Raw genomic sequence first — 46,287 nt, forward strand, 5'->3', positions numbered from 1 at the left:
AAATCCCGCCCTGCCCCGGCCTGCTCCAGCGTAGTCTGGGTGAAGTCATGGAATTTCACTTTGACGAATGGTTTGCCCGGTCGATAGCTGCTGTCGATTCGCGCCATGCGGCCGGCCAGTGTTTCCAGCAACTCAGGTAATTTATCGAGGCAGCTCACCAGGTCCGGCAGATCCACGTCGTAGGTGTTTTCGACACTGATCGACTGCCGACGACTGTCGTTGTGCACTAATCGATCGTCAATCCCACGGGCCAGGCTCCAGAGTCGCTCGCCGAAGCTGCCGAATTCGCGCACAAGCGCCAACTTGTCCCATTCACGCAGATGCGAACAATCGACGATGCCGAGCCTGCCTAATTTGTCTGCGGTCACCTTGCCAACGCCATGCAGCTTGCTCACCGGCAAACCACTGACAAAATCCTCGACCTGATCCGGCGTAATGACGAACAAGCCGTTGGGCTTCTTCCAGTCGCTGGCGATCTTGGCCAGAAACTTGTTCGGCGCAACGCCCGCCGAAACAGTGATGTGCAACTGATTAGAAACGCGACGGCGAATGTCTTGGGCAATCCGCGTGGCGCTGCCACCGAAATGCGCGCTGTCGGACACGTCGAGGTAGGCCTCATCCAACGAAAGCGGCTCGATCAAGTCGGTGTAATCGCGAAAGATCGTGTGAATTTCCTTGGAGGCCTCTCTATAGGCCTCCATGCGTGGCTTGACGATGGTCAGGTCCGGGCACAGCTTCAAGGCATGCCCGGAAGACATGGCCGAGCGCACCCCATAAGCCCGCGCCTCATAATTGCAGGTGGCGATCACGCCACGTCGATCCGCCGATCCGCCCACTGCCAGGGGCTTACCGGCCAGGCGCGGGTCGTCACGCATCTCGATGGCGGCGTAGAAGCAGTCACAATCGACGTGGATGATTTTTCGCTGCGTCATATAAATGCAGTGTTCATGGTGAAGAAATGGCGTATTGGCGGGTCAGATCGGCAGTATCTCACTGACACCTGTATATAGCACCAGTACTCAGAATGTTCTTTTCCACCCGTAGGAAAAGTGCCAGATGAATTTATTTTTTCAATCGAAAAGCTTCACCCGATAGAGCTGAAAGCCTTGCCATACCGGCCTTACAGCCAATCACCCAGCCCTATTTTCAAGCTAAGCGATTGAACAGGAAGAGGTTTTCTCTGGATTGAAGGTTGACAGCCCGCCGATCCTCTGTAGAATGCCGACACACAGACGCGGGATGGAGCAGTCTGGTAGCTCGTCGGGCTCATAACCCGAAGGTCGTCGGTTCAAATCCGGCTCCCGCAACCAAACATCAAAAAAGGCTACTCGAAAGAGTGGCCTTTTTTGTGCGCGCCGCTTTTGTAAAAATGAGCATGGAAACGACGTGGAACGTCTGACGGCGCAGAAATGAGAAATCGTTCCGATTCCGAAACTTAAGTCTCCCTCACGACCGTCCGCCACTCATTTACGCTTATTTGACCCTATTCAGGATTAACGGTTGACACCCCGGCGTATCTCTATAGAATGCCGCCACACAGACGCGGGATGGAGCAGTCTGGTAGCTCGTCGGGCTCATAACCCGAAGGTCGTCGGTTCAAATCCGGCTCCCGCAACCAAACATCAAAAAAGGCTACTCGAAAGAGTGGCCTTTTTTGTATCTGTTGAAAAAGTCCTTTCGCAACAATGATCTGCCACTGTGTAGCGAGCCGTTCAGGTTCACCCATGCTCTGAGCCCAGACTATGCTGAGCCACAGACAGAACCCTCTACGACTGATGACGTACCATCGCCGATACCCGGTGAGAGGCGTTAATATTTGTGATTATTTTTTTCTACAGGGATTGGTAACTTGGCTGGATACCCCCATCCTGTCGCGCACAATCCAAGAGGTGATTGATGCGCGCCAACTCGTCTGATCCACAAGACCCCGTCACAGCGACACAACCGATCAAGGCCGAGCGTCTGCGCTTGCTTGATCGAATCAGCAAATACCGCCAGCCCATCGGTCTGGCAGTCACTTTGCTGTTGTTCGCTATCGCGCTGATTGCCTGTCGCCACCTGCTGAGCGAACTCGATCTGTACGCTCTGCACGACTCGATTCTCGACGTTCCGAAACCGGCATTGCTCGGTGCGCTGGGCGCGACCGTGGTCGGTTTCATTATTCTGCTGGGCTACGAATGGTCGGCCAGCCGCTACGCGGGCGTGACACTCGCTCCGCGAATCCTGGCCTTGGGCGGGTTCACCGCATTCGCCATCGGCAATGCCATCGGCCTTTCGATGCTCTCGGGGGGCTCGGTTCGTTACCGTTTATATGCACGTCATGGCCTGGGCGCCTCTGAAGTCGCCCACATGACGCTGTTCGCCAGCCTCTCGCTAGGCTGCGCCCTGCCCCCACTGGCCGCCCTCGCGACCCTCAGCAACCTGCCTGGCGCCTCTGCCGCCCTGGGTTTGTCCGAAACGTTGCTGGGTGCAATCGCCGCGGCCGTTTTGCTGCTCTTCAGCGTACTGGCCATTGGCATTTACCGCCGCCGTCTGCCAGAACAGCCTTATCCTGACAACCTGCTGGTCAAGGTCGGACGCCGCACCTTGCGCCTGCCGGGTCGTCGCCTGACGTTTCTGCAACTGATCATTACTGCCCTGGACGTCGCCGCCGCGGCAACCGTGCTTTATCTGCTGCTGCCGGAAGCACCGCCTTTCGGCGCGTTCCTGCTGGTGTACCTGTTGGCCCTGGCTGCAGGTGTGCTCAGCCATGTTCCCGGCGGGGTCGGGGTGTTCGAAGCGATTCTGCTGGCCGCCTTCTCCGACACACTCGGCGCTGCACCACTCGCTGCCGCGCTGCTGCTCTATCGCCTGATCTACGTGGTGCTGCCGTTGCTGGTAGCCTGCGTATTCCTGCTGATCAACGAAGGTCAGCGCCTGTTTCAATCGCGTCAGTCCTTAAGAGTGGCGTCCGGCCTGGCCGCGCCGATCCTGGCGGTGCTGGTATTTCTGTCCGGCGTGGTGTTGCTGTTCTCCGGCGCCACCCCGGAAATCGACACACGCCTGGAACACATCGGTTTTCTGATCCCGCATCGACTGGTCGATGCCTCGCACTTCGGTGCCAGCCTGATCGGTGTGCTTTGCTTGCTGCTGGCCCAGGGGCTGCGCCGCCGACTGTCGGCCGCCTGGATGCTGACCACCATCTTGTTGCTGGTCGCCGCCCTGCTCTCTCTGCTCAAGGGCTTCGACTGGGAAGAAGCCTGCTTGCTGACGCTGACCGCGAGCCTGCTGGGAGTTTTTCGCAGCTCGTTCTATCGCCCCAGCCGCCTGACCGAGGTGCCGTTCTCGCCGCTGTATCTGGTGGCGAGCCTGTGCGTACTCGGTGCGTCGATCTGGCTGTTGCTGTTCGCCTATCAGGACGTCCCATACAGCCATCAGCTCTGGTGGCAGTTCACCCTCGACGCCGATGCCCCGCGTGGCTTGCGCTCGCTGCTCGGCGCTGCGGTGTTGCTGGTAGTGGTGTCCCTGACCTGGCTGCTGCGCACCGCACGCCCGGTGATCCATCTGCCAACGCCCGATGAGCTGGACCGCGCGGTAAAGATCTTGATGGCCTCCGCGCAACCGGATGGCGGCCTTGCCCTGACCGGAGACAAGGCGCTGCTGTTTCACCCCAATGACGAGGCGTTCCTGATGTACGCACGTCGTGGTCGCAGTCTGGTGGCCTTGTATGACCCGATCGGCCCGACCCAGCAACGGGCGGAAATGATCTGGCAGTTCCGCGACCTCTGCGACATCCACCACGCCCGTCCTGTGTTCTATCAAGTGCGCGCCGAGAACCTGCCGTACTACATGGACATCGGCCTGACCGCGATCAAACTCGGCGAAGAAGCCCGGGTCGATCTGCTTCGCTTTGATCTCGAGGCCAAAGGCAAAGAGATGAAAGACCTGCGCTACACCTGGAACCGTGGCACTCGCGATGGCCTGTCGCTGGAGATCTTTGATCCCGGACAAGCGCCGATGGATGAACTCAAGGTGATTTCCGATGCCTGGCTGACCGGCAAGAACGTGCGCGAGAAAGGTTTCTCCCTCGGCCGCTTCAGCGATGACTACCTCAAGCACTTCCGCATTGCGGTGATCCGATTTGAAGGTCACCCGGTAGCGTTCGCCAACCTGCTCGAAACTTATGGCCACGATCTGGCCAGTCTCGACCTGATGCGCGCGCACCCAGACGCCCCCAAGCTGACCATGGAGTTCATGATGGTCGGCCTGATTCAACATTATAAAAATCATGGATACGCGCGTTTCAGCCTGGGCATGGTGCCGTTGTCGGGGTTGCAGCCCCGTCGTGGCGCACCACTGACCCAGCGTCTGGGCTCGATGGTTTTCCGCCGTGGTGAGCAGCTCTACAACTTTCAAGGCTTGCGCCGCTTCAAAGACAAATTCCAGCCTGACTGGGAACCCCGTTATATGGCCGTGCCCGCCGGACTCGATCCGCTGGTTGCCCTGGCCGACACTGCCGCCCTGATTGCAGGCGGCTTGACCGGATTGGTGAAACGCTGATGATTCAACGCTCCTTGCGGTACGTACTGGCCACACTGGTAGTGCTGGCCCTGATTCTCGGTGGCGGTTACTGGTACCTGAAACGCCCGGCGCCCGAACCGACCCTCGAACAGCTGACGCCGGCCGATGGCGCCGCGATGACCCGTGTCATCCCCGGCAACACGCCACGCGCCCAGGTGCTGGTGGCGGTCAATGAAGACCAGAAGCTCAGCAACAAACAGTTGATGACCCTGAGCCGCAGCGGCTCGGCGCAGATTGTTCAGGTGATCCTGCCCAAAGACTGCCTGCTGCAAAGTCGCGCCCTGCAATCGGCCCTGAGAGAACTCAAAGGCCCGGCGACCCTGGTCAGCGGCATCGGCCCTGGCGCCGTGCTGGCGTGGCGCTGGTTGTCCGAGCAGAAGGACGACAAGGCTCAAGCCATCTCGGTGGACCTGGCCCTGGAAAAACCAGGCTGCACGCACCTGCTACCGAAAAGCGCCGCTCACGGCCACTGGCTGGTGGCCTGGAACGATAACCCGGACGACACCAGCGCCGGTTTCGTACGCGACCAACCCAATGCCGAAACCAGCATCAGCGACTACGACATCAACCTGCCGCAAGTGCTGAACAACGAACTGCGCAAGATTCTCGTTGGCGGCGATAAAGCCGCTGGCGGCTTGCAGATCCCGGTGGTCGAAGTGCCCGCCGGCCAAGCCAAGGACACCGTGACCCTGTTCCTCTCCGGTGACGGCGGCTGGCGCGACCTGGACCGCGACGTCGCGGGCGAGATGGCAAAGATCGGCTACCCGGTGGTCGGCATCGACACCCTGCGCTACTACTGGCAGCACAAGAGCCCGGAGCAAAGCGCCTTGGACCTCGCCGAGCTGATGCAGCACTACCGGCAGAAATGGGGCACCAAGCGCTTCATCCTGACCGGTTACTCGTTCGGCGCCGACGTCCTGCCGGCGATCTACAACCGCCTGGAGCCATCGGAACAGCAACGGGTCGACGCGATCATCCTGCTGGCCTTCGCCCGCACCGGCAGCTTCGAAATCGAAGTCGAAGGCTGGCTCGGCAACGCCGGCAAAGAAGCCGCCACCGGCCCGGAAATGGCCAAGCTGCCGCCGGAGAAAGTGGTGTGCATCTACGGTGAAGAAGAAGTCGACGAGAGCGGGTGTACTGACAAGACTGCGGTGGGCGAAGCGATGAAACTGCCTGGCGGCCATCACTTCGACGAGAACTATCCGGCGCTGGCCCAGCGGTTGGTGGATATCATCGAAAAGCGACAAGCCAAGGGTGAGACGGCTCAGGAGTGATCTGAGCGTCGCCCAACAAAAAGCCCTCGCAGCCTTAAGGTTGCGGGGCTTTTTGGTTAGAGGCGACGCTCTGCCGCGCCGTAGACCTCTTCGTCGCGTCGAGCACCGACGGCAACGATCAATACCTGAATCGCCTTGCCATCGACTCGATAAACAATCCGCGTGTCGCCTGTCCGGATCCGTCTACAGCCTGCAAGGCTGGCTCTTAGGGGCTTGCCGCTCTTGTCCGGCTCACCATTGATAATCCGCTCTTCGATGACATCAAGAATGCGGTTCGCCGCCACAGCTCCCAGCAGATCCAGATCCCTCTGGACCTCCGGATGATAGATAACGCCCCAAACCATCCACAGCTCCTTTAGTCTTTCCTGGCGTACCGCGTCCGCATATCGTCGTGGCTGACTGCCTTGGCCTGATCAAAACCGATCAGTCGCTCTCGAGCCGCTGCTTCAACCCGAAGGTCCTCAAGCTCGTCGAGCATTTCCTGATACGCATCGACATTGATAATGACCGCTGCTGGCTGATTGTCCTTGAAAATGACCAGCCGCTCGGTGGCTCGGCTAGAAATCTCTTTGAGCCTTGCGCTGAACCCCCTGACCATTGCAGTCACCGATATGGCTTGGTCAGCACGCTCCAGTAATGCCGTCATACCCACCTCTCTACACAATCATGCAAATTTGAACACATAGTTCTACGCAGAGTATTGCGTCGAATTCGACATACAGCAAGCGGCAAAAAACGCGAACTGATCAACCTGCGTGTTTCACACATCTTCGCCGTGTTTAGTTTCGTTTACTTAAGGTGTCGAAATATCGGATGACGCCCGCAGACCTTGTAGGCAAACTCCGAATCGTTCTTTTTGGGCACTTTGATGCCTTGTTGCGCTTTTCTTCGACGGGATACTCTCCGGACGTCGCTGACTATTCAGCGATCGGGTGTGGTAACCCGGCGAAACCAGCGCAACAGCGCCTTCATCCCGAACACGGGCATTTTTTATGTCTGCGATCTCGAGTTATGGCGGCTGTGCGTGGGACGCCCTCGGGCGTGCCGGTTTCCTTGGTTCCCGGTTTACCACCCTGCGTACAGCTGCCTCCCTTTCGCGTGGTAACGAAAATGGCAGCTCCTCGAACCCAGGAGTAAAACCATGACCAAAACAAATCCGTCAGAACCTGACGAACTGAAAACCATCGGCCTCACCCCCTTCATCTACTGCTCAAACAAGGCACTGTTCCGTGTCAGTCGAGACGTCCCCCTCGGTGATGCGCTAGCCATGGCCTCTGATTTTCTGTTCCTTGCCAAGGAGCTGACTAAAGATGCTGCCTACGCCCGCGACACCGACCGACACGCTTGGGCCGCGCATTACCTGACGGCAATGAGTAAGGCCGTGATTGATGATGCGGTGAAGGTACTGACGCCGCCACCTGCTCGGACAAAAGCCGAATCTAAAAAATAGCTGCCTGAGCGCAACTAATGGCGCCGAGACCCCAAACACAAAAAAGCCCCCGCTACCGCAATGGCAACGGGGGCTTTTTGTTGTGGCTTACATCTCCACCTGAGTCCCCAGCTCAATCACCCGGTTCAGCGGTAGATTGAAGAACCGCAGATTGCCGTTGGCGTTCTGCAACATGAAGGCGAACAGCGCCTCACGCCAGCGCGCCATGCCTTCGAGCTTGGAGGCAATGACTGTCTCGCGGCTAAGGAAGTAGGTGGTGCGCATCGGGCTGAAGTCCAGGTCATCGAGATGACACAGCTTCAGCGCTTGCGGCACGTCCGGCTCGTCGACGAAGCCGAAGTGCAGGATCACCCGGAAGAAGCCTTCGCCGTAGGAATCGACCTCGAAACGCCGCGATGCGGGCACCCGCGGGATGTCTTCGTACACCACCGTGAGCAACACCACTTGCTCGTGCAGTACCTGGTTATGCAGCAGGTTGTGCAACAGCGCATGAGGCACGGCATCTGGCCGCGCGGTCAGAAACACGGCGGTGCCCTGAACGCGATGCGGCGGTTGCACGGCGATGCTGCTGATGAAGATCGGCAGCGGCAAGCCACCCTCGTCGAGACGATCGACCAGCAATTGCTTGCCGCGTTTCCAGGTGGTCATCAGCACAAACAGCACGATACCGGCGATCACCGGGAACGCCCCGCCCTGAATGATTTTCGGCACGTTGGCGGCGAAGTACAGACCGTCTACCAAGAGGAAACCGAGCAACAGCGGTATTGCGAGGACCGGAGGCCATTTCCACAGCAGCAATATCACCGCCGACACCAGGATAGTGGTCATCAGCATGGTACCAGTCACCGCCACGCCATAGGCGGAGGCCAGCGCGCCGGAGGATTCGAAACCCAACACCAGCAGAATCACGCCGACCATCAGCGCCCAGTTCACCGCGCCAATGTAGATCTGGCCTTGTTCGGCGCTGGAGGTGTGCCGAATGTGCATGCGCGGAATGTAACCGAGCTGGATCGCTTGACGGGTCAGGGAGAACGCACCGGAAATCACCGCCTGAGAAGCAATGACCGTGGCCAGGGTCGACAACCCCACCAACGGAATCAGCGCCCAGCTCGGTGCCAGCAGGTAGAACGGGTTGCGAGCGGCTTCCGGATCACCCAGCAGCAAGGCGCCTTGACCGAAGTAGTTCAGCACCAGCGCCGGCAGCACCAGAATGAACCACGCACGGGCAATCGGCTTGCGACCGAAGTGGCCCATGTCGGCGTACAGCGCTTCGGCACCGGTCAATGCCAGCACTACCGCGCCGAGAATCGCCACGCCCATGCCCGGGTGCACAACGAAGAAGCGCACGCCCCACACCGGGTTCATCGCTTTCAACACTTCCGGATGCTGCATGATGCCGTAGACACCCAGCGCGCCCAGCACCACAAACCAGGTCACCATGATTGGCCCGAACAGGATGCCGATCCGCGCGGTACCGTGACTTTGAATCAGGAACAGCGCCACCAGCACGATCAGCGACAGCGGCACCACCCAATGGTCGATGCCCTCGAAAGCCAGTCCCAGGCCTTCAATCGCCGAGAGCACCGAGATCGCCGGCGTGATCATGCTGTCGCCATAGAACAGCGCCGCGCCGATCAGCCCGCAGACCACCAGTAAAGTGCGCAACTTCGGATGCCCGGCCGCAGCCCGCCGAGCGAGGGCGGTCAAGGCCATGATCCCGCCTTCGCCCTGGTTGTCGGCGCGCAGTACGAACATCATGTACTTGATCGACACGACCCAGATCAGCGACCAGAAGATCAGCGCCAGAATCCCCAGCACCCCGTCGTGATTGACGGGCACGCCATAGCCACCGGAAAACACTTCTTTGAGGGTGTACAGCGGGCTCGTGCCGATATCGCCATAAACTACCCCGACCGCCGCGACCAGCATACCGATCGGCTTCGCCGCCGAATGCTCGGCACCCGCCGCCTGACTACTTGCCTGACCCATCCACCACTCCTACTACCCAGACCGGACTTCTTTGGAAGAAGCACTATGCTTTGCCGTGCAGCATGCGCTGTTTTACTTACTGTTACAGACGTTTTGTTGACTGTAAAAAATCGGTAAAGCGTAACGGCGCGAAGCATAGCGCAGCACTCGTCGTATTTCCCTGCATAAAGCTGGTCAAGTGCGCCTCTCATCGCTAGAATTGCGCACTTTTTGACCAGAGGCGCAACATAGCGCCCGTCTGTCGCCTTGCCGTCTTCGGCTGGAGGCGTCCCAAATACCGAGGTTAGACATGTCCACCACTCCTGCGCCGGCCAATCCAAAGGTTGGTTTCGTATCCCTGGGTTGCCCCAAAGCACTGGTCGACTCCGAGCGCATCCTTACCCAGCTTCGTATGGAAGGCTATGACGTTGTGTCCACTTACGAGGACGCCGACGTCGTGGTGGTCAACACCTGCGGCTTCATCGACTCGGCCAAGGCTGAGTCTCTGGAAGTGATCGGCGAAGCCATCAAGGAAAACGGCAAGGTCATCGTGACCGGCTGCATGGGCGTCGAAGAAGGCAACATTCGTAAAGTGCACCCAAGCGTGCTGGCCGTGACCGGTCCGCAGCAATACGAACAAGTGGTCAACGCCGTGCACGACGCCGTGCCGCCGCGTCAGGATCACAACCCGCTGATCGACCTGGTGCCGCCACAAGGCATCAAGCTGACCCCGCGCCACTACGCCTACCTGAAGATTTCCGAAGGCTGCAACCACAGCTGCAGCTTCTGCATCATCCCGTCGATGCGCGGCAAACTGGTCAGCCGCCCGGTCGGTGATGTATTGGACGAGGCTCAGCGCCTGGTCAAGGCCGGCGTCAAAGAGCTGTTGGTGATCTCGCAAGACACCAGCGCTTACGGCGTCGACGTGAAATACCGCACCGGTTTCTGGAACGGCGCACCGGTGAAAACCCGCATGACCGAACTCTGCGAAGCCCTGAGCACCCTCGGCGTCTGGGTTCGTCTGCACTATGTTTACCCGTACCCCCACGTCGACGAGCTGATTCCGCTGATGGCCGCCGGGAAAATCCTGCCGTACCTGGACATCCCGTTCCAGCACGCCAGCCCGAAAGTCCTGAAAGCCATGAAACGCCCGGCCTTCGAAGACAAGACCCTGGCCCGCATCAAGAACTGGCGCGAAATCTGCCCGGACCTGATCATCCGTTCGACCTTCATCGTCGGCTTCCCCGGCGAAACCGAAGAAGACTTCCAGTACCTGCTGAACTGGCTGACCGAAGCCCAACTGGACCGCGTCGGCTGCTTCCAGTACTCGCCAGTCGAAGGCGCACCGGCCAACCTGCTGGACGCGGCCATCGTGCCGGACGACGTCAAGCAAGACCGCTGGGACCGTTTCATGGCGCACCAGCAAGCCATCAGCTCGGCACGCCTGCAACTGCGCGTCGGTCGTGAAATCGAAGTACTGGTCGATGAAGTCGACGAGCAAGGCGCGGTCGGCCGCTGCTTCTTCGATGCCCCGGAAATCGACGGCAATGTGTTCATCGACAATGGAAGCAACCTGAAACCAGGCGATAAAGTCTGGTGCAAAGTGACCGACGCCGACGAATACGACCTGTGGGCTGAACAGATCTAAACGCAAAAAATACCAAAAGCCCTGCTCTCTTGACGAGATGCGGGGCTTTTTTACGTCTATCGTTTTGTGGGAGAAAGGATTCGCATCATCAACTGCAAAAGGGGCAGCCGGCCATGCGCCAACATTCGGTCATCCACACGCCGAAACAGAGCGACTACGAAGAACTCACTCAGGTCTGGGAAGCCTCGGTGCGCGCCACCCATGACTTTCTGCCGGACAGCTACATCGAACTGCTGAAGAACCTGGTGCTGACGCGCTACCTCGATGCAGTGATGCTGATCTGCACCAAAGACCCGCGCCAGCGCATCACCGGGTTCGCCGGGGTCGCGGCGGGCAAGATCGAAATGCTCTTCATCGACCCGGCTCACCGCGGCCAGGGCCTGGGCAAGCAGTTGCTGCGCTATGCGATGGAACACCTGAATGCCGATGAACTGGACGTCAACGAGCAGAACCCGCAAGCCTTGGGTTTCTACTTCAAACAGGGCTTCGAAGTGATCGGTCGTTCGGAAGTCGATGGCATGGGCCAGCCTTATCCGCTGCTGCACATGCGCATGAAACAGACAAATCAGCGCGCTCAACGCGGCTAAAAGCTTTACGGCGCAAATGGAGCCGGGATTAACCGGCGCCAGGCAGGTACAATGCCCACCCCTTTTTTGTTACGGCCCTGTCATGACTGACCCGATTCGTCTCTCCAAACGCCTCATCGAACTCGTCGGCTGTTCCCGTCGGGAGGCTGAGCTGTTCATCGAGGGCGGCTGGGTCACCGTGGACGGTGAAGTCATCGACGAGCCGCAGTTCAAGGTCGAGAACCAGAAAGTCGAGCTTGATCCAGAAGCCAAGGCCACTGCACCGGAACCGGTGACCATCCTGCTGAACGTGCCCGTGGGCATGAATGCGGAAACGGCCATGGCAACGATCAGCGCCGAGACCTTGAGCGAAGAACACCGCTTCAGCAAACGTCCGCTCAAGGGCCACTTCCTGCGCCTGACCGCCAGCACCGACCTGCAAGCCAACGCCAGCGGTCTTTTGGTGTTCACCCAGGACTGGAAGATCCTGCGCAAACTCACTGCCGACTCCGCCAAGATCGAGCAAGAGTATGTGGTCGAAGTTGAAGGCGACATGGTGGCTCACGGCCTCAACCGCCTGAACCACGGCCTGACCTACAAGGGCAAGGAACTGCCGCCGGTCAAAGCCAGCTGGCAGAACGAAAACCGCCTGCGTTTTGCGATGAAGAACCCACAACCGGGCGTCATCGCCCTGTTCTGCCAGGCCGTAGGCCTGAAGGTTGTCGCCATCCGCCGCATCCGCATTGGCGGCGTGTCCATCGGCAAAGTGCCGTTGGGCCAATGGCGTTACCTGTCCGGCAAAGAGAAGTTCTAAGACTTCTCACGCCGCCACACATTTTGGCGCCGCTGTTTATGCGGCGCCCACTGCTGAATATCAGGACTGCACACCATGATTCATAACGACGTACTGCGCAGCGTGCGCTACATGCTCGACATCAGCGACAAGAAAGTCATCGAGATCATCAAGCTCGGCGGCATGGACGTGACCCTGGAAGACCTGGTGACGTACCTCGACAAGAAAGAGGAAGACGAGGAAGGCTTCGTACGCTGCCCGGATGAAGTCATTGCGCATTTCCTCGATGGCCTGGTGATCTTCAAGCGCGGCAAGGACGAAAGCCGTCCGCCGCAGCCGATCGAAGTGCCGGTGACCAACAACATCATCCTGAAAAAACTGCGCGTGGCCTTCGAACTGAAAGAAGACGACATGCACGCCATCCTCAAGGCCTCCGAGTTCCCGGTGTCCAAGCCTGAGCTGAGCGCGCTGTTCCGCAAGTTCGGCCACACCAACTACCGTCCGTGCGGCGATCAGTTGCTGCGCAACTTCCTCAAGGGCCTGACCCTGCGCGTGCGTCCGCAGTAAGTGCCCGCTGGCCTTGAGCTGCAAACCCGCGGCTCAAAGCCAGGCTGTATAGACCCTCATTCCTCGCAAAAATAGTGGCTCCGCTTCCGGCGGCTGACGACTAGGGTGTATTGACCCTCAGCTCTCAGGATTCGCCATGCACCCGTATTTTTCCCTGCAAGGCCGCACCGCTCTGGTGACCGGCGGCACCCGTGGTATTGGCAAAATGATCGCCAAGGCTTATGTCGAGGCTGGCGCAACCGTGTACGTCTGCGCCCGGGATGCCGAAGCCTGTCAGCAAACGGCTGATGAATTGAGCGCATTCGGTCGTTGCCACGGAGTGGGAGCCAACCTGGCCACCGAAGAAGGCGTACTTCAACTGGCTACGCAACTGGGTGAGCAGATCACTCATCTGGATATTCTGGTGAACAACGCCGGCACCACGTGGGGCGCGCCGCTGGAGAGCTACCCGGTCAAGGGCTGGGAAAAGGTCATGCAACTGAACGTGACCTCGGTGTTCAACTGCATTCAGCAGTTTTTGCCGTTGCTGCGTAAGGCCGGTTCGGCAGCGAATCCGGCGCGGATCATCAACATCGGCTCAGTGGCGGGAATTTCGTCCTTCGGCGAGCAGGCGTATGCCTACGGGCCGAGTAAGGCTGCCCTGCATCAACTGTCGCGAATTCTGGCTCGGGAACTGGTGAGTCAGCACATCAACGTCAACGTCATCGCGCCGGGGCGTTTTCCGAGCAAGATGACTCAGCATATTGGGAATGATGAGCAGGCGTTGGCCGACGATACGGCGTTGATTCCAATGAAACGCTGGGGCCGGGAGGAAGAAATGGCGGCGCTGGCGATCAGTCTGGCGAGTACGGCCGGCGCTTATATGACCGGGAATATCATTCCGCTGGATGGCGGGTTTAGCCTCTGACTCGCCACAGAGCCGGGTGGGTTATCATGCTCGCCCTTATCCCGCCTCGACCGCAGACCATGACCTACAGCGTTTCCCCCATCGGCTTCGTGCGCTCCTGCTTCAAGGAGAAGTTCGCCATCCCGCGCCAGCCACAACTGGCCCCGGCCGCTCGCGGTGTACTGGAACTGGTGGCGCCGTTCGATCAGGGCGATGCGGTGCAGGGTCTGGAACAGGTCAGCCACGTGTGGCTGCTGTTCCTGTTTCATCAGACACTGGAAGAAAAGCCACGGCTGAAAGTCCGCCCTCCTCGTCTCGGCGGTAACAAATCCATGGGCGTGTTCGCCACCCGCGCGACGCATCGGCCCAACGGCATCGGCCAATCCGTGGTGAAGCTGGACAAGGTTGAAGCCAATCGCCTGTGGATATCCGGCATCGACCTGCTGGACGGCACGCCGATTCTCGACATCAAACCCTACGTGCCTTACGCCGACATCATTGATACAGCCTCCAACAGCATCGCCAGCGCCGCACCGCTGCTGATTCCCGTGCAGTGGACGGACTCAGCACTGCAACAGGCTCACGGCCATGCTCAGCGCCTTGAAGAACCGCTGGTGGAGTTGATCGAGCAATGCCTGGCACAAGACCCACGTCCGGCGTATCAGATTCCCACACCCGAACGGGAATACGGCGCACAGTTCTGGGACCTTGACGTGCGCTGGCATTATCCAGAGGCGGGTGTGATCCGCGTCCTTGAAGTCATTCCCGCCCCCAACCTGCATCGGGCATAAAAAAGCCCCCATTGCCTGCACAGGCAATGGGGGCTTTTCAGTGATGCGATGTTCTTACTTCTCGACGAACGCTCGCTCGATCAGGTAATCACCCGGCTCGCGCATCCGCGGCGACACTTTCAGGCCGAAGCTGTTCAGCACTTCGCTGGTCTCGTCGAGCATGCTCGGGCTGCCGCACAGCATGGCGCGGTCGTCCTGCGGGTTGATCGGTGGCAGACCGATGTCGCTGAACAGCTTGCCGCTGCGCATCAGGTCGGTCAGGCGACCTTCGTTCTCGAACGGCTCGCGGGTCACGGTCGGGTAGTAGATCAACTTGTCACTGAGGGCCTCGCCGAAGAACTCGTTCTGCGGCAAGTGCTCGGTGATGAACTCGCGGTAAGCGACTTCGTTGACGTAACGTACGCCGTGGCACAGGATCACTTTTTCGAAACGCTCGTAGGTTTCCGGGTCCTGGATGACGCTCATGAACGGCGCCAGACCGGTACCGGTGCTGAGCAGGTACAAATGTTTGCCAGGCTTCAAGTCATCCAGCACCAGCGTGCCGGTAGGCTTTTTGCTGATGATGATCTCGTCGCCTTCCTTCAGATGCTGCAGCTGGGAAGTCAGCGGGCCATCAGGCACCTTGATGCTGAAGAACTCGAGATGCTCTTCCCAGTTCGGGCTGGCAATCGAGTAAGCGCGCATGAGCGGCCGGCCGTTGGGCTGTTGCAGGCCGATCATCACGAACTGACCGTTCTCGAAGCGCAGGCCCGGATCGCGGGTGCACTTGAAGCTGAACAGAGTGTCGTTCCAGTGATGAACACTGAGGACACGCTCGTGGTTCATGTTGCTCATGTACGTGGGACTCCTGGAGATTTGGTCTGCGCATGCTCTGCGCCCGCGCTGCGAAAAATGAGCTGCTGTGCGCAATTGCATCGCATTCTAATGGCAGCCACAATATCTGTTAACTGGATTATTAAGATAAGGGTTATCGGTTATATCGATATGCGATTTACTCTCCGTCAACTTCAAGTATTCGTCGCCGTCGCCCAGCAGGAAAGCGTATCCCGTGCTGCGGGCCTGCTCAACCTCTCGCAATCGGCGGCAAGCACCTCGATCACCGAGCTAGAGCGTCAGTCCAGCTGTCAGCTGTTCGACCGCGCCGGCAAACGGCTGAGCCTCAATGCCCTCGGCAAACAGCTGCTGCCGCAAGCGGTGGCGCTGCTCGACCAGTCCAAGGAAATCGAAGACTTGCTCAATGGCAAGTCGGGATTCGGCTCTCTGGCGGTCGGCGCGACCCTGACCATCGGCAATTACCTGGCCACCTTGCTGATCGGCAGCTTCATGCAGCGCCATCCGGAAAGCCAGGTGAAGCTGCACGTGCAGAACACTGCCAACATTGTGCAGCAAGTCGCCCACTATGAAATTGATCTGGGTCTAATCGAAGGTGACTGCAGCCATCCGGACATCGAAGTGCAGAGCTGGGTGGAGGATGAACTGGTGGTGTTCTGCGCGCCCCAGCATCCACTGGCCAAGCGCGGCACGGCGACCATGGAAGAGCTGACCCATGAGGCCTGGATTCTGCGGGAACAGGGCTCCGGCACGCGACTGACCTTTGACCAGGCCATGCGTCACCATCGCAGCTCACTGAATATCCGACTGGAACTGGAACACACCGAAGCGATCAAGCGTGCCGTGGAGTCCGGGTTGGGGATTGGCTGTATTTCGCGTCTGGCGCTACGCGACGCGTTCCGCCGTGGCAGCCTGGTGCCGGTGGAAACGCCAGATCTGGACCTGGCGCGGCAGTTCTATTTCATCTGGCACAAACAGAAATATCAAACGTCGGCGATGCGTGAATTCCTCGACCTGTGCCGCGCCTTCACCGCCGGGGTTCAGCGCAGCGATGAGATCGTTCTGCCCACCATCGCTTAAAGCAGGATGACTGCCCAGACCAGCGCGATCATGCTCAAGGCTACGAACTGAGCGGCGCTGCCCATGTCCTTGGCGTTCTTGGACAGCGGGTGCAACTCAAGGGAAATGCGGTCGATGGCCGCTTCCACGGCCGAATTGAGCAATTCGACAATCAACGCCAACAGGCACACTGCAATCAGCAACGCCTGCTCGACGCGACTGACGTTCAGGAAGAACGACAGCGGGATCAATATGACGTTGAGCAACACCAGTTGCCGAAAGGCCGCTTCGCCGGTGAAAGCTGCGCGCAGACCGTCCAGCGAATAACCGGAGGCGTTGAGGATGCGTTTTAGGCCGGTTTGGCCTTTGAAAGGTGACATAAAGTAGGCAACTGACCAAAAAATGAAGTGGGAAGGCTAGATTAAGCACAGTCAAAAAAGCGTGAACGCGCCGCGTCTGATCAGTTCGAAATTGACTCAAGTTGTTGCAGAAGCAAGGCTGCCTGGGTCCGGGTCCGCACATTCAGCTTGCGAAAAATCGCCGTCACGTGGGCCTTGATCGTCGCTTCGGAAACGCTCAGCTCGTAGGCAATCTGCTTGTTCAACAAGCCTTCACAGACCATGGTCAGCACACGAAACTGCTGCGGCGTCAGGCTCGCAAGGCCTTCGCTGGCGGCCTTGGCTTCGGCGGAAACGCTGACCGCCTCGAACGCCTGGGGCGGCCAGAACACATCACCATCGAGCACCGCGCGTACGGCTTTCTGGATGACGCTCAGATCACTGGACTTGGGGATGAAGCCGCTGGCGCCGAATTCACGAGACTTGACCATGATCGAGGCTTCTTCCTGGGCCGACACCATGACCACCGGAATCTGCGGATACTGACCGCGCAACAGCACCAGCCCTGAAAAACCGTAGGCCCCCGGCATGTTCAGGTCCAGCAGCACCAGATCCCAGTCGGACTTCTCGTCCAGACGGGTTTCCAGCTCGGCAATGCTTGCCACTTCCACCAGGCGGACTTCCGGGCCCAGGCCCAGGGTCAACGCTTGATGCAGGGCGCTACGAAAAAGAGGGTGGTCATCGGCAATCAGGATTTCGTATGTGGCCATTTTTCAAATGATCCTGTTTTTTATGGGACGCCCGATGCATTCAGGCCTCACCAAAACAACTCGAGGTACAGCCACGGAGCTGTACCAACAGGGCACGTTCAACGCCAATCACGTGGCTATCCACGTAAAGAATACGGCGTATCAAACTTTGGCCGCGCCCTAATCGGCGCCAAGCATGCCCAGCGAAGCCGGGGTGGTCAAGGTGCATGGCCAGTACAGTTCTTTGCAGTATGGGCGACAATCAGCGGCTAACAGGGACGCCGATTTACACAAAAGGCATCAGCTCGGCGTGTGCTGGTGTTGAAACATTCATTTCAAGCTGATGTTTGGCATCAAGGTAATGTTGGCTGAATACGTCGAAATAAGCGTCCAGCGCCGACGCAGCCTCGGTATCGCCCGCCAGATCGAGACACAACGCCGCCACTTCGGCTGTGCATAGATGCTCGCTGCGGGTCGATCGGCGCAACCGGTACCGCGACAGCTTCTCGGGTAACAGGCTCAGGATTGGCAGCCGATCGAAGTAGGGGCTTTTGCGGAAAATCTTTCGGGCTTCTGTCCAGGTGGCATCCAGCAGAATGAACAGCGGACGCTTCGAACGATCGGCATCGACGCTGTTTGTGACACGCTCGGGTTCGACGTACTCACCCGGAAACACCAGATAGGGCTGCCATTGCGGGTCGGCCAGCAGCGCCAGCAGTTGCTCATCAACTTCCGTACGCGACCAGATGAACGCATGGTTGTCGCGCACCACATCGGCGATCAGCCAACCGGTGTTGCTCGGTTTGAACACTTCCTTGTTGGTCATGATCAGGCACACGCCAGAACGGGCCTCGACTTGCGGACGCCAGGCGCACAGGCAGTGGCTCTCGATCACGCGGCAGGCTCGGCAACGCGGTGCCCTCCAGCCTCGGGCCTGAATCGGCTTGATGCCCTCTTCCTCTCGCTCATCGCGCAAGCGGGCTACTGCGTTTGCAGCAAAGCGTGGGGTTGCAGGGTTCATCGCAGGCAACGCCGGCAGGGGAAGAAAATCGACACGAAAAACACTCGGCAGGGCAGAAAGTGGCGGCAGTTTATCAGAGCAGCCGGCGCAAGCCTGTACCGTCCAGGCCTCGTCCCCTATAATTCGCCGCCACTGAACGCACAGTCATGTGACGGGTCGAACCACCAGTCACTGAACCAGGAGAGTTTCATGCTGCGCCTTATCGTTCCCACCGCTGCCATTTTGCTGGCGTCGTCCTTCAGCGCTCAGGCTGCGTCCTTGAGTGAGCAGAATCTCAACAGAGAGCTGCGAAACGTCGCCACACAAAGCAGTGTTGGTACTCCACGGGCGATCAACGAAGACATTCTTGATCAGGGCTACACCGTCGAAGGCAACACGCTGATCAACCATCTAAGCGTACAAAGCAGCCACGCCAACAAGATGCGTGCCGACCCGAAAGCCGTGTATTTCCAGCTTGGCGCCTCTGTATGCAACAACCCATCGTTCCGCAAACTGATGGCCAAGGGCGCGGTCATGCGTTACGACTTCACTGAGGTGAAGACCAACCGCGCAGTCGGCTCCGCCAGCTATCAGGAATCGGATTGCCCGAAAGCGGCTCCGACCAAGAAGAAGTAATCATTGGGGATTGGCGCGCCGCTGTTCATCCTCGGCGCGCAGTTCTGCCAACAACGCCTGCAAATAACGTGAACGTCGGTCGGCCCCCTCCAGACGCCGGCAGCACTCTTCTTCGAGACTCAAATGATTGGTCTCGGCTGATGACTTCAGCAATCGATACAGTTGCGTATCGATCTCCAGAATGACTCTGGCCATCACTTCCCGCCTCCCTGCACCTCGCCCTTGCTTGAGCGATAAAATCCTTGAACCGCTTGTAACGTGCGTCCTGCCTTTGACGCAAAGTTGTCGTGTCGTGCCTGTAATTTAGTAAATCAGACTGTCGGACACTCGCCTTGCGTTCAGACGAGCGGTGAAAGCACCTTGCAAATCGCCAATAAGCGGTTGCCAGGAAAGACTTTGCGGCGCAATGATCAAGTCAGCGAAAAACGCTGCGAGGGTCTAGATTCATAGTGTTCACGTTTACTTTTCAGGGCAGGAAAGGGGCTGCCCATTGCCCGTCTTGTTGTGCGAATGTTTCCTTCATCCAAGGGAAAAACAGAGCCTGTATGGAAGGAGAAGTTGATGCCTTACCAACCGAATGACCTCCTGAGCCGTCATTTTGAAGAAAGCGGCCACGACCTCATCAGCAAGGTCGAAGAGCAACTCAACCTTGTTTCACCCAACAGCCCGAACATCCCGATCTACCGCGACATGATCCTGACCGTGCTGCGCATGGCCCAGGAAGATCACAACCGCTGGAATGCCAAGATCACCCTGCAAGCCCTGCGTGAACTGGAACATGCCTTCCGTGTTCTGGAGCAGTTCAGGGGGCGCCGCAAAGTCACCGTTTTTGGCTCGGCCCGAACACCGATAGAACATCCGCTGTACGGTCTGGCCCGGGAACTTGGCGCCGCGCTGGCGCGGTCAGACCTGATGGTCATTACCGGTGCCGGTGGTGGCATCATGGCGGCGGCCCACGAAGGTGCTGGCCTGGCACACAGCCTGGGATTCAATATCACCCTGCCCTTCGAGCAGCATGCCAATCCCACCGTGAATGGCACTACCAACCTGCTGCCTTTCCACTTCTTCTTTACCCGCAAGCTGTTCTTCGTCAAGGAAGCCGATGCGCTGGTCCTGTGCCCTGGCGGTTTCGGTACCCTGGATGAAGCGCTGGAAGTGCTGACACTGATCCAGACGGGCAAAAGCCCGCTGGTGCCCGTGATATTGCTGGACGCTCCCGGCGGCAATTTCTGGCAAGGCGCGTTGGACTTCATTCACCATCAACTGGAGGAAAATCGCTACATCCTGCCGACCGATATGAAACTCGTCAGTCTGGTCTACAGCGCGGAAGAGGCTGTGGAGCAGATCAACCAGTTCTACAGCAACTTCCACTCCAGCCGCTGGCTCAAGCATCAATTCGTGATCCGCATGAATCACAAGCTCAGCGACCAGGCGCTCGAACACATGCAAGAGGCATTTGCCGACCTGTGCCTGAGCGATCACTTCCATCAACACGCCTACAGCGGAGAGGAACACGACGAACCGCAGTTCAGCCACCTGGCGCGACTCGCTTTCACCTTCAACGCCCGTGATCATGGACGTCTGCGGGAACTGGTGGACTACATCAACCTGCCGGAAAACTGGGCGCAATCCCAACCCCAGGCGCAACAGCGCTCGCGGGAACCGTCCAAGGTTACGTAAGCAAAAAAAACGGCCCGCTATCAAAATAGCGAGCCGTTTCAGTCAATCGTCCATCCCTCGGCCACTGAACAAGCGGCTGATCATTTCCATGGAATATCCCCGATAACTCAGGAACCTGCCCTGTTTGGCACGTTCCCGGGCGTCTATCGGTAAATGCCCGGAAAACTTTCGCCGCCAGGTGTCTTCCAGTTGTTCCTGCCAGTTGATACCGCTCTCGCGTAAAGCGAGTTCGATGTCGGTACGTTGCAGGCCGCGCTGGCTCAACTCTTCGCGAATACGCAAAGGGCCATAACCGGAACGGGAACGGTAGGAAACAAAGCTTTCAAGGTAGCGGGATTCGGACAGCAGGCCTTCTTCCGTCAAACGGTCGAGAGCCGAGTCGATCATTTCAGGGAGGGCGCCGCGTTGACGCAGTTTACGCGTCAACTCGACTCGACCGTGCTCGCGTCGCGCGAGCAGGTCCATTGCGGTTCGCCGCACCGCGACGAGTGTATCGAGTACGGCGGTCATCGGATCAATCAGATATCAGCGTCAGCCAGGTCATCAGCAGTCTCTTTGACTGGCGATGCTTTGACGTCCGGCGCTGGAGTCAGCAACTTGTCGCGCAGTTGCTTCTCGAGCTTGGCGGCGATTTCCGGATTGTCTGCCAGGAACTTGGCCGAGTTAGCCTTGCCCTGACCGATCTTGGTGCCTTCATAGGCATACCAGGCGCCGGACTTCTCAACGAAACCGTGCAGCACGCCCAGGTCGATCATCTCACCATTGAGGTAGATGCCCTTGCCGTAAAGAATCTGGAACTCGGCCTGACGGAACGGCGAAGCTACCTTGTTCTTCACAACCTTGACGCGAGTTTCGCTACCGACAACCTCGTCACCTTCTTTCACCGCGCCAGTACGGCGGATGTCCAGACGAACCGAAGCGTAGAACTTCAGCGCGTTACCACCGGTGGTGGTTTCCGGGCTGCCGAACATCACACCGATTTTCATACGGATCTGGTTGATGAAGATAACCAGGCAGTTGGCGTTCTTGATGTTACCGGTGATTTTACGCAGCGCCTGGGACATCAGACGGGCTTGCAGGCCCACGTGCATGTCACCCATTTCGCCTTCGATTTCAGCCTTTGGAACCAGAGCTGCCACGGAGTCGACGATGATCACGTCAACGGCGTTGGAACGCACCAGCATGTCGGTGATTTCCAGGGCTTGCTCGCCGGTGTCCGGCTGCGAAACCAGCAGGTCGTCGACGTTGACGCCCAGTTTGCCGGCGTATTCAGGGTCGAGGGCGTGCTCGGCATCGACGAATGCGCAGGTCGCGCCGGCTTTTTGAGCCTGGGCGATCACCGACAGTGTCAGCGTGGTTTTACCGGAGGATTCAGGACCGTAGATCTCAACGATACGACCTTTTGGCAGACCGCCAATGCCGAGCGCGATGTCCAGACCCAGAGAGCCAGTGGAGATAGCCGGGATCGCCTGACGGTCCTGATCGCCCATACGCATTACGGCACCCTTGCCGAATTGACGTTCGATCTGACCCAGGGCCGCAGCCAAGGCTTTCTTCTTGTTGTCGTCCATTAAAGTCCTCACGTAATCAATAAGGCCTGACGGCCAACACCTGTATAAGTAGCCAGTATTATTCCACAGCGTTTCAGGATCGCCTACCCCTGATTTGAGATTTCTCCAGCAGCATGGCGCAGCAGCCCCTCTAGCGCGGCCTTCACCGTTTGTCGGCGGACCTCGTCACGGTTGCCGGGAAAGTACTGCACCTCGCTGAACACCTGTTCACCAACGCCCCAAGCCAGCCACACGGTGCCCACCGGCTTGCTCGGCGAACCGCCATCCGGCCCCGCCACACCGCTGACCGCCACGGCAAAACGCGCCCGGCTTTTCTCCTGCGCGCCTCGGGCCATGGCCTCGACCACCTCGCGACTGACCGCTCCCACTGTCGAAAACAACTCGACCGGAACATTCAATTGCTCGGTTTTCTGGCGATTGGAATAGGTGACATAACCAGCCTCGAACCATGCCGAACTCCCCGGAATCCGGGTGATCGCCTCGCTGATCCCGCCACCGGTGCAGGATTCTGCGGCGGTGACGTGAGCATTGAGAACCTGCAAGCGCCTGCCAAGTTCAGCGGCCAGTTGGGTGATTTCTTTCACGGTCATCTCCTGAGCAAGCGGAATGAGAACTACCGTACACGAGCGTAACGCGCTTGCAAGGCGCAGGATCGATCAAAATGTTAGCGAGCGAGGGCTCTGATATAAGCCTGCCAACACAGCCAGAAACACAACAACGCCAATGACGCAGTAAGATATCGGCATCAAACCGAAGGCTGGCATAACACCGCCCTCGCCCGCGCCCAGAGTTGCAAGCGATCCTGTAAACCGTTCAGGCCGCCGTTGATGCGGCGAGTGATGCTGTTGAACTGGTCGCGGTCGGCCAGCTCGTTGAAGCCATTTTGCTCCCAGAACCACGCGGCTGATTCGGCGGCCCATTGGGGTTGTTCCAGCAGTTCCGGCAAAAACAGTAAACGATCATCACCGAAGAGTCCGAGACTGCACTGACGGTAATTGTCGCGGCCCGTGATCTGAATCAGGCCTCGGCCACGGTACTTTTGACCGTCGCCGTCAGGCTCTGGCGTATTGCCAAGGCGGACAGCCAGTGCGCCAGTGTCGTACTTGCTCAAGTATTGAGCGCTGCCCAACTCACGCACGTACTGCAACTGCCCTGATTCGTGACCGACTTGCGCGAGGAAGGCGGCGATACGTTTGGGGATGTTGATGTTGCGGTGAGACATGGCTGTGTTCAGGACGGAAATGAAAACGCCCGCTTGGGAGCGAGCGCGGGGCATAACGATCTGTAATTGTTGCTGCGTAACTGTCATATAGCCCCCAGGCCCTGACGAGTGTCTGGTTCGTGTCAAAGATATCCAGCCAGCCAAAGTGGCGCACTGGGTCGATGCTCGCTGAAAGGAAAGAACGACCCTTGCGGCCAATCCCGAAGTGCACGGCGATAGGCCTGCAATTCGGCGTATTGATCGGTGGTCAATGTTGTACCGCCGCCGCCCTCCAGTTCGTCCCTGTCGCGGGCGACCATACTGTCCGTGGCCGATAACTGGCTATCACTAGTTCACGCTCCACCCCGCCTGTACCTGACCGGAAAAATTCCGGGCTTTCAGGCGGCAGCCCTGTTTGGTACCGGTGCTCCCGACCAGGATGAGCATCGCCCCGTCGCCGCCCACACGGGTGGCCACGAGCGAAGAAAAAGACGTCGGAGTCCCCATGATCGGGGTTTCATCGACAAACTTGACGTCCACCAAACCGGCGCTGGGGACACTATTGGGATAGTCCACGGTATATCCTTCCGTTGGTATTTTGCAGGCAGCCGTGTGCTGGTAACACACGACTGCACTTCCAGTTATCAATAAGCTCCAGGGTTTATACGGTTACGCCACTGACAGGTGAAGCCGGCCAGTCAATGATCATCGGGAAGTCCGGTTGCTGTTCAATGTCCATCAACTTGAGCGTATAGCGTTTCCACTCTTGCAGAGTGGCCAGTTGAACACTGGTGGCCTCACCTAGTTCATAAGCGTATTGCAGCGGCGCGACGCGAATAACAATCTGAAACAGACGACTGTCTCGCTGGGCGTTGGCTTGAGCGGTTTTGCCTGTTAGTTCGGCAGCCAAGTCCAGCACCCAGTCATCATTCAGCCAAACATAATATTCGCCGGGACGAGGCTTGAAGGTCAGATAGTCAGGCAACGGGCCCAACGCGAACCAGATTTCAACGCCACCTGTGTCTTTGCGATACGCCTCGCGGTTGCGCAAATCGATCAGTTGCGAAGCGGCACCGTTACGCCAGACCCAGACATAGCCCGTTTCGGCGGCCGGCAATGCTTCCGGCAACTCTATCGCATTGCCTGGCAGGACAACGCCCATACCGGGGATCACCGGCAACTCCACCGGACCGAACAATTCCTGCGTTGTTTCAGAAAAATAGTAATAAACCATAAACACCTCTATTGAAAAATCTTGAGCATCCATTAAAAACGCAGACCAGCGTTAATTTCAGATGAGTTTTATTCTGCCTGGGTAGGCAACATTTCGTGGACGCGTTTCTATACCTCCTGTAACTTCGGCAACTCCTGTAACTCCTGTAACTTCGGTAACTTCGGTAACTTCGGTAACTTCGGTAAAACCAAGACTGCTCGGACCTTGATTGAATAGAGCATCGGGAGCGACTGACCCTGCACCTGAGGGAACACCCAACATGTCGCTTTTTAGTTCATGTCTGTGTGACTTCAATATATCAACTTGCCAACTACCAGCCATTCGACCTGGGTCAACACTGCGACCTTCGTCAACAACCCTCGGGGTACCGGCTTGCAGCGTTTCGAGGTCGATGCCAGCAGCCACGCGACCGGCAAGACTTGGGCAGTGATCACGCAGTTGGCTAATTAGGGGGGGATCTTCATGGTGTTTTCACCGGGCAATAAAAAACCCGCTTGTTGGCGGGTTTAGAGAAAGGTACTGGCCTTGGAAAACCCGCGTCCTTGCGGGCCGGATGCCGGTCGGCACCGCTGCTCGCCATTCCATTGGGCTTTGTGTTCAGTGATCCTGGCGAGGATCTCGCGGCGGCACTTCGCAAACGCCAATCCGCTTGGCCGCCCAGCGTTCATAAAGGCCAATGGCAACGTCCGCCCCGGCCATCGCCGTCAGGCAACCGAACGCGCAAGCCGTCCAGATCGACACGCCGGCGGCATACAGCAGCATGATGGCCGAGACCCCGCAGACCATGCAGGCCCCGGATCGCAAGGCCAGGCGCCGCAGCAATGACCAGCCGCGGGCGCCCTCCTTGTCAGCGCGCCACATTTCGCCGGACACCCCACCCACCAGGGCGAGAACGATGACCAGCCAGATCGGCATGTCCAGCAACGCTTGTTGCTCGTTTGTCATGTCACGCCTCCTGGGGGGTGAATGGCCTAAATCGGAAAAGTCCTGCGCAATAAAACAAGACGCCCTGCCACCTGGCAGGGAGTCCTTGGCTCTACCCTTAAAACTCCCAACCGATATGACCGTAAGTTGGATACGGTGCAGTACCGTTATGCTCGGGACTTGTGGTGTTCGGGTAGTAGATTTTTCGAGCGCGAATGGTCGGCGTATAGCCGAAACGCGCCCAGACAGGCACATCCTGGACGATCGCCAGGCTGCCATTGGGTTGAAGGCGCAAAGAAGCCCCCGGACGGCCACCGGTTCCCGAATTCCAAAGCGGAACGTCATTCGCTGCATAAACAACGAAGTTGCCGTCTGCCTGGAACACCGCCTTCACCGCGCCTTTGTTCTGCGTATAACTGGCCCAGCGAACACTCCAGTTCGGGCCGTAGTTCACAACGTTGCCGTCGCCCTGGAAGATGATGGCGCCGTCACCGGCAAAGTAAGGCTGCCCTCTGACCAACTCGGAGGGGCCCGGAAAAATGACCGCGGCGCTTCCCGTCACGACAGGTATTGACGGAGTAGCATTCCAGAGCGTCTGCGAGTCGATGATCACAATGTTGCCGTCGTCCTGCACTTGAAGATAAGTGCGATTCGCGGCTGCCTCGACACTGTCCACTGCCGTGGTATTGACCGTCGTCCAGCAACGGTTACGGGTGTGGTCTACAAGAACCCCGCTGTAATACACGTAGAAACAGTTAGGCACCGCTGCTACAGGATTGAGAGTGTTCGTGTAAGCGTTCCCGTCAGCCACCCAGGCAAGTGCGCCATTATCGTAGAGCGCCAGGTTCATGTCCGGTTGCAGCAGCAGTTTGAACCGCTTGCTCGGCGACTCAAGATACTGACCCGGGCTCATCGAGTTGCGCGGTGGCAACACCGGGCTGCCATTGTTTGTGAACTGAATACGGGGTGGTCCTAGTGGTCCTGCCATTTTTATCACCTATTGAGTCGAATGGTTTGGTGCGCAGGATTGCGCTTTCATGTCGCTCAATGGCGATCGCTCAAGGCTCGCGGCCTTCACATGATTCAATGTTCCGCATCGGGAGCATTTGATCTGGAGCTCGGTGTACTCACCCACTCGGGCGAGAAGTCTTTTGCACTGCCCACATCTGCAATCTTTCAACATCGAGATGCCTCCTGGCTTCTGCCGAATCCTTTCTGTAGTTGAGGTTGATAAACCTCGGACGAGGCAGGCATTCCAAAAAGCCCGGCGCTTGCCGGGCTTTTCAGTAATGCGGTCCTTCGCGTTGACCTTTCGGCGCTACTGGCGCGGTACGGATCGATTCATATTGTTTTTCCGACCGCGGTCCCTGCCCGCCGGATAACTGCTTGTGGTGCTTTACGCTGCACACCCGGGTCAGTTGCCAACCCTCTGAACCGTTGAGGCCGGTTCATCGCTGCCTTTGTGGTGGAACTAAAGAGCTTCGTTTCGAGCTGCTTTTGAGCTGCTTGAGACAAAGAATATGCATGGATGCATATACAGTCAATGCATAAACGCATTTATTTATGCGCCATAAATGCATTGACGCATGAAAACCCCGCAGGCAAAGGCGCTGACGGCTTTTCGACAGGCGAAAAAAAACCCGCTCAGTGGCGGGTTTTATCTGACAGCGGTAAGGTTAACGGGCGTACATGCCCCACCAGAAGACGTGACCGAGGATGACGATCTGCTCCTCCTGGATTTCCTGGAAGGTGTAGTCCTCGTCCGGATGCTCATCGCGATTGAAGCTGCGCAGGCGAATCCCGGTAGGCAGGCGATAAAGCTGTTTCACCCGCAGCTGGCCGTTGTGGTTGATGGCATAAAGGTCGCCATCCACGATATCGCCGATCCCGCACTTGCCGGCATTAACGCCTACGGTGGCGCCGTCGCGCAGTACCGGCAACATACTGTTGCCGCGCACCGTCACGCATTTTGCCTGGTCGAACTGAACGCCATTGTGGCGCAGGCTCCGCTTGCCGAAGCGCAGGCTAGAGCGCTCGCTCTCTTCGATGACGAACCTTCCTGATCCTGCAGCCAATTCAACCTCGCGAAGAAAGGGGACCGATACCTCGTCATCATCGACGGGCGTATCGTCGTCCCACAGACTTATGTCCCTGAGTTCCGAATGCAATTGATCGCGCCCGGTGCTGGCTGCCGGCGCGACATCCGCACGGCCCCGCAACTGGTCGGTGCTGACGGCGAAGTACTCGGCGATCTTCGAGATGTGTTTATCCGAGGGATCGACGATCTTCCCGCTGAGGATCCGCGAGAGAGTGGATTGAGGCACGCCGGTGCGACGGTGAAGCTCCGTGGGGGAGATCCCGTGCTGATCGAGCAGCGCTCTTAAGACGGTAGAAACATTGCGTTTTTGCATAAAGCGCATAGTGCTTGTTCTTTTCGCGGAAGACAAATGCCAAATTGCATAAATTGCGCATATGCCGTGCATAGACAGAAGAAATGTATCGCAGGGCTTTCATGCCTGCGTCGGGTGGACCGCCCATGTTAACCTTGCGCCCATCGCGGAAAAGCCGGGCCGATGCCCCTCCTTTGCCCTACACCTTTCAACGAATTTGCCTGATTATCCGATGAATAAAGCGCTCTCTGATCTGTCCTCCCACACGCCAATGATGCAGCAGTACTGGCGCCTGAAAAACCAGCACCCTGACCAGCTGATGTTCTACCGCATGGGCGACTTCTACGAGATCTTCTACGAAGACGCGAAGAAGGCCGCCAAATTGCTGGACATCACCCTGACCGCCCGTGGGCAGTCGGCGGGTCAGGCGATTCCGATGTGTGGGATTCCTTACCATGCCGCGGAAGGTTACCTGGCGAAACTGGTCAAGCTCGGCGAGTCGGTGGTGATCTGTGAGCAGGTCGGCGACCCGGCGACCAGCAAAGGGCCGGTGGATCGTCAGGTGGTGCGGATCATCACACCGGGTACGGTCAGTGACGAAGCGCTGCTGGATGAGCGTCGGGATAACCTGATCGCGGCGGTGCTGGGTGACGAGCGACTGTTCGGTCTGGCGGTGCTGGACATCACCAGCGGCAACTTCACCGTGCTGGAGATCAAGGGCTGGGAAAACCTGCTGGCGGAACTGGAGCGGGTCAATCCGGTAGAACTGATGATCCCGGATGACTGGCCGAAGGATCTGCCGGCGGAGAAACGTCGTGGGGTTCGTCGCCGTGCGCCGTGGGATTTCGAGCGTGATTCGGCACTGAAAAGTCTCTGCCAACAATTCTCGACCCAAGACCTGAAAGGCTTCGGTTGCGAGAACCTGACCCTGGCCATCGGCGCCGCGGGTTGCCTGCTCAGCTACGCCAAGGAAACCCAGCGCACCGCCCTGCCTCACTTGCGCAGCCTGCGTCATGAACGCCTGGACGACACCGTGGTGCTGGACGGCGCGAGCCGTCGTAACCTGGAACTGGACACCAACCTGGCTGGCGGTCGCGACAACACGTTGCAATCGGTGGTCGATCGCTGCCAGACCGCCATGGGCAGCCGTCTGCTGACCCGCTGGCTGAACCGTCCGCTGCGGGACCTGACCGTATTGCTGGCGCGCCAGACCTCGATCACCTGCCTGCTCGACGCCTACCGTTTCGAAAAGCTGCAACCGCAGCTCAAGGAAATCGGCGACATCGAGCGAATCCTGGCGCGGATCGGCCTGCGCAATGCCCGCCCTCGTGACCTGGCTCGCCTGCGCGATGCGCTCGGTGCCTTGCCCGAGTTACAAGTGGCAATGACTGAGCTGGAAGCTCCGCACATCATTCAACTGGCGAAGACCACCAGCACCTACCCGGAACTGGCGGCACTGCTGGAAAAAGCCATTATCGACAACCCGCCCGCCGTCATCCGTGACGGTGGTGTGTTGAAAACCGGTTACGACGCCGAGTTGGACGATTTGCAATCGCTCAGCGAAAACGCTGGCCAGTTCCTGATCGACCTCGAAGCCCGCGAGAAGGCCCGTACCGGTCTGTCGCACCTGAAAGTCGGTTACAACCGCATTCATGGCTACTTCATCGAGTTGCCAAGCAAGCAGGCTGAGTCGGCGCCGGCAGACTATATCCGCCGCCAGACGTTGAAAGGTGCCGAGCGCTTCATTACGCCGGAACTGAAGGCGTTCGAAGACAAGGCGCTGTCAGCGAAGAGCCGCGCCCTGGCACGCGAGAAGATGCTCTACGAAGCACTGCTCGAAGATTTGATCGCCCAGTTACCACCGTTGCAGGACACCGCCGCGGCACTGGCCGAGCTGGACGTGCTGAGCAACCTTGCCGAACGTGCACTGAACCTCGATCTGAACTGCCCGCGCTTCGTCAGTGAGCCATGCATGCGCATCAGCCAGGGTCGTCACCCGGTGGTCGAGCAAGTGCTGACCACGCCGTTCGTGGCCAACGACCTGAGCCTCGACGACAACACCCGCATGCTGGTGATCACCGGTCCGAACATGGGTGGTAAATCCACCTACATGCGCCAGACCGCTCTGATCGTGCTGCTGGCACACATCGGCAGTTTCGTGCCGGCAGCCAGTTGCGAGTTGTCTCTGGTGGACCGGATCTTTACCCGGATCGGTTCCAGCGATGACCTGGCCGGCGGGCGTTCGACCTTCATGGTCGAAATGAGCGAGACCGCGAACATCCTGCACAACGCCACCGAGCGCAGCCTGGTGCTGATGGACGAAGTCGGTCGCGGCACCAGCACCTTTGACGGTCTGTCCCTGGCGTGGGCTGCGGCCGAACGCCTGGCGCATCTGCGGGCTTATACGCTGTTCGCCACCCACTACTTCGAGCTGACGGTACTACCGGAGGCGCAACCGCTGGTGGCCAACGTTCACCTTAATGCCACCGAGCACAACGAACGCATCGTATTCCTGCACCACGTGCTGCCAGGGCCTGCCAGCCAGAGCTACGGCCTTGCGGTTGCGCAGTTGGCCGGTGTGCCGAGCGAAGTGATCGTGCGCGCTCGCGAACACCTGGGTCGGCTGGAAGCGACCGCCCTGCCTCATGAAGTTCCCAAGACTGCCAAGGGCAAACCGGCCGCGCCGCAGCAGAGCGACATGTTCGCCAGCCTGCCGCATCCGGTGCTGGATGATCTGGCCAAACTTGATCTGGACGACATGACACCGCGTCGGGCGCTCGAAATGCTCTATACACTAAAGACACGGATCTAACGCACTTGCCTGCAAGCTGTTAGAATCTCGCGCGGTTTGGGATGCTGCTGGCTTATAGCCTGACCAGCAGACTATCGCTCCCAAACCTGGCGACCCCAACGTGAAGGGGCTCCGCTGCCGCCGCCTGAGGAGAAAATTAGAAATGACCTTCGTCGTCACCGACAACTGCATCAAGTGCAAGTACACCGACTGCGTAGAAGTCTGTCCGGTGGACTGCTTTTACGAAGGCCCGAACTTCCTGGTGATTCACCCGGATGAGTGCATCGACTGCGCACTGTGCGAACCAGAATGCCCTGCCGTGGCCATCTTCTCCGAAGATGAAGTCCCGGAAGACATGCAGGAGTTTATTCAGCTGAACGTTGAGCTGGCGGAAATCTGGCCCAACATCACCGAGAAGAAAGAATCGTTGCCCGATGCCGAAGAGTGGGATGGTGTCAAAGGCAAGATCAAAGACCTCGAACGCTGATTACCCCCGCGTTCTCGAAAAGGCCCCTTGTGGGCCTTTTTGCTTTTCTGCAGGCAAAAAAAAGGGGCGGTTTGACCCGCCCACATTTTTTCCCTATTCCCTGTGTTCCTTTTCATCGTCCTGATGAATCGCTTCCTGCGATGTCCTTTCCCCTCATCCTTGAAGGGCGTGTCTGTCCGTCGACACAGTTCAGATACTAGAGAATTCCCTACCAAGAGCAATCACCCCCGCTAGCTGAAACTGCCTGTCACAAGCTATTAATATTAATAAATAATCATATAAATCAATTAGTTAATCATATCTCACGTAGGAATATATACAGCTGCTACCCATGGAATTAGCGAACACTTACGAAAGAGTAAGCAAACACTTACAGCGAGAGGCTACAAACCAGAGATGATGACGGAGGGAACCCCCAACCTGTCTCTGAGGTAATAAAAAACCCCGAACCAGTCGGGGCTTCTTAATGCCAGCCAGCAAAGTACTTATTGAAACAGCGACTCGCTCGACAGGCCATTCTTCTCGAGAATCTCCCGAAGACGCTTCAGGCCTTCAACCTGAATCTGTCTGACCCGCTCCCGGGTCAGGCCAATTTCCAGGCCTACATCTTCAAGCGTGCTGCTCTCGTGACCGCGCAGGCCGAAGCGGCGTATCACCACTTCACGTTGCTTGTCGGTCAGCTCCGAGAGCCATTGATCGATGCTCTGGGACAGGTCGTCATCCTGCAACAGTTCACATGGATCGGTTGGACGGTCATCGGTAAGGGTGTCCAGCAGGGTTTTATCCGAATCCGGACCCAGCGAGACGTCGACCGAAGAAACCCGCTCGTTCAGGCCGAGCATGCGCTTGACCTCTCCCACTGGTTTTTCCAGCAGGTTGGCAATTTCTTCGGGCGAGGGTTCGTGATCGAGTTTTTGCGTCAGCTCCCGTGCAGCCCGCAGGTACACGTTGAGCTCTTTGACCACATGGATCGGCAACCGGATGGTCCGGGTCTGATTCATGATCGCGCGTTCAATGGTCTGACGAATCCACCAGGTCGCGTAGGTCGAAAAGCGGAAGCCGCGTTCGGGGTCGAACTTCTCTACCGCCCGGATAAGCCCGAGGTTGCCCTCTTCGATCAGGTCCAGCAGCGACAGGCCACGATTGACGTAACGCCGGGCGATTTTCACCACCAGCCGCAGGTTACTTTCAATCATGCGTTTGCGCCCAGCCGGATCTCCACTTTGCGACAAGCGCGCAAAATGAACTTCTTCTTCGGGGGACAGCAGAGGGGAAAAGCCAATCTCATTGAGGTACAGCTGCGTGGCATCGAGCGCACGCGTGTAGTCAATGTACTTGTGTTGCTTTAACGAAGCGGAGTGTTTGGATTTGGCACGAACGGAAGGTGGAGCAGCCCCTTCATCATTCGACATCGAATCCGTCCCGATGCCGGTCTCCATCAGGAGAACCTCATCGTCGATGTCAAACTCCGGCACTTCTTTACTGAGAGCCATTGTTATAGTCCTTTGGTGAGTTCGACCTCAGGCTCAAGCGGCGCCTTTATCCTTGGCAACGCTGGAGCCTGTTCCCTCTACGCGACGGAACAGGCTGGAAGCGATCAACGACGTGGCAGGAATTGCAGCGGATCTACAGGTTTACCTTGTCGGCGAATCTCAAAATGCAGCTTCACCCGGTCTGTACCCGTTGACCCCATTTCGGCAATTGTCTGTCCGACCTTGACCTGCTGCCCCTCCCGAACCAACAGCCTGCGGTTATGTCCGTAGGCACTGACGTAGGTATCGCTGTGTTTGATGATGACTAATTCGCCGTAGCCCCTTAAGCCACTCCCGGCGTATACCACCGTCCCATCAGACGCAGCTAAAACAGGCTGTCCCAAATCCCCGGCGATATCAATTCCTTTATTCAAACTGCCGTTTGAAGAGAATTTTCCAATGAGAATGCCATTAGATGGCCACCCCCAGCCGGTCGGGGCCGGACCGGCAGGAGGCATCGGAGCAGGGGTCGGCTTGCTGGCGACGGACGGTGCAACCACTGCTGTGCTGGTGGTTGCGCCATTCGCCTGGCGCCGGATAACCGTGGTTTTCAGCGACGAAGAAGGTGTTGAATCAATGGCGCTGGCCACCGGTGTCGGCGTTGAACCGGTGCGACCGTCAAAGCGAATCGTCTGACCCGGATGGATCGTATAAGGCGTAGGAATGTTGTTGCGTGCCGCGAGGGCTTTGTAGTCCCAGCCGTAGCGAAAGGCGATGGAGAACAAGGTGTCTTTAGGTCGGACGACGTATTGACCCGTGGTCACTGCCGGACGCTGGGCGACGGCGTTGTTGCGATCGACGACACGTACTTCGCTCGATTTGTTGCTGGAGCAACCAACTAGCAAGGTGCTCAAGACAAGGCCAGTCACCAGGCGCTGAAAGCTCGTTTTACCCATTCGCTGCGCAATGACTGTGAGACTCACCCGCCGCTCCCTTTGTGGTGGCTGAAAATGTGGATTGCCGTGTTCCGGCATGAAATGTCGCAAGTATAACGGGCCGTGCAGGCTTTACCTTTAATGAAGCGAAATGGCTTGGCGCACACGTTTGCTGCCTGACGATGAATCCCGTTTAACTGATCGATGCCGCTGTAAGACAGGAGCAATCGAAGAGAATTCAGCGCCCTGAAACAAATGCTCAGGCGAGCGGCCCATTGAGTAACGGGACGAAGCGAACAGCCCCCAGAACACGCCTGGAAAAGCCCTGCTCTTCCCGGATGATCAGCATCAATTGTTGAACCTCACCCGATCCGACCGGGATCACCAGCCGCCCTCCCGGCGCCAATTGATCAAGCAGCGCCTGAGGTACATCAGTCGCCACCGCGGTCACGATAATGCCGTTGTAAGGTGCCAGCGCCGGCCAGCCTTCCCAACCATCGCCCCAGCGGAACACCACGTTGCGCAGGTTCAGCTCCACCAGGCGCTCCTTGGCCCGATCCTGTAGAACCTTGATGCGCTCGACGGAAAACACCCGCTCGACCAGCTGCGACAGCACAGCCGTCTGGTAGCCCGAGCCGGTGCCAATTTCCATCACCTTGTCGAGAGGACCTGCCTCCAGCAGCAACTCGCTCATGCGAGCCACCATATAAGGCTGCGAGATGGTCTGGTTATTGCCGATCGGCAGCGCGGTGTCTTCGTAGGCACGGTGAGCCAGCGCCTCGTCGACGAACAGGTGACGCGGTGTACGGCGAATGACTTCCAGCACCTTGGCGTTGCAAATTCCCTCTTCATACAGGCGCTGAATAAGGCGCTCACGGGTCCGTTGCGAGGTCATCCCGATGCCACGACGCAGAATATCGTCTTGTTCACGAGCCATTAGTTCAGCCCCTCCAGCCAGCCATCGAGACTTCTGAAGGCATCATTAAAGGTGCGATCCAGTTGCAGTGGGGTGATTGAAACATAGCCTTGCATCACCGCATGAAAATCGGTACCCGGGCCGCCGTCTTCGGCATCCCCCGCCGCCGCAATCCAGTAACCGGATTTACCGCGCGGATCGACCACTTTCATCGGCGCTGCAGCACGTGCGCGATGTCCGAGGCGGGTCAGCTGAATACCGCGGATGTGATCCAGCGGCAAATTGGGAATGTTCACGTTCAGTACCGTACGCGGTGGCAGTTCAAGGTCCGCGTGAGCCTCTACCAGTTTGCGCGCAAAGTACGCGGCTGTGGGAAGGTTCTCCACTTGCCGTGAGGCCAACGAAAAGGCAAACGAAGGACGCGCCAGGAAACGTCCCTCAAGGGCCGCCGCCACGGTGCCGGAATACAACACGTCATCCCCCAGGTTGGCGCCCAGGTTGATGCCCGAAACCACCATGTCCGGCTCGCGCTCCAGCAAGCCATTGAGGCCCAGGTGCACGCAATCGGTCGGTGTGCCATTAAGGCTGATAAAGCCGTTGGCCAGGGTTTGCGGGTGTAACGGACGGTCGAGCGTCAGCGAGCTGCTGGCGCCGCTTTTGTCTTGGTCCGGGGCGATAACCACGCATTCGGTGTAATCCGCCAGCGCAGCATAAAGCGCGGCGAGACCGGGTGCGGTTACCCCATCGTCGTTAGAAATCAGAATACGCATGGGCTGTCCGTCTGCCCCACCGGCACCAGATCAACGAGCTCGCGCACCAATACGGTGGCGAAGCATCCGGCCGGGAGGACGAATTCCAGTTGCAGAATGTCAGGCTCGGGATAATGCCACGTCAACCCACCAATGGGCAGCCGCAGGATGCGACGTTCGTGGCTCATACCGGCGTTAATCAACCAATCACGCAAGTCCGCTTCGCGAGTGGCGATTGCCTGCTCCAGTTCATGGACAGCGCCAGTGGCCGGCGAGTCACCTTCGCCCCACTGCGGACCGGTCGGGTGCAGATCGAGAATCGCCAGACGCGGGTCGCTGCACTCGGCCTCACCAGCCGGAAAGAAGCTGCGACTGTCGGTGAAGGCCAGCAGATCGCCAACCTGGGCACGCTGCCAGCTGCCATCGGCGACTCGGGCCGCCAACACCTGATTAAACAGAAAGCTGCGCGCCGTAGAGAGCAGACGCGAACGCACGTTGCGCTGCTCCGGCAAGGCTTTGCGAGCAGCCCACGCACGGGCATCGACCACGTTACCGCCGTCAAACCCAAAACGCTGGGCGCCGAAATAATTGGGAATACCTTGCTTGGCGATCAGTTGCAGACGCTCGTCGATCGCCGCTTTGTCGCCAGCGAATTGCGTCAGTCGCAACGTGAAGCCATTGGCCGAGTGAGCACCGCGTTGCAGCTTGCGTTTGTGCCGGCCGGTCTTGAGGATCTTCAGCGTATCGTTTTCCGCCGCCGACAGATCAGGATCAGCCTTGCCCGGCAGCTGCACGCTGAACCACTGGCGAGTCAGCGCCTGACGATCCTTGAGGCCCGCGTAACTGACAGTGCGTAATGGCACGCCCGCTGCCTTGGCGATCCGCCGGGCTGCTTCTTCGGTATTCAGACCGCGCTTTTCCACCCAGATCCACAAGTGTTCGCCGTCGCCACTGAGGGGGATATTGAGGACTTCATCGACCTGAAAATCTTCCGCCGTGGCTTTCAATACTGCGGTGCCGAGGGCTTCGCCATAGGCCCGCGGGCCGAGCAATTGCAGTTCGTTCATGCGCGCAGCAACAAGGCAACGGAGTGCACGGCAATGCCTTCTTCGCGACCGACAAAGCCGAGCTTTTCGGTGGTGGTAGCTTTCACGTTCACTTGATCCAACTCAACTTGAAGATCCGCGGCAATCAGCGCGCGCATCGATTCGATATGCGGGGCCATTTTCGGCGCCTGGGCGACGATGGTGTTATCGACGTTGCCGACTTTCCAGCCCTTGGCGTGGATCAGTGCGACGACATGACGCAACAGCACACGGCTGTCGGCGCCCTTGAATGTCGGGTCGGTGTCCGGGAAATGCTTGCCGATATCACCCAGCGCAGCGGCACCGAGCAAGGCATCGCTCAAGGCGTGCAGCAGGACGTCACCGTCGGAGTGAGCGAGCAGCCCGAAGCCGTGTGCAATCCGCACGCCGCCCAGAGTAATGAAATCGCCTTCAGCGAAACGGTGCACATCATAGCCGTGGCCAATACGCATAAAAAAACGCCCCGATTTTTGTCAGGGCGTGATTCTACCTGCTTTGTCGAACATTAGGCGCTTAGAGCGCGCCCATGATGTTGCAAGTGGTCGTCGATGAAACTGGCGATGAAGAAATAGCTGTGGTCGTAGCCGGGTTGCAGGCGCAACGTCAGCGGATGACCGGCCAGTTTGGCGGCCTGTTGCAAGGCTTCAGGCTTGAGCTGGGTGGCCAGGAAATCGTCGCGATCACCTTGGTCTACCAGCAGCGGCAACTTCTCATCAGCCTCGGCAATCAACGCGCAGGCATCCCACTCGCGCCATTTCGAACGGTCTTCCCCCAGATAGCGGGAAAAGGCCTTCTGCCCCCACGGGCAATCCATCGGATTGTTGATCGGCGAGAATGCCGAGACCGACTGATAGCGCCCCGGATTACGCAACGCGCAGACCAGTGCGCCGTGGCCGCCCATGGAGTGACCGCTGATGCCGCGCCTGTCCGACGCCGGGAAATGGGCTTCGACCAATGCCGGCAATTCCTGCACGACATAATCATGCATCCGATAGTGCCGGGACCAGGGTTCCTGCGTGGCATTCAGATAAAACCCGGCACCGAGACCGAAGTCCCAGGCGCCATCCGGATCACCCGGCACATCGGAACCGCGAGGGCTGGTGTCCGGGGCAACGATGATCAGACCCAGTTCGGCAGCCATGCGCATGGCGCCGGCCTTTTGCATGAAGTTTTCGTCGGTGCAGGTCAGGCCGGACAACCAATACAGCACCGGCAGTTTGCCACCCTGCTCCGCTTGCGGCGGCAGGTACACGGCAAACACCATGTCGCAGCCGAGCACATCGGAGCGGTGCCGATAGCGTTTGTGCCAGCCGCCGAAGCTTTTCTGGCAGGAGATATTTTCCAGGCTCATGACCGACCTCAGAAATGGATGACCGAACGGATGCTCTTGCCTTCATGCATCAGGTCGAACGCCTTGTTGATATCTTCCAGGCCCATCGTGTGGGTGATGAACGTATCCAGCGGGATTTCGCCGGTTTCAGCCATCTCGACATAGCTTGGCAACTCGGTACGGCCACGCACGCCACCGAACGCCGAACCGCGCCAGACGCGACCGGTCACCAGCTGGAATGGACGCGTGGAGATTTCCTGGCCAGCACCGGCGACGCCGATGATTACCGACTCGCCCCAACCCTTGTGGCAGCACTCAAGTGCAGCACGCATCAATTGCACGTTGCCGATGCACTCGAAGGAAAAGTCGACGCCGCCATCGGTCATGTCGACGATGACTTCCTGGATCGGACGATCGAAATCTTTCGGGTTCACACAATCGGTTGCACCCAATTGCTTGGCGATCTCGAATTTGGCCGGGTTGATGTCGATGGCGATGATCCGCGCCGCCTTGGCTTTGACGGCGCCAATCACCGCCGACAGACCGATGCCGCCGAGGCCGAAAATGGCGACGGTATCACCTGGTTTTACCTTGGCGGTATTGAGGACTGCACCGATGCCGGTGGTGACACCGCAGCCCAGCAGGCAGACTTTTTCCAGTGGCGCTTCTTTTGGAATTTTGGCGACGGAGATTTCCGGCAGCACGGTGTACTCGGAGAACGTCGACGTCCCCATGTAGTGGAAAATGGGTTGGCCCTTGTAGGAAAAGCGCGAAGTGCCATCCGGCATCAGGCCTTTGCCCTGAGTCGCGCGAATTGCCTGACACAGGTTGGTTTTGCCCGACAGACAGAATTTGCACTGGCGGCATTCCGGGGTGTACAGCGGGATCACGTGATCGCCGACTGCGACGGAGGTCACGCCCTCGCCGATCGCCTCAACCACCGCGCCACCTTCGTGACCGAGGATTGAGGGGAAGATACCTTCCGGGTCCGCGCCCGACAGCGTGTAGGCATCGGTATGACAAACACCGGAGGCAACCACTCGCAGCAGAACTTCGCCGGCCTTGGGCATGGCGACATCGACTTCAACGATCTCGAGGGGTTTCTTGGCCTCGAAGGCAACGGCAGCGCGCGACTTGATCATGTGGATTCTCCAGTGAATAAAAACGAGACAGTGAGTGTAATACACCGCCTGACGGTGAATAATCCGGACAAAAGCAAAACATTATTGCCATACAGGGATAATCCTTGATGTCCGAAAACCGCTGGGAAGGTATCGACGAGTTCGTCGCCGTGGCCGAGTGCAGCCAGTTCACGGCTGCCGCGGAACGCCTCGGAGTTTCCTCCTCCCACATCAGTCGACAAATAGTACGCCTCGAAGAGCGCCTTCAGACGCGACTGCTTTATCGCAGCACCCGCCGGGTCACGCTGACCGAGGCAGGGCAAACCTTTCTGCAACATTGCCAGCGCTTACAGGATGGTCGCGAGGAAGCACTGCGAGCGGTGGGTGACCTGACCAGCGAACCCAAAGGCATGCTGCGCATGACCTGCGCCGTGGCGTATGGCGAGCGCTTCATCGTGCCGCTGGTAACCCGTTTCATGGGTCTTTACCCACAACTTCGAATCGATATCGAACTGAGCAATCGTCAACTCGACCTCGTGCACGAAGGGCTGGATTTGGCGATCCGTCTCGGTCGCCTGCAGGACTCGCGGCTGGTAGCGACACGTCTGGCGCCACGACGCATGTACCTGTGCGCATCGCCGTCCTATCTGGAACGCTACGGCCGCCCACATAGCTTGTCGGAACTCAGCCGCCACAACTGCCTCATTGGTAGCTCGGACATCTGGCAACTGGAACAGAACGGGCGGGAATTTTCCCAGCGAGTGCAGGGAAACTGGCGCTGCAATAGTGGGCAAGCGGTGCTGGATGCGGCGTTACAAGGGGTTGGATTGTGCCAACTGCCGGATTACTACGTGCTGGAGCATCTGAAAAACGGTGAGTTGATTTCACTGCTGGAAGCCCACCAACCGCCGAACACTGCCGTATGGGCGCTTTATCCACAGCAGCGGCATTTATCGCCGAAGGTGCGCAAGCTGGTGGATTATTTGAAGGAAGGATTGGCGCAAAGGCCGGAGTACGCAACTTAGCGGCGGTTAGCCCAACGCTGGCGCAGCCATTCAAGGTCTTCGGGACGAGTGACCTTGAGATTATCCGCGCGTCCTTCAATCAGCCGTGGCGCCAGACCTGCCCATTCCATCGCAGAAGCTTCGTCTGTGATGACAGCATCGGCCACCAGACTGTCGGCCAACGCCCGATGCAATGCACCAAGGCGAAACATCTGCGGCGTATAGGCTTGCCAGATCACACTGCGATCCACGGTTTCGACCACGCGACCGTGTTTGTCGACCCGTTTGAGGGTATCGCGGGCCGGAACCGCCAGCAGTCCACCGACCGGGTCATCTGCGAGTTCACTCAGCAACTTGTCCAGATCATCACGGCTCAGATTTGGCCGCGCGGCATCGTGAACCAACACCCAATCCTCATCGTCAGCGCCTTGCGCATGTAAATGCAGCAACGCATTGAGTACCGACCCGGAACGCTCGGAGCCGCCTTCAACCCGCTGAATTCGCGGATCGCAAGCACACGCCAGGTTCGGCCAATAAGGATCATCAATAGCAAGACTGACCACCAATCCTTTCAGGGAAGGATGATCAAGGAAACAGCCGAGGCTGTGTTCAAGAATAGTGCGCCCGCCCAGTTGCAAGTATTGCTTGGGACGGTCCGCGGCCATACGGGCACCGACGCCCGCGGCAGGAATTACAGCCCAGAAGGCCGGTAACGAGGGGGTCATTGGGCCAACTGGTAAAGGGTTTCACCGTCCTTGACCATGCCCAACTCATGACGAGCCCGCTCTTCAACGGTCTCCATGCCCTTTTTCAATTCACTGACTTCAGCGTCCATCACTCGATTGCGCTCAAGCAGCCCCTCGTTCTCAGCGTGTTGATCTGCGATCTGCTGAGTCAGTTCGGCCACTTGCGCCAGACTGCCATTACCCACCCACAGGCGGTATTGCAGGCCAGCCAGCAGCAGGAGCAAGACGAGGAACAACCAATTGGGACTGCGCATCGAATATCAGGTATCCAGTGAAAAAAGACAGCCATGCCAAAACTTTGAAGCTTCTGATAGCACGAAGCCTGGAAGACCCAGGCTTGTGCTTATAAGGCATCAGATTAGTGGCAAATCCATCGCTGTAGCGATTTTTCCGACACAATCCGGTGTCTTTTTTACCCGTTAACGATTAACCGCGGAATTCGCTGCGACCGTTGTACTTGGCTTTGCCATTCAACTGCTCTTCGATACGCAGCAGTTGGTTGTACTTGGAAACACGGTCCGAACGGCACAGGGAGCCGGTCTTGATCTGGCCAGCCGCGGTGCCCACAGCCAGGTCGGCAATGGTCGAATCTTCGGTTTCGCCGGAGCGGTGCGAGATCACGGCGGTGTAACCAGCGGCCTTGGCCATCTGGATGGCTTCCAGGGTTTCGGTCAGGGTGCCGATCTGGTTGAACTTGATCAGGATCGAGTTGGCGATCTTTTTATCGATGCCTTCTTTCAGGATCTTGGTGTTGGTTACGAACAGGTCGTCGCCTACCAGCTGAGTCTTCTCGCCGATCTTGTCGGTGAGGATTTTCCAGCCAGCCCAGTCGGACTCGTCCAGACCGTCTTCGATCGAGATGATCGGATAACGCTCGGTCAGGCCTTTCAGGTAGTCAGCGAAACCTTCAGCGGTGAACACCTGGCCTTCGCCGGACAGGTTGTATTTACCGTCTTCGTAGAATTCGCTGGCTGCGCAGTCCAGTGCCAGGGTCACGTCGGTGCCCAGCTTGTAACCGGCGTTGGCCACGGCTTCGGAGATCACTTTCAAAGCGTCTTCGTTGGAGGCCAGGTTCGGTGCGAAACCACCCTCGTCACCAACAGCAGTACTCAGGCCACGGGCCTTCAGAACAGCTTTCAGGTGATGGAAAATCTCGGTGCCCATGCGCAGACCTTCCGAGAAAGACTTGGCGCCTACTGGCTGAACCATGAATTCCTGGATGTCGACGTTGTTATCGGCGTGCTCGCCACCGTTGATGATGTTCATCATCGGAACCGGCATCGAGTAAACACCCGGAGTGCCGTTCAGGTTGGCGATGTGCGCGTACAGCGGCAGGTCCTGGTCCTGTGCGGCCGCCTTGGCGGCTGCCAGGGAAACGGCGAGGATTGCGTTGGCGCCCAGGGAACCTTTGTTTTCGGTACCGTCGAGCTTGATCATCGCGTGATCCAGCGCTTTCTGGTCGCTTGGGTCTGCACCCAGCAACAGGTCGCGGATTGGACCGTTGATGTTGCCAACGGCTTTCAGAACGCCTTTGCCCAGGTAACGGCTCTTGTCGCCATCACGCAGCTCGAGCGCTTCACGCGAGCCAGTGGAAGCACCGGACGGCGCGCAAGCACTGCCGATGATGCCGTTATCGAGAAGCACATCCGCTTCCACGGTGGGGTTGCCACGGGAGTCGAGAACTTCACGACCTTTGATGTCGACGATTTTTGCCATTGTTGTAAACACTCCAAAGTTGACGAAAACGACGCAGCTGAAGGAAATCTTGTATCGCCGGCAAGTAATGTGCAGCGGGCAGACTTGCGGACGATAAGGCCCAGACCCGAGGGCCTGAGCATTAATTCGTGCGGTACTTTACCGGAGAAATGAGGATTACGCGGTTTCTACCGTCGGAAAACTCTTAACCAGTTCGTCCAAAGCTTTGAGCTGGGCCAGGAATGGCTCCAGTTTGTCCAGACGCAAGGCGCAAGGGCCGTCGCATTTGGCGTTGTCCGGGTCCGGGTGGGCCTCAAGGAACAGGCCGGCCAACGACTGGCTCATACCGGCTTTTGCCAAGTCGGTGACCTGAGCGCGACGACCACCGGCGGAATCAGAGCGACCGCCGGGCATTTGCAGCGCGTGGGTCACGTCGAAGAACACCGGGTATTCGAACTGCTTCATGATGCCGAAGCCGAGCATGTCGACGACCAAGTTGTTGTAGCCGAAGCTCGAACCGCGTTCGCAGAGGATCAACTGATCGTTACCCGCTTCCACGCATTTGCTCAGGATGTGTTTCATTTCCTGAGGTGCGAGGAACTGGGCTTTCTTGATGTTGATCACCGCACCGGTCTTGGCCATCGCGACCACAAGGTCGGTCTGGCGCGACAGGAAGGCCGGCAGCTGGATGATATCGCAGACTTCAGCGACGACCGCGGCCTGATCAGGCTCGTGGACGTCGGTGATGATCGGCACGCCGAACGCTTGCTTGATGTCCTGGAAAATCCGCATGCCCTCTTCCAGGCCAGGGCCACGGTAAGAGGTCACCGAGGAACGGTTGGCCTTGTCGAAGCTGGCCTTGAACACGTAAGGGATACCGAGTTTCTCGGTGACCTTTACGTACTCTTCGCAGACCTGCATCGCCATGTCGCGGCTTTCCAGCACGTTCATGCCACCGAAAAGCACCATTGGCTTGTCGTTGGCAATCTCGATATCGCCTACGCGGATGATCTTCTGGGCCATCGGATTTACGCCTTCTTCTGGTGTTGAACCAAAGCTGCTTTAACGAAACCGCTGAACAACGGGTGACCGTCGCGTGGTGTCGAGGTGAACTCAGGGTGGAACTGGCAAGCGACGAACCATGGATGATCCGGGGCTTCAACCACTTCAACCAGCGCACCATCACCGGAGCGACCGGAGATTTTCAGACCGGCTTCCATGATTTGCGGCAGCAGGTTGTTGTTCACTTCGTAGCGGTGACGGTGACGTTCGACGATCACGTCCTTGGCGTAGCAATCGTGCACCAGGGAACCCGGCTCCAGCAGGCAATCCTGAGCGCCAAGGCGCATGGTGCCGCCCAGATCGGACGTTTCGGTACGGGTTTCGACGGCGCCGGTGGCATCTTCCCACTCGGTGATCAGACCCACGACCGGGTGACCGCTGGCACGATCGAATTCGGTGGAGTTGGCGTCTTTCCAGCCCAGCACGTTACGAGCGAACTCGATCACGGCCACTTGCATGCCCAGGCAGATGCCCAGGTACGGAACCTTGTTTTCGCGAGCGTATTGAACGGCAGTGATCTTGCCTTCCACGCCACGCAGACCGAAGCCGCCTGGTACCAGAATCGCGTCGACACCCTCCAGCAGCGCAGTGCCCTGGTTTTCGATGTCTTCGGAGTCGATGTAGCGCAGGTTGACCTTGGTGCGGTTGCTGATGCCGGCGTGACTCATCGCTTCGATCAGCGACTTGTAGGCGTCCAGCAATTCCATGTACTTGCCGACCATGGCGATGGTGACTTCATGCTCAGGGTTGAGCTTGGCGTCGACCACGGCTTCCCACTCGGACAGATCGGCGCCGCCACATTGCAGGCCGAAACGCTCGACAACGAAATCATCCAGGCCCTGAGCGTGCAGAATGCCCGGGATCTTGTAGATGGTGTCGGCGTCTTCCAGCGCAATCACCGCACGTTCTTCAACGTTGGTGAACTGAGCAATCTTGCGACGCGAGGAGATGTCGATCGGGTGATCGGAGCGGCAGACCAGCACGTCAGGCTGCAGGCCGATGGAGCGCAGTTCCTTGACCGAGTGCTGAGTAGGCTTGGTTTTGGTTTCGCCGGCAGTGGCGATGTACGGCACCAGTGTCAGGTGCATCAGCATCGCCCGCTTGGCGCCGACTTCGAAACGCAATTGACGGATGGCTTCGAGGAACGGCTGGGACTCGATGTCACCCACGGTGCCACCGATCTCGACCATGGCCACGTCGGCATCGCCGGCGCCCTTGATGATCCGGCGCTTGATTTCGTCGGTGATGTGCGGGATCACCTGAATGGTTGCACCCAGGTAATCACCACGGCGCTCTTTGCGCAGGACGTGTTCGTAGACACGACCGGTGGTGAAGTTGTTGTTCTGGGTCATTGTCGTGCGGATGAACCGCTCGTAGTGACCCAGGTCCAGGTCGGTCTCGGCGCCGTCGTGGGTGACGAACACTTCACCGTGCTGGAACGGGCTCATGGTGCCCGGGTCAACGTTGATGTACGGGTCCAGCTTCAGCATGGTGACCTTAAGTCCCCGCGCCTCCAGGATGGCCGCCAATGAAGCCGATGCGATGCCTTTCCCCAATGAAGAAACAACACCGCCCGTGACGAATATGTAGCGCGTCATGAAAAACCCTAGAAGTCTGCGTTAAAGCGGTCCGAGCCGCCGGGGAAAGCGAAGGAAGGCCGAAGCCCCCGATCACCTGCATTAATCACAGTGCACCTTTCAAAAAAACCGCCGCGTTGGGACAGACCGGAAGATGAAACACCGGTACGTTGCTCGCTACACATTTTTTGGAATCGCCCAGCAAAGACTGCTTGGTAATCGGCAACTCCTGCAATTCAGGCGAATCCACAGAAGTTGTATCAAGAAGGGAGCGTAGTCTACCGGAAAGCCCCTTTCAGCTCAAACCTTGATCTTCGTGCGGCGGCTGCCAATGCAAATTCCAACGGTCCTTTGCGCTGCCGTCCAAGCCCCGCAGGTTGGCCACGGCCAGTAATTGCTCGCCTCGGTAGAGCAGCGGCAATCTGCCACGGACGAAACCCGGCAAGCCGCTTTCGTTGAGCAATCGCTTCAAATCGCGATGGCCGCGACCGGGTAGATTCATCACCTCACCTCCCTCACGATAGCGGATATGCAGCTGGCCATCGGGAATTTGGCCGGTGAGTGTGAGCACGCCGTTGTCCGGCAACACCAGCGATTGCGAGGGGTCTGGCCAGTTTCCGACGGTGGGCGGCGGGCGCAACCAACTACCGGACAACCACCAGATATGCCCACCCGCCCGATGCAGTTCGCCATCCGCCAGCCGCCAGATTGGGCAGGCATCGCCGCTGGCATCACGTAAATTCTCCCAACCCGACCAATGGTCACTGTCCGGCAGTCGCGTCAGCGGTTCGAGCCAATGACTTAACGCATTACGCTGACGAGCAGCGGACAGCATTTCCAATGCCCCCAGTTCCAGGGACGGCAATCCCAGCCAATCAAAATTATTGGCAGTGCTGGCGCCAGCCAGGTCGATTTGCGCAAGCTCATCGAGCAACCCCTGCGCTTCGCTCAGGTGCGCAGCGCTGCGAGCCATGGTCGTTACCGCTTGCGGCCAGCGCTTGGTCAATACCGGGAACACCTGATGGCGCAGGAAATTTCGCGAGAATTGCCGATCCTGGTTCGATGGGTCTTCGATCCAGCTCAGCCGATGCTCCGCCGCATAAGCTTCAAGTTCAGCCCGCGTGACATCGAGCAATGGCCGAAGCAGCTGCCCTTTACCGAGCGGGCGCTGGCGGGGCATCCCCGACAACCCCCTCACCCC

The 46,287-nt window shown here is 58.4% G+C and carries 49 protein-coding genes, 2 tRNA genes and 1 pseudogene; 18 read left to right on the forward strand and 34 right to left on the reverse strand.

What is annotated here, in order from left to right; genetic code table 11:
• Positions 1-932 (reverse strand): DNA polymerase IV (dinB, locus tag KGB23_RS25225; protein ID WP_223433006.1); only part of this gene is annotated, 932 nt, incomplete at its 3' end.
• A gap of 301 nt (positions 933-1,233) precedes the next feature.
• On the opposite strand from dinB, the gene KGB23_RS25230 reads away from it, so the two are divergent.
• The 4 genes from KGB23_RS25230 (at position 1,234) to KGB23_RS25245 (ending at position 5,834) form a co-directional block, all read left to right on the forward strand.
• Positions 1,234-1,310, forward strand: a tRNA-Met gene (locus tag KGB23_RS25230).
• Positions 1,311-1,541: 231 nt separating this feature from the next.
• A tRNA-Met gene (locus KGB23_RS25235) sits at positions 1,542-1,618 on the forward strand.
• A 278-nt stretch (positions 1,619-1,896) separates the two neighbouring features.
• Complete coding sequence (mprF, locus tag KGB23_RS25240) at positions 1,897-4,539, forward strand: bifunctional lysylphosphatidylglycerol flippase/synthetase MprF (RefSeq protein WP_223433007.1); 2,643 nt, start codon at positions 1,897-1,899, stop codon at positions 4,537-4,539.
• Positions 4,539-5,834: a virulence factor family protein gene (locus tag KGB23_RS25245; RefSeq protein ID WP_223433008.1), complete on the forward strand. Its 1,296-nt coding sequence runs from the start codon at positions 4,539-4,541 to the stop codon at positions 5,832-5,834. Before mprF ends, KGB23_RS25245 begins: the two co-directional genes overlap by 1 nt.
• 56 nt (positions 5,835-5,890) lie before the next feature.
• Here the strand turns inward: KGB23_RS25245 and KGB23_RS25250 are convergent, their stop codons facing one another.
• Both KGB23_RS25250 and KGB23_RS25255 read right to left on the reverse strand, forming a co-directional pair.
• Positions 5,891-6,178, reverse strand: a complete 288-nt coding sequence (locus KGB23_RS25250; protein ID WP_223433009.1) for a type II toxin-antitoxin system RelE family toxin — start codon at positions 6,176-6,178, stop codon at positions 5,891-5,893.
• 11 nt (positions 6,179-6,189) lie between these two features.
• On the reverse strand, positions 6,190-6,480 hold the full coding sequence (locus tag KGB23_RS25255; protein ID WP_223433010.1) for a type II toxin-antitoxin system Phd/YefM family antitoxin: 291 nt from the start codon (positions 6,478-6,480) through the stop codon (positions 6,190-6,192).
• A 495-nt stretch (positions 6,481-6,975) separates the two neighbouring features.
• Between KGB23_RS25255 and KGB23_RS25260 the strand changes: the two genes are divergently transcribed.
• Positions 6,976-7,284 (forward strand): DUF3077 domain-containing protein, encoded by a 309-nt coding sequence (locus tag KGB23_RS25260; RefSeq protein ID WP_223433011.1) that lies wholly within the window; start codon positions 6,976-6,978, stop codon positions 7,282-7,284.
• Positions 7,285-7,371: 87 nt separating this feature from the next.
• On the opposite strand, the gene KGB23_RS25265 is transcribed toward KGB23_RS25260, so the two are convergent.
• A complete protein-coding gene (locus tag KGB23_RS25265; protein WP_223433012.1) occupies positions 7,372-9,273 on the reverse strand; it encodes a potassium transporter Kup in 1,902 nt (633 codons plus the stop codon).
• Between the two features lie 289 nt (positions 9,274-9,562).
• Here KGB23_RS25265 and rimO point away from each other — a divergent pair, with 289 nt between their 5' ends.
• The 6 genes from rimO (at position 9,563) to tsaA (ending at position 14,503) form a co-directional block, all read left to right on the forward strand.
• The gene (rimO, locus tag KGB23_RS25270; RefSeq protein ID WP_223433013.1) at positions 9,563-10,900 is read left to right on the forward strand and encodes a 30S ribosomal protein S12 methylthiotransferase RimO; all 1,338 of its coding nucleotides are present in this window, start codon (positions 9,563-9,565) and stop codon (positions 10,898-10,900) included.
• A 113-nt stretch (positions 10,901-11,013) separates the two neighbouring features.
• Entirely contained in the window at positions 11,014-11,487 is a 474-nt protein-coding gene (locus KGB23_RS25275; RefSeq protein WP_223433014.1) for a GNAT family N-acetyltransferase, read from the forward strand.
• Between the two features lie 82 nt (positions 11,488-11,569).
• On the forward strand, positions 11,570-12,280 hold the full coding sequence (locus KGB23_RS25280; RefSeq protein WP_223433015.1) for an rRNA pseudouridine synthase: 711 nt from the start codon (positions 11,570-11,572) through the stop codon (positions 12,278-12,280).
• A gap of 75 nt (positions 12,281-12,355) precedes the next feature.
• The gene (locus tag KGB23_RS25285; protein ID WP_150654848.1) at positions 12,356-12,826 is read left to right on the forward strand and encodes a DUF1456 family protein; all 471 of its coding nucleotides are present in this window, start codon (positions 12,356-12,358) and stop codon (positions 12,824-12,826) included.
• 136 nt (positions 12,827-12,962) lie between these two features.
• Positions 12,963-13,733, forward strand: a complete 771-nt coding sequence (locus KGB23_RS25290) for an SDR family oxidoreductase (protein WP_223433016.1) — start codon at positions 12,963-12,965, stop codon at positions 13,731-13,733.
• A 59-nt stretch (positions 13,734-13,792) separates the two neighbouring features.
• Complete coding sequence (gene tsaA, locus KGB23_RS25295; protein WP_223433034.1) at positions 13,793-14,503, forward strand: tRNA (N6-threonylcarbamoyladenosine(37)-N6)-methyltransferase TrmO; 711 nt, start codon at positions 13,793-13,795, stop codon at positions 14,501-14,503.
• A 54-nt stretch (positions 14,504-14,557) separates the two neighbouring features.
• Here tsaA and fpr read toward each other — a convergent pair whose 3' ends face one another.
• Positions 14,558-15,337: a ferredoxin-NADP reductase gene (gene fpr / locus KGB23_RS25300; RefSeq protein WP_030127957.1), complete on the reverse strand. Its 780-nt coding sequence runs from the start codon at positions 15,335-15,337 to the stop codon at positions 14,558-14,560.
• Positions 15,338-15,487: 150 nt separating this feature from the next.
• Between fpr and KGB23_RS25305 the strand changes: the two genes are divergently transcribed.
• Positions 15,488-16,414, forward strand: coding sequence for a LysR family transcriptional regulator (locus KGB23_RS25305; RefSeq protein WP_008153977.1), 927 nt, complete (start codon positions 15,488-15,490; stop codon positions 16,412-16,414).
• Here KGB23_RS25305 and KGB23_RS25310 read toward each other — a convergent pair.
• The 3 genes from KGB23_RS25310 to KGB23_RS25320 form a co-directional block, all read right to left on the reverse strand.
• Positions 16,411-16,773, reverse strand: a complete 363-nt coding sequence (locus tag KGB23_RS25310) for a diacylglycerol kinase (protein WP_008010143.1) — start codon at positions 16,771-16,773, stop codon at positions 16,411-16,413. The genes KGB23_RS25305 and KGB23_RS25310 overlap by 4 nt on opposite strands.
• Before the next feature lie 80 nt (positions 16,774-16,853).
• Complete coding sequence (gene erdR / locus KGB23_RS25315) at positions 16,854-17,501, reverse strand: response regulator transcription factor ErdR (protein ID WP_033053926.1); 648 nt, start codon at positions 17,499-17,501, stop codon at positions 16,854-16,856.
• 265 nt (positions 17,502-17,766) lie between these two features.
• Positions 17,767-18,501 carry a tRNA-uridine aminocarboxypropyltransferase gene (locus KGB23_RS25320; protein WP_223433017.1) on the reverse strand — a complete coding sequence of 245 codons (735 nt, stop codon included), beginning with the start codon at positions 18,499-18,501 and terminating at the stop codon, positions 17,767-17,769.
• A 189-nt stretch (positions 18,502-18,690) separates the two neighbouring features.
• Between KGB23_RS25320 and KGB23_RS25325 the strand changes: the two genes are divergently transcribed.
• Positions 18,691-19,116: a PA3611 family quorum-sensing-regulated virulence factor gene (locus KGB23_RS25325; RefSeq protein ID WP_056739218.1), complete on the forward strand. Its 426-nt coding sequence runs from the start codon at positions 18,691-18,693 to the stop codon at positions 19,114-19,116.
• On the opposite strand, the gene KGB23_RS25330 is transcribed toward KGB23_RS25325, so the two are convergent.
• The gene (locus KGB23_RS25330; protein ID WP_223433018.1) at positions 19,117-19,311 is read right to left on the reverse strand and encodes a hypothetical protein; all 195 of its coding nucleotides are present in this window, start codon (positions 19,309-19,311) and stop codon (positions 19,117-19,119) included.
• A gap of 366 nt (positions 19,312-19,677) precedes the next feature.
• On the opposite strand from KGB23_RS25330, the gene KGB23_RS25335 reads away from it, so the two are divergent.
• Entirely contained in the window at positions 19,678-20,796 is a 1,119-nt protein-coding gene (locus KGB23_RS25335) for a TIGR00730 family Rossman fold protein (RefSeq protein WP_223433019.1), read from the forward strand.
• A 42-nt stretch (positions 20,797-20,838) separates the two neighbouring features.
• Here the strand turns inward: KGB23_RS25335 and recX are convergent, their stop codons facing one another.
• The 7 genes and pseudogenes from recX to KGB23_RS25370 form a co-directional block, all read right to left on the reverse strand.
• Positions 20,839-21,306, reverse strand: a complete 468-nt coding sequence (recX, locus tag KGB23_RS25340; protein ID WP_223433020.1) for a recombination regulator RecX — start codon at positions 21,304-21,306, stop codon at positions 20,839-20,841.
• An 8-nt stretch (positions 21,307-21,314) separates the two neighbouring features.
• Entirely contained in the window at positions 21,315-22,367 is a 1,053-nt protein-coding gene (gene recA, locus KGB23_RS25345) for a recombinase RecA (protein ID WP_007907270.1), read from the reverse strand.
• An 83-nt stretch (positions 22,368-22,450) separates the two neighbouring features.
• Positions 22,451-22,951 (reverse strand): CinA family protein, encoded by a 501-nt coding sequence (locus KGB23_RS25350; RefSeq protein ID WP_223433021.1) that lies wholly within the window; start codon positions 22,949-22,951, stop codon positions 22,451-22,453.
• Between the two features lie 161 nt (positions 22,952-23,112).
• Positions 23,113-23,676: a glycoside hydrolase family 19 protein gene (locus KGB23_RS25355; protein WP_223433022.1), complete on the reverse strand. Its 564-nt coding sequence runs from the start codon at positions 23,674-23,676 to the stop codon at positions 23,113-23,115.
• A 35-nt stretch (positions 23,677-23,711) separates the two neighbouring features.
• Positions 23,712-23,903 (reverse strand): annotated as a pseudogene (locus KGB23_RS25360) (hypothetical protein); the annotation flags it as partial.
• A 13-nt stretch (positions 23,904-23,916) separates the two neighbouring features.
• Positions 23,917-24,144: a hypothetical protein gene (locus KGB23_RS25365; RefSeq protein WP_223433023.1), complete on the reverse strand. Its 228-nt coding sequence runs from the start codon at positions 24,142-24,144 to the stop codon at positions 23,917-23,919.
• Positions 24,145-24,229: 85 nt separating this feature from the next.
• A complete protein-coding gene (locus KGB23_RS25370; RefSeq protein WP_223433024.1) occupies positions 24,230-24,835 on the reverse strand; it encodes a tail fiber assembly protein in 606 nt (201 codons plus the stop codon).
• A 270-nt stretch (positions 24,836-25,105) separates the two neighbouring features.
• Here KGB23_RS25370 and KGB23_RS25375 point away from each other — a divergent pair, with 270 nt between their 5' ends.
• Entirely contained in the window at positions 25,106-25,252 is a 147-nt protein-coding gene (locus tag KGB23_RS25375; protein WP_185752705.1) for a hypothetical protein, read from the forward strand.
• Between the two features lie 147 nt (positions 25,253-25,399).
• Here the strand turns inward: KGB23_RS25375 and KGB23_RS25380 are convergent, their stop codons facing one another.
• The 4 genes from KGB23_RS25380 to KGB23_RS25395 all read right to left on the reverse strand — a co-directional run bounded on the left by KGB23_RS25380 (position 25,400) and on the right by KGB23_RS25395 (position 28,137).
• Complete coding sequence (locus KGB23_RS25380) at positions 25,400-25,747, reverse strand: phage holin family protein (RefSeq protein ID WP_046046281.1); 348 nt, start codon at positions 25,745-25,747, stop codon at positions 25,400-25,402.
• Positions 25,748-25,844: 97 nt separating this feature from the next.
• Positions 25,845-26,714: a putidacin L1 family lectin-like bacteriocin gene (locus KGB23_RS25385; RefSeq protein ID WP_223433025.1), complete on the reverse strand. Its 870-nt coding sequence runs from the start codon at positions 26,712-26,714 to the stop codon at positions 25,845-25,847.
• A gap of 9 nt (positions 26,715-26,723) precedes the next feature.
• Positions 26,724-26,909 carry a Com family DNA-binding transcriptional regulator gene (locus KGB23_RS25390; protein WP_095128077.1) on the reverse strand — a complete coding sequence of 62 codons (186 nt, stop codon included), beginning with the start codon at positions 26,907-26,909 and terminating at the stop codon, positions 26,724-26,726.
• Between the two features lie 493 nt (positions 26,910-27,402).
• Positions 27,403-28,137 (reverse strand): helix-turn-helix transcriptional regulator, encoded by a 735-nt coding sequence (locus KGB23_RS25395; RefSeq protein ID WP_223433035.1) that lies wholly within the window; start codon positions 28,135-28,137, stop codon positions 27,403-27,405.
• A gap of 211 nt (positions 28,138-28,348) precedes the next feature.
• Here KGB23_RS25395 and mutS point away from each other — a divergent pair, with 211 nt between their 5' ends.
• Both mutS and fdxA read left to right on the forward strand, forming a co-directional pair.
• A complete protein-coding gene (gene mutS, locus KGB23_RS25400; RefSeq protein WP_223433026.1) occupies positions 28,349-30,928 on the forward strand; it encodes a DNA mismatch repair protein MutS in 2,580 nt (859 codons plus the stop codon).
• A 142-nt stretch (positions 30,929-31,070) separates the two neighbouring features.
• Complete coding sequence (gene fdxA, locus KGB23_RS25405) at positions 31,071-31,394, forward strand: ferredoxin FdxA (RefSeq protein WP_003222178.1); 324 nt, start codon at positions 31,071-31,073, stop codon at positions 31,392-31,394.
• Between the two features lie 485 nt (positions 31,395-31,879).
• Here the strand turns inward: fdxA and rpoS are convergent, their stop codons facing one another.
• The 8 genes from rpoS to KGB23_RS25445 all read right to left on the reverse strand — a co-directional run bounded on the left by rpoS (position 31,880) and on the right by KGB23_RS25445 (position 39,023).
• A complete protein-coding gene (gene rpoS, locus KGB23_RS25410; RefSeq protein WP_008154012.1) occupies positions 31,880-32,887 on the reverse strand; it encodes an RNA polymerase sigma factor RpoS in 1,008 nt (335 codons plus the stop codon).
• A 104-nt stretch (positions 32,888-32,991) separates the two neighbouring features.
• Positions 32,992-33,849, reverse strand: a complete 858-nt coding sequence (locus KGB23_RS25415) for a peptidoglycan DD-metalloendopeptidase family protein (RefSeq protein ID WP_223433027.1) — start codon at positions 33,847-33,849, stop codon at positions 32,992-32,994.
• Between the two features lie 211 nt (positions 33,850-34,060).
• Positions 34,061-34,696, reverse strand: a complete 636-nt coding sequence (locus KGB23_RS25420; RefSeq protein ID WP_177327881.1) for a protein-L-isoaspartate(D-aspartate) O-methyltransferase — start codon at positions 34,694-34,696, stop codon at positions 34,061-34,063.
• Positions 34,697-34,737: 41 nt separating this feature from the next.
• A complete protein-coding gene (gene surE, locus KGB23_RS25425; protein ID WP_046046285.1) occupies positions 34,738-35,487 on the reverse strand; it encodes a 5'/3'-nucleotidase SurE in 750 nt (249 codons plus the stop codon).
• On the reverse strand, positions 35,475-36,533 hold the full coding sequence (truD, locus tag KGB23_RS25430) for a tRNA pseudouridine(13) synthase TruD (RefSeq protein WP_223433028.1): 1,059 nt from the start codon (positions 36,531-36,533) through the stop codon (positions 35,475-35,477). The genes surE and truD overlap by 13 nt, the downstream gene beginning before the upstream one ends.
• Entirely contained in the window at positions 36,530-37,003 is a 474-nt protein-coding gene (gene ispF, locus KGB23_RS25435) for a 2-C-methyl-D-erythritol 2,4-cyclodiphosphate synthase (RefSeq protein ID WP_010462780.1), read from the reverse strand. Before ispF ends, truD begins: the two co-directional genes overlap by 4 nt.
• Before the next feature lie 53 nt (positions 37,004-37,056).
• Complete coding sequence (gene fghA, locus KGB23_RS25440) at positions 37,057-37,902, reverse strand: S-formylglutathione hydrolase (protein WP_223433029.1); 846 nt, start codon at positions 37,900-37,902, stop codon at positions 37,057-37,059.
• A gap of 8 nt (positions 37,903-37,910) precedes the next feature.
• A complete protein-coding gene (locus tag KGB23_RS25445; RefSeq protein ID WP_033059912.1) occupies positions 37,911-39,023 on the reverse strand; it encodes an S-(hydroxymethyl)glutathione dehydrogenase/class III alcohol dehydrogenase in 1,113 nt (370 codons plus the stop codon).
• 107 nt (positions 39,024-39,130) lie between these two features.
• On the opposite strand from KGB23_RS25445, the gene KGB23_RS25450 reads away from it, so the two are divergent.
• On the forward strand, positions 39,131-40,027 hold the full coding sequence (locus KGB23_RS25450) for a LysR substrate-binding domain-containing protein (protein WP_223433030.1): 897 nt from the start codon (positions 39,131-39,133) through the stop codon (positions 40,025-40,027).
• Here the strand turns inward: KGB23_RS25450 and ispD are convergent.
• The 6 genes from ispD to tilS form a co-directional block, all read right to left on the reverse strand.
• A complete protein-coding gene (gene ispD / locus KGB23_RS25455; protein WP_223433031.1) occupies positions 40,024-40,731 on the reverse strand; it encodes a 2-C-methyl-D-erythritol 4-phosphate cytidylyltransferase in 708 nt (235 codons plus the stop codon). The two genes, KGB23_RS25450 and ispD, sit on opposite strands and share 4 nt — an antisense overlap.
• Complete coding sequence (gene ftsB, locus KGB23_RS25460; protein ID WP_008028992.1) at positions 40,728-41,006, reverse strand: cell division protein FtsB; 279 nt, start codon at positions 41,004-41,006, stop codon at positions 40,728-40,730. The genes ispD and ftsB overlap by 4 nt, the downstream gene beginning before the upstream one ends.
• Positions 41,007-41,178: 172 nt before the next feature.
• Positions 41,179-42,468 carry a phosphopyruvate hydratase gene (gene eno / locus KGB23_RS25465; RefSeq protein WP_223433032.1) on the reverse strand — a complete coding sequence of 430 codons (1,290 nt, stop codon included), beginning with the start codon at positions 42,466-42,468 and terminating at the stop codon, positions 41,179-41,181.
• Positions 42,469-42,624: 156 nt separating this feature from the next.
• Positions 42,625-43,470: a 3-deoxy-8-phosphooctulonate synthase gene (gene kdsA, locus KGB23_RS25470; protein WP_046054578.1), complete on the reverse strand. Its 846-nt coding sequence runs from the start codon at positions 43,468-43,470 to the stop codon at positions 42,625-42,627.
• 5 nt (positions 43,471-43,475) lie between these two features.
• The gene (locus KGB23_RS25475) at positions 43,476-45,107 is read right to left on the reverse strand and encodes a CTP synthase (RefSeq protein WP_150654832.1); all 1,632 of its coding nucleotides are present in this window, start codon (positions 45,105-45,107) and stop codon (positions 43,476-43,478) included.
• A 274-nt stretch (positions 45,108-45,381) separates the two neighbouring features.
• On the reverse strand, positions 45,382-46,287 hold a 906-nt coding region (gene tilS / locus KGB23_RS25480), incomplete at its 5' end, for a tRNA lysidine(34) synthetase TilS (protein ID WP_223433033.1).

Origin of the sequence: Pseudomonas sp. GL-B-26, from assembly GCF_019947405.1 — a bacterium.
In the GTDB taxonomy this organism is placed as follows: domain Bacteria; phylum Pseudomonadota; class Gammaproteobacteria; order Pseudomonadales; family Pseudomonadaceae; genus Aquipseudomonas.

Bases quoted from the DNA above. Each gene is read 5' to 3' on its own strand.
- KGB23_RS25290 (WP_223433016.1), top strand. From the start codon at position 12,963: ATGCACCCGTATTTTTCCCTGCAAGGCCGCACCGCTCTGGTGACCGGC.
- KGB23_RS25255 (WP_223433010.1), bottom strand. From the start codon at position 6,480: ATGACGGCATTACTGGAGCGTGCTGACCAAGCCATATCGGTGACTGCA.
- KGB23_RS25305 (WP_008153977.1), top strand. From the start codon at position 15,488: ATGCGATTTACTCTCCGTCAACTTCAAGTATTCGTCGCCGTCGCCCAG.
- ispF (WP_010462780.1), bottom strand. From the start codon at position 37,003: ATGCGTATTGGCCACGGCTATGATGTGCACCGTTTCGCTGAAGGCGAT.
- fdxA (WP_003222178.1), top strand. From the start codon at position 31,071: ATGACCTTCGTCGTCACCGACAACTGCATCAAGTGCAAGTACACCGAC.
- ftsB (WP_008028992.1), bottom strand. From the start codon at position 41,006: ATGCGCAGTCCCAATTGGTTGTTCCTCGTCTTGCTCCTGCTGCTGGCT.
- KGB23_RS25325 (WP_056739218.1), top strand. From the start codon at position 18,691: ATGCTGCGCCTTATCGTTCCCACCGCTGCCATTTTGCTGGCGTCGTCC.
- eno (WP_223433032.1), bottom strand. From the start codon at position 42,468: ATGGCAAAAATCGTCGACATCAAAGGTCGTGAAGTTCTCGACTCCCGT.
- KGB23_RS25395 (WP_223433035.1), bottom strand. From the start codon at position 28,137: ATGCAAAAACGCAATGTTTCTACCGTCTTAAGAGCGCTGCTCGATCAG.
- mprF (WP_223433007.1), top strand. From the start codon at position 1,897: ATGCGCGCCAACTCGTCTGATCCACAAGACCCCGTCACAGCGACACAA.
- KGB23_RS25450 (WP_223433030.1), top strand. From the start codon at position 39,131: ATGTCCGAAAACCGCTGGGAAGGTATCGACGAGTTCGTCGCCGTGGCC.
- KGB23_RS25390 (WP_095128077.1), bottom strand. From the start codon at position 26,909: ATGTTGAAAGATTGCAGATGTGGGCAGTGCAAAAGACTTCTCGCCCGA.
- tsaA (WP_223433034.1), top strand. From the start codon at position 13,793: ATGACCTACAGCGTTTCCCCCATCGGCTTCGTGCGCTCCTGCTTCAAG.
- KGB23_RS25355 (WP_223433022.1), bottom strand. From the start codon at position 23,676: ATGACAGTTACGCAGCAACAATTACAGATCGTTATGCCCCGCGCTCGC.
- surE (WP_046046285.1), bottom strand. From the start codon at position 35,487: ATGCGTATTCTGATTTCTAACGACGATGGGGTAACCGCACCCGGTCTC.
- KGB23_RS25475 (WP_150654832.1), bottom strand. From the start codon at position 45,107: ATGACGCGCTACATATTCGTCACGGGCGGTGTTGTTTCTTCATTGGGG.
- KGB23_RS25245 (WP_223433008.1), top strand. From the start codon at position 4,539: ATGATTCAACGCTCCTTGCGGTACGTACTGGCCACACTGGTAGTGCTG.
- rimO (WP_223433013.1), top strand. From the start codon at position 9,563: ATGTCCACCACTCCTGCGCCGGCCAATCCAAAGGTTGGTTTCGTATCC.
- KGB23_RS25310 (WP_008010143.1), bottom strand. From the start codon at position 16,773: ATGTCACCTTTCAAAGGCCAAACCGGCCTAAAACGCATCCTCAACGCC.
- ispD (WP_223433031.1), bottom strand. From the start codon at position 40,731: ATGACCCCCTCGTTACCGGCCTTCTGGGCTGTAATTCCTGCCGCGGGC.
- erdR (WP_033053926.1), bottom strand. From the start codon at position 17,501: ATGGCCACATACGAAATCCTGATTGCCGATGACCACCCTCTTTTTCGT.
- rpoS (WP_008154012.1), bottom strand. From the start codon at position 32,887: ATGGCTCTCAGTAAAGAAGTGCCGGAGTTTGACATCGACGATGAGGTT.
- kdsA (WP_046054578.1), bottom strand. From the start codon at position 43,470: ATGGCCCAGAAGATCATCCGCGTAGGCGATATCGAGATTGCCAACGAC.
- fpr (WP_030127957.1), bottom strand. From the start codon at position 15,337: ATGAGCAACATGAACCACGAGCGTGTCCTCAGTGTTCATCACTGGAAC.
- KGB23_RS25275 (WP_223433014.1), top strand. From the start codon at position 11,014: ATGCGCCAACATTCGGTCATCCACACGCCGAAACAGAGCGACTACGAA.
- mutS (WP_223433026.1), top strand. From the start codon at position 28,349: ATGAATAAAGCGCTCTCTGATCTGTCCTCCCACACGCCAATGATGCAG.
- KGB23_RS25250 (WP_223433009.1), bottom strand. From the start codon at position 6,178: ATGGTTTGGGGCGTTATCTATCATCCGGAGGTCCAGAGGGATCTGGAT.
- KGB23_RS25280 (WP_223433015.1), top strand. From the start codon at position 11,570: ATGACTGACCCGATTCGTCTCTCCAAACGCCTCATCGAACTCGTCGGC.
- recX (WP_223433020.1), bottom strand. From the start codon at position 21,306: ATGACCGCCGTACTCGATACACTCGTCGCGGTGCGGCGAACCGCAATG.
- fghA (WP_223433029.1), bottom strand. From the start codon at position 37,902: ATGAGCCTGGAAAATATCTCCTGCCAGAAAAGCTTCGGCGGCTGGCAC.
- KGB23_RS25445 (WP_033059912.1), bottom strand. From the start codon at position 39,023: ATGATCAAGTCGCGCGCTGCCGTTGCCTTCGAGGCCAAGAAACCCCTC.
- KGB23_RS25380 (WP_046046281.1), bottom strand. From the start codon at position 25,747: ATGACAAACGAGCAACAAGCGTTGCTGGACATGCCGATCTGGCTGGTC.
- KGB23_RS25285 (WP_150654848.1), top strand. From the start codon at position 12,356: ATGATTCATAACGACGTACTGCGCAGCGTGCGCTACATGCTCGACATC.
- KGB23_RS25265 (WP_223433012.1), bottom strand. From the start codon at position 9,273: ATGGGTCAGGCAAGTAGTCAGGCGGCGGGTGCCGAGCATTCGGCGGCG.
- KGB23_RS25385 (WP_223433025.1), bottom strand. From the start codon at position 26,714: ATGGCAGGACCACTAGGACCACCCCGTATTCAGTTCACAAACAATGGC.
- KGB23_RS25260 (WP_223433011.1), top strand. From the start codon at position 6,976: ATGACCAAAACAAATCCGTCAGAACCTGACGAACTGAAAACCATCGGC.
- recA (WP_007907270.1), bottom strand. From the start codon at position 22,367: ATGGACGACAACAAGAAGAAAGCCTTGGCTGCGGCCCTGGGTCAGATC.
- truD (WP_223433028.1), bottom strand. From the start codon at position 36,533: ATGAACGAACTGCAATTGCTCGGCCCGCGGGCCTATGGCGAAGCCCTC.
- KGB23_RS25420 (WP_177327881.1), bottom strand. From the start codon at position 34,696: ATGACCTCGCAACGGACCCGTGAGCGCCTTATTCAGCGCCTGTATGAA.
- KGB23_RS25330 (WP_223433018.1), bottom strand. From the start codon at position 19,311: ATGGCCAGAGTCATTCTGGAGATCGATACGCAACTGTATCGATTGCTG.
- KGB23_RS25370 (WP_223433024.1), bottom strand. From the start codon at position 24,835: ATGGATGCTCAAGATTTTTCAATAGAGGTGTTTATGGTTTATTACTAT.
- KGB23_RS25335 (WP_223433019.1), top strand. From the start codon at position 19,678: ATGCCTTACCAACCGAATGACCTCCTGAGCCGTCATTTTGAAGAAAGC.
- KGB23_RS25320 (WP_223433017.1), bottom strand. From the start codon at position 18,501: ATGAACCCTGCAACCCCACGCTTTGCTGCAAACGCAGTAGCCCGCTTG.